This is a genomic window from Paenibacillus radicis (ex Gao et al. 2016) (assembly GCF_014641555.1).
GTDB classification, from domain to species: domain Bacteria; phylum Bacillota; class Bacilli; order Paenibacillales; family Paenibacillaceae; genus Pristimantibacillus; species Pristimantibacillus radicis.
Genome location: NZ_BMHY01000005.1, coordinates 461,272 through 518,942 on the forward strand (window position 1 = coordinate 461,272; position 57,671 = coordinate 518,942).

Below are 57,671 nucleotides of genomic sequence, written 5' to 3' on the forward strand. Positions count from 1 at the left end.
ATGAATTTACGCCTTCCCAAGCTGTATTTCATCCTATTTTTAAGCGAATTTCATATAGCCTTAAGCTAAGGTCTTTAGGATAGAGGTTGTACTTATTCATTTGCTCAGGAAGGAGGAGATGTTGATGAAGAGGAAAAGCAGCAGAGCATGGGCGGCTACGACCTTAGCGTTAATGCTGGCGCTTGGCGGAGGTTTGTCCGTGGAGAACGTCTATGCGACTCCGGCTGCAAGCTTGTCCATCTCGCAAGGGAAAGCGGACGACGGCTCGTCAGGCAGCAATGATCAGACATCGGTTGACAGCGGAAGTGATACGGAGGCGGGAGGCGACGCCTAAGCGGCTTGTCATCACACTACGCCCCAAAATGCAAATGTACATTTACATGGGGTAGAACGAGCCGAACCGACGAATGAGGCCCGGCATGCTAATGTACATTTGCATTTTGTTAATTTGGCTGTTTTTGCATAACGGGCGTTGGATTGCGGGGAAAATAAAGGAGCGGTATCGGGAAGGGGGCCAAATGGCCTGTCTTTCGATATCGCTCCTGTTTTGTTGTATATAGGTTGGTTTAGGCCTTCATAACGTCATGGCCGACATAGCGTTCGCCGTTTAATTCGCTGAAGATGTTAATGGCTGCTTTTGCTCCATCGCCTGCTGTAATGACAGCATGTACACTAACGCCTGCTGCGGTGCCGCTGCCCAAACGCCGGAAATACTTGTCCGGCCTGCCGTATCGACGTCGACGACCGTCTTGATTCTCGGCACCGTTCCGGGTTTCGTAGCAGTGCCGATCGTCTCGGCGGGATCCGTCAGTGCGCCTGTTGCCAGCAGCACATGCTTGACTTCATAGATGCCCTGATCGGTAACGACCGACAACTTGCCTTCGATAGACGTTACATTTTGTACCGTTTCCTCTTTTATTTCTGCACCTAGCCGCAGCGCTTGCTTCTTGCCTATATCGACAAGGTCAGGATCGCCGATTTCCGTTATGGCTGCGCTGGGGCCAACTGGACCTGCACCGAATATAACGATATCGTACATCATCCCAACCTCAAATGTAATCGTTTTCGATCCGTTCCTTTCCAGTATAAGCCTCTAAATAGAGAGGGGCAACGGTGCTTCATGCTGGTCATCGGCATACTCCGTTTTGCAGCTTTGAACTTCTCCCCTTTGCGACATTTTACAGCATAAAAAAAGCTTAAGTTCTTCAGTGGCCTCGAGCAATCAGGGCTCTTTTTTTATCCGGATTACTTATATCGATACGATTTTAAGTTATTACCAAATTCATTTAAATGATTACATTTTTATTATTTCCCCGGTAGCTATAATGAAATTATACCAGCTCCTTTATACAGTCGGAGGGATGAGAGAAATGAAAGCGGTTTTAGAACAAGACTACGCTTCAAAAAAGAAGAAAAACAAATTTCTTCACAACATCAAAAGAGACAAATGGTTATTCGCCCTCTTGCTGCTGCCCCTTGCATATATCCTGATCTTCAGATATGCCCCGATATACGGCGTCGTTATGGCGTTCCAGGATTACAACATTTTTGCGGGCATTAAGAGGAGCGAGTGGGTTGGGATGGACGTGTTTCAGTTCATCTTCCAGCAGGACAGCTTCTACCGTGCGCTTAAGAATACGCTGCTTCTGAATGTTTATGACTTGATCGCGGGCTTCCCGGCGCCTATTATTCTAGCGATACTGCTCAATGAAGTGAGAGCGGCAAAATTCAAGAAAATTACGCAAACCGTGTTGTATCTGCCTCACTTTTTGTCCTGGGTTATTATAGGCGGTATGGTCTATCTGATGTTCTCCAACAGCGGCATGGTCAACACGTTCCTGGCCAACCTCGGCCTTGCAAAAATCGAATTTCTGTCGCAGAAGGTACCTTGGTTAATGACGTATATCTCCGTTGGCGTATGGCAGCAAATCGGCTGGGGTACGATCATCTATCTGGCGGCCATGACGGGAATTAATAAAGAATTGTATGAAGCCTCCGATATTGACGGCTGCAGCAGACTTCGCAAAGTATGGCATATTACATTGCCCGGCATTAAGTCTACGATTAATATTTTGCTGATTCTCCAGATTGGCAGGATGGTGTCCATCGGTTTCGATCGACCGTTTGTAATGGGCAATTCATTAGTGAGCGACTACTCCGACGTTATCAGTACATTCGTATATAGAGTTGGCATTAGTTCGGGGGATTTCTCCCAGGCAACAGCGGTAGGATTGTTCCAATCCGTCGTTGGCCTGATTCTGCTGATCGGCGCTAACTATATCGCGAAGAAATTGGGTGAGGATGGGATATGGTGAGCATGGCGAGCAGCTTAGGCAAAAAGAAAAAAATGAGCGTGGCGGATATTGTCATTATCGTATTTATCGTGGCGTTATCGTTCACATGTATCGTTCCGTTCCTATATATGATAGCGCTTTCCTTAAGCTCCAACGAAGCGATTATTTCTCAAAAAGTAGGGCTGTGGCCAGTAGGTTTCACGCTGGAAACGTACAAAACGATCTTAAGCGACGTGGAGATGCTGTATACGCTTGGTTACAGTATTCTGCTTACGGTATTCTACACCGTGGTGGGTATGTTCTTGACCATTTGCGGAGCGTATCCATTAACGAAAAAAAGGCTGATGGGAAGAAACTTTATTCTTTCCGCGCTAGTCTTCACGATGTATTTCAGCGGCGGTTTGATTCCTTCTTATATTCTGGTTAAAAACCTGGGGATGATGAATACGGTATGGAGTTTGGTGTTGCCGGGCGCCATGAGTGTGTTTAACTTAATCATCCTGAAGACGTTCTTCACCAACCTTCCGGAAAGTCTGGAAGAATCGGCCGCTATTGACGGCTGCTCGGATCTGGGCATTCTGATGAAAATTGTGCTTCCACTGTCGCTGCCCTCTATCGCCACATTGAGCCTATTTTATGCGGTGGACAGATGGAACGGATTCCAGGATGCGCTGTTCTACATTACGGACAAAAATCTGTATCCGATGCAGATGAAGCTGTACCAGATCATTTCGGCCAATCAGCAGCTGGATAGCCAACAAGGCGGAGAAGGTAGCGCCGGCTCCTTTATTGTGCCGGAGTCACTGAAGGCGGCCAGCGTTATGTTTACAACCATCCCAATACTACTCATCTATCCCAAGCTACAGAAGTATTTTGTAGACGGCGTGATGACGGGAGCTATTAAGGGCTGATAAGGATAAAGACCGGATTGAAAGGGGTGATTCCGGGCTGGGCTGGTGGGTGTAAAGAAGATATGTGGTATGAATCATTTCAATATTTATCATTTGAAAGGGTGGTTTTAAGTGAATACAGGTACAATGAAAAAAGCAGCCATTCTGCTTAGTACAGCGTTACTGGCCTGTGTTATGGCTGGTTGCAGCGGAAATAACGGCAATAATGAACCAGCGGCATCAAGCGGCGGATCTCCGGCAGCAGTAGCAACTTCCGGTCCGGTAGAAACCTTGACTGTAGAAGTGTTCGACAGAGGTATTCAGGGACAGCCGGACTTGAATAACAATACGTGGACCAATTACGTCAACGAGAAATTCGGCAAGCCTAATAATGCCATTGTAAAATATGTTTCGGTACCTCGTTCCCAAGAAGTCGACAAGCTTAATGTTTTGATGGCTGCCAACGAAGCGCCGGATATTTCCTTCACTTATGACGGTACAACCGTAACCCGTTTTGCCAAAACCAATGGTCTATATACGCTGGACGAATTGATCGAGAAGCATGGCCAGCAATTGAAATCTTATCTTGGCGATACCGTTCTTGACTACGGGAAATATGAGGGCAAACAAGTCTCCATCCCGGCGAAGCGGACTTTGCTTGCCTGGAACGGATTGTTTATCCGCAAAGATTGGCTCGATAAGCTGGGACTGCCCGTTCCGACTAATAAGGACGAATTGTACGACACGCTTGTTGCCTTCCGCGACAAGAACCCTGGCAATGTAAATGGTGTCATTCCTTGGGCGACTGCGGCTTCCGGCTTGAACTACACGTTTGGCAATCTGGTTCCATCCTTCTGGGGCCCAATGTCGGAGGAAGAATTCGTTACCACCACCAACTGGCTGAAGCCCGGCAATAAGGACGCGTATAAATGGCTGAACAAGCTGTACTCGGAAAAACTGATCAGCCCCGACTTCGCTTTGGACAAAACAGCTAAGCAAGCGGATGCCGACGTAACGAACGGCAAGGTAGGCTTCTATGGGGCCAACTGGGATTATCCGATGGTGCAAAAAATTCGCGAGCCGCTGAAACAAAATGCGCCGGATGCGAACTATGTTCCTATCGATGCCTTCAAGAACGCGAACGGGAAATATATAAAAGAGACGTATAATGAAAACGGACTTTTCTCATTCATTCCGAAAAGCAGCAAACATGCGGAGCTGGCTATGAAGTATCTGAACTGGATGGCTGATCCGGAGGTGTTGTTCTTCCTGCAGTTCGGCGAAGAAGGCGTTAACCACACCATGGTGGATGGCATCCCGCAAGGGATTGCGCAAACCGGCGAAAATATGCAGATGAGCAACCTCAATCTGGATTATACGCTGGTTGTAAACGGCGCGGAGCTGGGTGACACCGAAAAGAATGTCAAAACGTACGCAGCAGCCTTGGCAACCGGAGATAAAGCCTATGAGAAATTGGCTGTCGATTCTTACAAGATCAATACGACAGACGGCTTTACTGCCTTCTACTATGGGGTTCCGAACGAAGCCAGCATCAAATACGGCAAAACGCTGGGTGATATGAACAAGCAGATGATGGATAGACTGATCGTTGCCAAGCCGGCAGAATTCGACGCCTTGTATGATAAGCTGGTGAAAGAATATATGGACGCTGGCGGTAAAGTCGTTCAAGATGAGAATATCGAGCATTACAAAATTAAAGAGAGCAGCAAGTAAGTCATCAGATACGGATAAACCATTGTACACCATGGTTTATCCGTATTTTGAATTGCTATTGCCGGGAAGCTCTGCTATTATTCGCAAGAAATAAATATGTTCAGGGGGATACCCATGCACAAGGTCATAATTGTAGATGATGAGTCGTGGGCGATTCGAGGAATCCGCAACGCCTTTGACTGGGAGAAAAACGGTTTTGAAATTATAGGCCAATTTACAAGCGCTTACAATGCGTGGGATGCGATCCTAACAGAAAAACCTGACTTGGTATTTACGGATATCAGGATGCCGGACATTTCGGGACTCGATCTTATGCAGAGAGCCAAAGCGCATGAATTGGACACTGAGTTTGTCGTCATTAGCGGATATGCGGAATTTAAATACGCTCAGGAAGCGCTGCGCTACGGCGCGCTTAATTATTTCCTGAAGCCCCTGGACGTAGATTTGGCAGATTCGTTTATTGCGGAGCTTGCCAAGCATTTCTCCATAAGAAGCGCGGCACGCAATCAACTTCTTCTGGATGCGCTCACCTCTCCCAATGAGGAAGAGATCAAACGTTATCTGCCGCTTCCCGAAGGTGCGGATGAATGTTACTACCAAGTGCTTTCCATCGATTTCGAAGGCGACAATCTAGATTTCAGAAAGCTGCTCTCTTTGGAAGGAAAGCCTGTCGCGACTATAGAAGTTGAGGCCGGAACGAATAAAAAGTTGATCGTTCTGATGACGGAACATAAAGCTTGTTTGGTATGGGATGAATTAGTTTTGAAAAATACTGGCATGAATACGGTGGGCATCAGCAGCGTTTCCAGCCAGCTAACGCATATGAGCAAGCTGATTAAAGAAGCGGATCTGTCCTCTTCCCAGGCTTTTTTGGACGAAGGTGCAAGAGTCGTTCATTACGAGCCGAAGGTTCAATTGGTGAAACCATGTATCGATGAGATTCATCGGATCATACAGGGGAACCAACTTGGCGACATGGATGCGTACATCAATGGGCTGCAGGCTTACTTCAAGGATCAGCAGCTTGGCATGAGCGAGGTTGTTTACTTATGGAATCAGGCCGTCGGGATCCTAGTCAACGCTTATGCGGAGGAATTGAAAGATATGGAGATGGATTTCCTTAATTATTCCGAGATTAAGGAACGATTCGAACACTTCGAATCGTTGTGCAGCTTTTTGCATGACGTTCTCGTCTCCATCAAGCAAGGGAACAACCGCTCTTTGCACGAAGGAGACATCTTGTCTTGCTTCAACAAGATGGTAGCCTATATCGACGGTCACTATGAACAGAAATTGTATTTGAAAGATTTGTCCGCCCAGTTCTACATTAATCAAGTGTATTGCTGTCAATTGTTCAAGAAGTATCTCAGCAAAACCTTCTCCGAATATGTGTCGGAGCTCCGAATTAAGAAAGCCCGTGAGCTATTGAAGAAAACCGACTTATCGATTGAGGAGATCGCCATTCAGACCGGGTATGTGGAATATTACTATTTCAATAAAGTTTTCAAGAAGCATTGCGGGATCACCCCTTCGAAATTCAGAAAAAACAGTTAACGATGAACGGAGCGGCAAGCCATGAAGACCAGTAGACTGAAATTAAAACATCAGATATGGCTTATCTTTTTTTTCGCCATCGTTATATTTACAGCTATGGTGTTGTATTTCTTTTATAGCTTTTCTCATCTCACCCAGAATAGGGCTGCCAATTTCGGGAACCAAATGATTGAGCAAACGCGAAGTAAGATTGATACCGTCTTTAATGATATCCGGGTCAGCACCGGCATTGCGGTCAACAGCAAACTGATTCAGGAATATACCGTAGTGGATGATGATTACAAGAGGGCGTTTGATAGCGGTAATTATGCACTGGATCTCATGGATTATATGAGATCCTTTAATTCGTATGTGAGCGGAATCGTCATTGATGACGTTCGCGGGAAACAGCTTTACAGTTTGGATTCCTCGGGCGGAGATATTTTCTTTCTCAAACGTTATGACAGCTTCATCCGAACGTATAAGAAGGACCCTTCACTTCGGGAAAAGGGGCAGTTCACCACTACGTTAAAAGACGATAACACGGGATCGGAACAGTTTTTTTATATTGAACCGATTGTAGAATCGATAGGGGGAATCCATTTCTCCGAAATAACGGGTTACTTCACCATAATGGTCAATATGGACAAGCTGCAGGGGCTTGTGGAAAATACGGAATTGACGTTGCACTCCACGTTGTACATTCTGGACAGCCAGGATGAGGTCATTGCTTCCACGAATCCGAAAGCTCGCGGCATGTTGTTCAAGGATGTATTGTCTATGGATAAGGACAACCTGCTTAACGGAGTAAAAACAACCATCGACGGAGAACAAATTCTCGTTCAGGTCAAAGGTTTGGAGCAGGCGGACGGGTGGCGGATTGTGAGTATGATACCGGTTCACGAATTGACTTCCGACATGAACCCCATGAGGAAAGTCAGTATTATTGTGGGGATTGGCATGATTCTCATTTTGATCATAATGGGCATTTTCTTTATGAATAGCCTGATGAAGCCGGTGATGGGGCTTGTTTTGGATATGAAACGGGTAGGGGGAAGGGACAGGGGCTTCCGGATTAAAGTCCGGTCTACCAATGAAGTAGGATCGCTTGCCCGAGACATCAATCGGATGATGGATGAGATGGAGGAAATGACCAGGGATATGTTTAATACCCAAGCCAGATTGTACAAATCCGAGCTCAGTCAGAAGCAGGCGGAGTTTTCTGCCCTGCAGAGCCAGATCAACCCGCATTTCCTGTATAATACGCTGAATTGCATCAGCAGTATCGGATTGGATTACGGAAGCAGGGAAATTGCGCAAATGACGTCATCCATGTCCAAGATTTTCAGGTACAGCATCAAACAAGATGAGCTTGTACAGATCAAGGAAGAAGTAGACTGTATTCAGGCCTATATGAAGATTATCTCAATTCGTTACGAATATAAATTCGACATGAACATCGATGTCGAAGAGGGCCTGCTCGAGATGAGTACCCCAAAAATGATTCTCCAGCCTATTGTAGAGAATGCCGTCTATCATGGGCTTGAGCGAATGGACCAAGGGGGGCGGCTTGAGGTTGCCGGGCGCATGGATGCGCAGGGAGATGTGTGCTTTTGTATTAGGGATACCGGGAAAGGAATAGAGCCGGAGGAGCTGGCCGCCCTGCAGGCCAAGCTGGACAAGGAGTATCCGGAACGCGCGTTAGACGGCCAATCGTCGGAAAGCATTGGACTTACCAATATTCACAATAGGCTCCGGCTGCTTTTTGGAGAGAGGTACGGGATTACAATTGAAAGCCGGATTGATTATGGGACGACCGTAACCGTGAAGATTCCGGCATTGAAGCAGTAAGCAAAGATAAAGGCCTGAATGAATAGCGCATTCAGGCCTTTAATTTGATTTAAGCTGGCCGAATCCAGAATGACGCATACGGCAAGCAGTTGCTTATGATGAGCTCCACGCCTCCGTCAGGATGACAGGAGCATAATACGTCGCATCCCGTACCTGTAGCCTCGTATGACAGGCCTTCGGCCAGATTGACCCTTATATGAAAGGGCTGATCGGCTTGTCCGGCATAATGAAATTCCGAGCCGTATTCCGTGTAGTCATCCTTGCAGTGTTGCTTAAGCATCCAGACGTTAAAGCCTGTCGTAACCTTGCCCAGTTCATAATAGGCTGCAAACCAATTAATCACAGGGGCCGATAACCCGCCGAAATGATGCCAGCCAGCGCCGGTCCCCGACTGCACGATAAAATGCTCGTAACAGTTGTAAGTGGCTTCGGTCTCGCGTTTCCATAATTCCAAAGCCGTGTTTGCAATTCGGTAAGCAAGGTCCGGGTAACCGTAATCAAACATGGTTTTCCAGAAAAACCATTGATGGGGCATCCAGACCGCACCGTTCCAATAGCCGTCTGCCCGATAATAAGGGGCGCCTTGATCGACGGTGGATAAGCCGATTGGCGTCCAGAAATGTTTTTCATCAAACAAGGTGTCAATGAGACGCTGGGTACGTTCTTTATCGCAGATTCCTGCTAGAAGCGGGTATAGACCGTCCAATCCGCTATTGTAATTCGCTTCAGAGCCGTGGCGCAGGAGAGCTTCGTATTCTCCTTCTTCATTATGCAGCACGTAGCCGTAACAGCCTGCTTCCTCATCCCAGGCATAAGCATTGAGGGCATCGCTCCATCTTCGGATGTCCTTGTCGTATTCCTGGGTATCCATTTGCCAATTATCGGATGTTGCCGCCGCCATCCTGAGGATTTTGGCGATTCGAATGAGCTGACTCGTTGTAATGACGGGAGCTGCTTTATATTCTAATTTTAGCTCATGCACGTATTTCTGAGGCGGGTAATCATCCCAACCCCCGGAGTTATAGAAATAATCCCAGGTTTGAAGCAGTCCGGTTTGAAATACGTCCGTTGTGGAACCATTTATTTTGCCTGCGAGGAACATATAGTATTGTCGTAATCTCGGGTAGAAATAGTTCAGGAACTCAGGAGACTGTTTGCGATTCCACAGCTCATGGAACAAATAATGCTGCACGGGCACCGGGCTGCCGTGATGAATAAAGGCAGCTTCAGGATCTCCCGGCTCCGTCATATAAGCATTTAAGCAATCAATTGCCCGGCTGTCATCGAGATCTGCGAAGCCAAGTCCGATAAACCCGGAATCCCATGTGTACAGGGAATCCCACCATCTCCCCGGGGTGTTGTGACGAATGAATGTACGCTTGATATAGACCGGGAAAACCGTATTTGTCAGCAAGGTTGCCCGCATGAGCTGCTGGCTGAAGGAATAACGGTCGCCCGAAGGATAAGCAAGAGGAGGCTCCAGCTTCTGGCGCTCCGCTAGATAAATAGACTCGCAGCTGCCGGCATCCAACGAAAAGCTTGCCAGTCGGGCAAGTACTTCTTCCAAAGTCCCGCCGCACACCATGCCGTGAAGAATAAGAGAGGATGCTGGGTTTAGGGAAATCGGACGCATAAACACATTCGTATAATGTCCTTTTCCGTTGCCATGCAAAATCGTACTCACATGATTGTGCACCGTATGGCGGGCGAATTGATCTAGCTCGTCGCTTAGGAACTGTCTGATCTCCACGTCGGGATAATTCCACAACAAGCCGTAATAGCAGGGACTATCCGGATAATGAAGAATGAGGCTGCCGGGAACGGGCCCTTCCAGCAGTTCCGGTTCGATGCGCCAAGGGAGATCTACGAACGTTACCTCTTTGGAAGTCTGCTGCTCTACAAGCGTAAAGCCGTCAAGAACAAGCGGGTTAACACTCCGTGTGCGAAGATAAACTGCAACTTTGCCTGCAGGCAAGTTCCCAATATGTATTTCTGATAACGTTAAGCTGCCCGATGGTTCCATTTGAAGCCGGTGCTCATGCTCCCCGAGCCAAAGCTCGAGCTCCGCGCCCCGTACGGCTTGTCCGCGCAGCAGGAACACGGCGTCCTTCAGAGAGGTCTCGATGTTTATCTCGTAGCGAAGCAGATCTCCGGCATCCATTCCGAACGGGGAACCGATTGCCGACCCTCCCGTAAAATGCTGTCCGCGAATTTCTCCGCGCGACAATCCGTCGTACACCAGACCATTTGCAGGCCGCGGCTTGGCAAAGATCAATTCCTTATAATCCAGCGCATCTACCCACTTAGCTCCATACGGAAGCCGTGCTTCCGCGAAGATTTGGACTTCGCCATGTCCCGGCAGCCTGGGAGGCTGGAGCGAAGCCATAGCGTGCAGCACCAGATTTTGCGGTTGCTCCGTTTGATTGCTGAAGTTAACTCGGATAAGCCGGCTCTGCTCATCAATCCGGCTGAACGATATATCCGCGTAAACACGGTCTTTCCATTCCAGCTCATGGCGGTGGGAGAAATGGCTGAAATCCGGTGAAGCCTCCCAGGGATGATAGCCGGATTCCCATAAAACATTAGGGATGTCTATTTTTCGTCGATAGAATCCCGGCATTAAGCTTAAATCAAAACGAACACCTTTCGAGGGATCGTTAATATGGGAGAGGCCTATATATTGCTTGGCATAAGGTCCCCAGGAAGGTAAATTCAGGTCATGATTATGGGAAAGATGCTGATAGTCACTCATGTTCAGACGGCCCCTTCGGCTTTTGGCATTTTCTCTATATTGTAAAGGCAAGCCCTTGAAAAAGCCTCTTGATAGCCGATCCTTTTGTCTTGAAAACGGACATTCATGATACGATAAAAGCACTATAGCCAATTTGGAGGCAGGAAAATGGAAGCGAGTTTTAATGCTTATGACAGGGAACAGGTCGATTACGCAGATCCTCATTTTCGGATGAAAATATGGACGATCAACCACAAAAGTCCAGCCTCTGAGGTGTATGGTCCATGGCACTATCATGAGGACGTGGAGTGGATTGCCGTTCTGAAGGGTACGATGGCCATCGAAACAACGAAATATTATTATCCGCTGCGGGGCGGCGATGTGATGCTGCTAGGCTCAAATGAGCTGCATCGATCCCATAAATACGGACAATCCGAACTGGTTTACATCGTATGCCACGTTGATATGGCCGCTTTTATGGACCCGTCCATGCTGACGTATTATGCGGCTTTTACCGGTAAATCCGCCAATCTGACGATGCTGAATGAGCCACTCAGCCGATCCGTGTCAAAGGGACAAGCCTATGCTCTGCTCAATCGGATGTTCCAGGATATTACGGCCAAGAAAAGAGGTTATGAGCTGGCCGTTAATGCCAGCTTCAAAATGCTTTTGTATACACTGATTCAGAGCGATGAAAGGAAGGTTATTGCACCGATGGACCCGCATCTGGCAGAAAAACTGCGGCCTGCGTTAGCCCTGATTGAGCAGCAGCTCGAGACATCCTGCCTGATTGCTGATATCAGCAGGGAGCTGAACTACAACGGCAGTTATTTTGCCAAGCTGTTTAAGAGAGGAATGGGAATGACGTTTACGTCTTATGTGCAAATGCGAAGAATGAAGCGGGCCGCGCAACTCCTGCTTACGGTGACTTGGTCGGTAACCGAAATCAGCGGCAGAGTGGGATTTGCAAGCCCCGCTCAATTTTATCAGTTGTTTAGAAGACATTTCGGCTGCTCCCCGAAGCAGTTTGTAAGCCGTCATGGACGGGATAACGGATCGATAGGGGAATATTCGTAGTTATCGGCGCGGTTTCGCTTGGCAGGATCGTCTTTTCGTTACCGTGGTCATCCTTCGTCTCGTCTTCCTTCAGTCGAATAGCAGCAACGGCTGCGATCGGTCTTGTCTTTCATCCTTAACCAACCGGGCGAAATCCTGCGAATAAGCGAGAATCCGTGAGAAAAACGTATCGTACTGAGGGTGTTCAATGAGTGACCTGATACAAACGAAAAAGGAACTGCTGCGGCAGCTCCTTATTGGCGTACAAATTAAGCTTTCATCACGTCATGATCGACATAACGCTCGCCGTTCAGCTCGCTAATAATATTGATGGCGGCCTTCGCGCCGCCGCCCGCTGTAATAACGGCGTGCACGCTTACGCCGGCTACTGTTCCCGCTGCCCAAATGCCGGGGATGCTTGTCCGGCCAGCCGCATCGACGTCGACAATTATCTTGATTCTCGGCTCTGTTCCAGATTTCGTAGCAGCGCCGATCGTCTCGGCGAGATCCGCCAGCGCACCAGTTGCCAGCAGTACATGCTTGCCTCGTACGTGCCCTGATCGGTTACGACGGATAGACCTCCCTCGATAGGCGTAACATTTTGAACTGTCTCCTCTTTGATTTCCGCGCCAAGCCGCACTGCTTGCTTCTTGCCTGTATCAACAAGGTCTGGACCGTCCATTATAAACCTCTCGATGGCGGGGGGCAACGGAGCTCTATGTCGGTAATCGGCATACAGCGTTCTACCGCTGCCTGCTTCCCTTTTGCAACATTTTACATCATAATGTCTGCCGATCAGCCATATTATTCTAGATACTGGCAGGGCTAACCGCTCGTTCACAGTTTTTTCACAGATCCCTTTCTTGACGGAGGGGGTTGTTTTTAGTTATAGTTCAATAATCGAATAGTTCTACTATGAAACTATATGGACACGCAGAGAAAGAGAGGGGACGCTGTAATGACCGCACCAAACGTTGAATTTTTAAAACAGATTATATCGCGCTACGAATCGGTACATTTTACAGTGAATACAAGATTGACCGCCATGATCCGTGAGCTGATGCCTGAGGCGCTTACTGTAGACCAGTTCGCTACGCTCCGATATTTGCGGTCGGTGGGTGTAGCTAAATCAACGGACCTTGCAGATATATTCTGTGTAGGCAAAAGTTCGATTACCGCGATCACTACGCGGTTGTTCGATAAAAACCTCATTGAACGGCATCCGGATGAGAAGGACCGCCGTGTTACGCTGCTCCGTTTGACGGAGGAAGGAAAGCGGTTGTCGGATTCGATCGAGGACGAGATTCAAAAGATGATTTCCAAGTTTTTGAATCATTTTGAGGAGGAGGAAGCCCTTCAATTCATCAATACGTTCGAGAAGTTAGCCAAAGTAATGACGGAAACCATGGAGATTGAGAGGAGTTAGAGATAAATGAGAACCGTATTAAAGTTAAGATGGGTCTTACTGGCGGTCTGGCTGGTAGCAGCTGTCGGCCTCATGCTAAGCGCCCCGAATATGCAGGATCTCGTTCGCGATAAGGGTCAGATTACAGTGCCGGACGGTTATTCGTCCACTAATGCTGCTGAGATGATCAAACAGTTTGAGGGTAAAGAGAGCGGAGGAGGCGGAGCGGCCACTGTTCTTGTTTTCCACGATGGTAAGGGATTGTCGGACAGTGATATGACGGCCGTTCAGGCTGGTATTAACAAGCTGAAGGACCGCAAGGATGAGCTGCGTATTTCCACCATAACGACTCACCTGGACACTCCTGAATTAAAGGCTCAAATGCTTGCAAAAGACGGCAAAACGATGATTGCCCTCGTTAACGTCAATCTCGATGGTGCCGACTTATCTGAGGTGCGTGACGGCCTCTACAATGCATTGTCGGACGTGAAAGTGGATCATTATTATACGGGCAACTGGATTATTTCCGAAGATGTGATGCAGAGCTCGCAAGATGGACTGAAGAAAACTGAATTTATTACCGTTGGCTTCATTCTCGTCATCCTATTCCTCGTTTTCCGTTCGGCAGTAGCGCCAATCGTGCCTTTGCTGACCGTTGGCTTCACCTATTTAGTATCGCAATCCATCGTAGCCTATCTGGTGAAATACTTTGGGTTCCCGCTATCGAATTTTACGCAAATTTTTCTGGTGGCTGTCCTCTTCGGCATCGGAACCGACTATTGTATCCTGCTGATCAGCCGGTATAAGGAAGAGCTGTCGCATCGTGGCGGCAACATTCAGGAGTCGATCGTTGCGACTTACAAAACGGCGGGTAAAACCGTTCTATTCTCCGGCTTGGCCGTATTAGTGGGCTTCGCATCGATTGGCTTCTCGACCTTCGTATTGTACCGCTCAGCGGTAGCTGTAGCCGTCGGGATTGCTGTGCTGCTCGTGGCGTTGTTCACGATCGTACCGTTTTTCATGGCGGTGCTGGGGCCGAAGCTGTTCTGGCCTTCCAAAGGCTCGCTGGAGCACAAGCCAAGCGGACTTTGGGGCGCGGTTGGCAAGTTCTCGCTGAAACGTCCAGTATGGGCGCTCGTTATTTTGGCGGTGCTGATCGTACCTTTCCTTACCGCGTATAAGGGTTCTATTTCGTTTAACTCGCTGGATGAAATCGGCGATAAATATGATTCCGTTAAAGCGTTCAATCTGATTGCAGACAGCTTTGGGCCAGGTGAATCCTTGACTTCGACTGTCGTGCTCAAATCGGATACGCCTATGGATACCCCGGAAGGCTTGGCTGCACTGGAGCAAGTAAGCCGGGAACTGGGCAAAGTTGAAGGCGTGAAGACGATTCGCAGCGCGACCCGTCCAACTGGCGAAGTGCTGGATGATTTCTTAGTTACCGATCAAGTCGGAACGCTGGAAGACGGCTTAGGCAAAAGCGGCGACGGTCTGGGTCAGATTGGTTCGGGGTTATCTGAAGCCAGCGCAGCGCTGAGCGACAATGCGCCGAAACTGAATCAAGCCGTTGATGGCGTAGGTGATCTGGTAAATGGTACAAACGCGTTGAAAAAAGGCGTCGTCCAGCTGGGCGATGGACTGAAGCAGATTGAAAAAGGTTTGCTGGACGGCTCTGCTGGTGCTAAGGAGCTGAGCGAAGGGCTTAGCCAGGCAAAGGTGAGCGCGGAGCAGCTTGCGGCCGCCAGCAAAGATTTGCTTGCCGGCTACAAGCAAGCGGAATCTGGCGTTAGCCAATTGACGCAAGCCTATGGCGCAATCGCTTCTGAGCAAGCGAAGCTTGCTGACGGACTGGCGAGCCTGGGCAAAGGCTTGGCGGGTCTGGAGCAAAGCCATCCGGAGCTGAAGGATGACGAGGCGTATGTGCAGGCCCTTGCTTCGGTTGCGCAAATGCAGCAAGGCGCTGCGGGTCTTGGCCAGCAATTGGCAATGCTCAATACGCAGCTTGGCGGCGTAGCCGGCGGCTTGAAGCAAGCGAATGGCGGCTTCGAGCAGGCTTCCGGCGGGCAAGCGGCATTGGCGCAAGGATTAGGCCAATTAGCAGACGGTATTGCCGCGCTGCAAAAAGGTATTGAGCAAGCCGCTGCAGGTCAAGGGCAGATCGTATCGAAGCTGCCTAGCGTTACGCAAGGTTTCGATAAGCTTGCAGGCGGACAGAAGGAGCTGCAGTCCGGCTTTGCAGATTTGAACGGACAGCTTAGCCAGTTGACCGGGGGCTTGGATCAAAGCGTCGACGGCTTGACGCAAGTGACTGATGGTCTTTCTTCTGCGAAAGGGTACTTGAGCGAGCTTTCCTCTTCGGCGAATAAGCAAATTACCGGCTGGTTCATTCCGCAGGAAGCGATCGACAAGCCGGAGTTCCAGCAAGCGCTTGACGTTTATTTGTCGGAAGATCGCAAAACAGCGAAACTCGACGTCGTATTCAGCGGCAATCCGTATGAGCAAGAAACGATGTCGCAGATCGACGAGCTGGAAGCTGCAGTAGGCCGCGCTCTAAAAGATACTGCTTATAGCAGTGCTACTTATGCGGTTGGCGGCGTATCGAGTATGAATAACGATTTGAGCAATATTTCGAATGCGGATTATAGCCGCACCGTTATTTTGATGCTGATTGGTATCTCCATCATTCTCATTATTCTGTTCCGTTCGATCATTATGCCGCTGTATATGATCGCGTCGCTGCTCGTTACGTTCTACACGTCAATGGCGATTACGGAAGTGATTTTTGTAAGATTGCTTGGACATTCCGGCCTCAGCTGGGCGGTGCCGTTCTTTGGTTTCGTCATGCTGGTCGCGCTCGGTATCGACTACAGTATCTTCTTGATGGATCGCTTCAAGGAATATCGCCACCTTTCGCCATCTGCAGCAATACTGGAAGCGATGAAGAATATGGGCACCGTCATTATGTCGGCAGCCGTTATTCTCGGCGGTACCTTCGCGGCGATGCTGCCTTCAGGGGTTATGTCGCTGCTGCAAATTGCAACGATCGTACTATGCGGATTGTTCATGTACGCACTTGTGATGCTGCCGCTGTTCATCCCAGTCATGGTCCGTATGTTCGGCAAAGCCAACTACTGGCCGTTCATGCGCTCGGATGACGAGCTGGACTCGCCATCATCGCCTAGCGAGAAAGTCCGCGCTTACCCGCGTGACACTACGATTTAATGGGTTAGTGAATGAAGTGAAGTGGAAGTGAAATGGCCTGCTTGGGCAGGGACGGTCTTTGGATCGCTCTCTTGCCGAGCAGGCTTTTTCTTTTTTTTGGTATGAGGTATTAGGGGGAGTGGGCGTAGGAATAGGTAGCTTGGAATTTGTCCGGCGGCCTGCTGGCGGGGAGGATAGCGAAGCTGGCTACGCAAAACAGCGAAGTAGGTTCGTTGTAAGTGATTAGTTAGTTGATTGGCTGTATTTAGCGAAGCAGGTTCGCAAATTAGCGAAGTGAGGTTCGTTCTAGGAGGGTTATGTCGGCATAAAGTGGCGGCTGAGGCGAAATAGCGAAGAGAACTTCGCAATCCCAGAACCTAGGTTCACCAATAACGAAGAATACTTCGCTGTAGGTCGCAGAAGGTTTAACGGCGGGCCGAATAGCGAAGCTGGCTTCGCAAAACAGCGAAATAGGTTCGCTGTAAGTGATTAGTTAGTTGGTTGGCGGTGGTTAGCGAAGCAGGTTCGCAAATTAACGAAGCGAGGTTCGTTCAAGGAGGGCTAAGTCGTCATAAAGTGGCGGCTGAGGCGAAATAGCGAAGGTCCCCTTGCTGGAGTTGGTTGTCGGCCGGGGGAGAGCAAATGTTACTTTTACATATCGTTTGGTGCGTGCAGTGGGAATGATGGATGAAGCAGGAATGTGTGCGCGGGCTTGAAAAGTAACTAGAGAACAATAGGATGGGAATTGCTCGTGGAATGTAGCCAACATGAGCCAACCAACTAAGCGAGAACCGTAAGCTGACGCATCAAAAAGAGGTATCCCCAACAACAGGGGGATACCTCTTTTCCATTACGCGCAACTTACACCATCGTATGCGACAGCACGAGGCCGCCATAGACGAAGGCGGCGCAGATGACGATCGCCGGATGAATTTTACGGCGCTCCATCGCCCAATAAGCGACGGCGGCGATGCCAATCGTCTGCCATAGGCCGGAGGACTGCACGGAAGTATTCGCCATTTGCCAGGTGAGCAGCACCATCATAATGGCAACGACCGGCTGGACGAGCAGCGTCAGTCCTTTTACAGCCGGCGATTGCCGATGTTTGGACAGCAGCTTCAGCAGGAAGATGAGAGCCGCTGCGGAAGGAATGACGGTTGCGGCGAGCGCCAGCAGCAGGCCGGTGACTCCGTAAACGTTATAGCCGACAAACGCGGCGATTTTGGTTGCAATGGGCCCTGGCAGTGCATTGCCCAGCGCAAGAATTTGCGAGAATTGGCTGTCCGTTGCCCAGCCGTAATTTTTAACAATTTCATTATACATAAGCGGAATGGAGGCAGGTCCGCCCCCGTATCCAAGCACGTTCGCAATAAAAAAACCAATAATGAGTTCAATCCAATCCATCATTGTCTATTCCCCGCTTGTCTCTGTCAGTTTTCGGCGTTTGTCCTTCCGGTCTTTGAACCGTCTGATCACGTTGAAATGAACAGCTCCGTAAGCCAGAAAAAGAATAATGACGATCGCATCATGAACATGCAAGATTTGCAGCAGCAGAAATGCGATGGCGCACATGGCAATGCCGAATACAGCGCCTAATCCTTTAAGTGCGCGATTTCCGAACTCATAAGCCATGACGCCAAGCATGACGGCGATAACCGGTATGACTGCTGCAATCATTCCCTGTACGACGGCAGAGCCGCTCAGTGCGTCAACGACCGACAGCAGAGCGATCATGGCAACGGATGACGGTAAAATATGAGCAAGCACCGCAACCGTCGCGCCTAGCCAGCCTTGCTTGCGATAGCCAAGGTAAGCGGCCATTTTGGTGGCGATAGGACCTGGCAGGGCATTAGCTAGAGCTAAAATCTCGGCGAATTCCTCGTCGTTGATCCAATTGTAGCGGGTGACCGCCTCATAGCGGATCAATGGTATAACGGATGGGCCTCCCCCATAGCCTAAAATACCGGTTTTGATCATCGCCCAGCTTAGCTCACCGTATGTTTTGCCGCGCGAGCCGCCGCCCGCTGGCAGCGGGATAGAGCCCTGCGCGGAAGGAGGCGTTGGGGTACTCATAATCTCATCCCCATCCGGCTTTTGTAGCGGTTAATCAGCACCTGGCAATCGACGCTCATAATGCCGGGCAGCGTGTATAGCTTCTCGCGCATGAACGCTTCCATCTCCTGATTGTTCATGAACAGCCCATGCATATGCAGCTTGCTTGGTCCGGTCATATGATAAAGGCTGGTCACTTCTGGTTCGTCTGACAACTGATCAGCCACCTCATGCAGAAACTTCGGCTCAACCTCGACATTGAAAAAAGCGGATACTGTAATGCCGATCTTCTCCGGATTAATGACGGCAGTGAATCGTTCGATGACGCCCTCCTCCATCAAAGCATTAATGCGCGCTTGTACAGCGACTCTCGATAAACCAATATCCTTAGCCAAATCCGTGTAAGAAATTCTGCCATTAACATGCAGGGCAGAAATGATTTTACGATCAATCTCATCGATATTTGCCGATTCAATCGGAATTGTTGTTTTGGATTGCATAGAATCTCCCTTCGTCTCGAAACGGCTGAACCTTCAAAATGAATCTAATACAGCCGACTTATTTACTATACGAATTAATATATATGCTTTTTCGTTCGTGATCAACATAAAATAGTGAATTATCTTTCGAAAAAAGGAATTGCCTCAATCCAGCGGGCGTGGTATTTTTAAAAAGTGATGTAAGATTAAGTGACATTATTTAATCACTAATAGTCGGGGTTCATTCATTCAGGTCTATTTCAAATACATGAAAATAAAGGATGCCAGTTAAGGTGGAGAGCGCATGGAGACAACGAAGAAGTCGGTTATGGGGACAAAAGCAATGATAGTCAGCCCGCATCATCTGGCAACCGCTGCGGGAGCGCGAATGCTGGAGAGGGGCGGCAACGCCTTTGATGCGGCGATTGCTGTCAGCGCCTGCTTGGCGGTGGTATATCCGCATATGACGGGCATGGGCGGTGATTCCTTCTGGCTGTCCTATCATAAGGAGGACGGCGAGGTTCGCGCCTATAATGCAAGCGGCCGGTCAGGATACCGCGCCTCGATGGACGCGTACGCCGGTGAGGAGGCTATTCCGGTAAGAGGACCGCGGAGTGCGATCACCGTGCCTGGCATGGTGGACGGATGGCATGCGGTTCAGAGCCGGTATGGCCGGCTGGCTTTTACCGAGGTGCTTGAGCCAGCGATCACCTATGCCGAGGAAGGCTTTCCGATGTCGCCGGATCAATATGAGACTACTGTGCATCAGGAGCAGATTCTTCGTTCACAGCCTACAACGGCTGCGATATATTTGCCTAACGGACAGATCACCAAACCGGGACAGCTTTTTGTGCAAAAGGAGCTGGCGGCGTCGCTCAAGCTGATTGCCGAGCAAGGGCGCGACGGCTTTTACAACGGTCCGATTGCCCGATCCATTGTGGACAGCTTGCAGGGCATAGGCGGATTGCTGACGCTGGATGATTTTGCAGATCATAGCGGGGAGTGGGTCACGCCGCTCAAGGGCTCTTATCGGGGGTACGACGTCTACCAGGTGCCGCCTAACTCGCAAGGCTTTGTCGCGCTGATGGCGCTGCACATTTTGGAGCATTTCGATTTGAAGCAAATGGGGCACGGCTCTTATAGCTATTATCATACGATTGTAGAGGCGTTAAAGCTGTCGTTCCGCGACCGCAACCGCTATTTGACTGATCCCGACTTTGCTGACATTCCACTGGAACGGCTGCTTAGCAAGACATACGCGGCGGAGCTGGCCGCATCAATTGACCCGGTAAAGGCGCGGCCGATTAATACTCAACCTGTCGGCAGCGATACGGCGTATGCCGCAGTTGTAGACGAGGAAGGGAACTCGGTTTCTTTCATCCAAAGTTTGTATTTCGAATTTGGCTCGGGGTTAGTTGCGGGAGATACCGGCATTCTGCTGCAAAATAGAGGGTCGTTTTTCTCGCTTGATCCGCAGCATGTCAATTGCTTGATGCCGCATAAGCGGACCTTTCATACGCTCATGCCTGCAATGGCTTGCCGGGACGGGTCACCAACCCATCTGTTCGGCACGCAAGGCGGCGAAGGGCAGCCGCAGACGCAGCTGGCGGTACTGACGCGAATGATTGATTTCGACATGGACCCGCAGTCGGCGGTGAGCGAGCCAAGATGGGTGTGGGGCCGCACTTGGGGTGCGCCTACCCAAGAGTTGAAGATCGAGGGACGCATCGGCGGCGAAGTAGCGGAGCAATTGACGGAAGCCGGTCATCTTGTACGTGTTGCGAAGGATGTAGACGGCATCATGGGGCATGCGCATGCGATTGCCATTGGCAAAAACGGCGTCTTAAGCGGGGGCTTCGATCCGCGCAGCGACGGTGCGGCGATTGGGTGGTAGGAAGCTCCAGCAAGTAGTCCTGTGAAGTTAGATTCCTAAGAAGTTAGATTCCTAAGAAGAAAAGCCAGTGTCCCTCTGATTGAACGACTCCTGTTTACTAGTCGCGACTAACAAATAGGAGCGGTTCAATGGCGGCGCTGGCTTTTGCTTTGCAATATTTAATTACCTGGCCGGTTTACCTTGCCCGGTAGTTACAGACTTCGCATCCGTTTCATCCCGCTGCGGGAATTGCAGCTCATAGAGCTGGCGGTAACGGCCCTGCTTCTCCAGCAGCGCCTCATGGCTGCCTTCCTCAATAACACGGCCCTTGTCGAGCACGTAGATGCGGTCCGCCTGCCGGATCGTTGACAGCCGATGGGCGATAATGAGACAGGTGCGTCCAGCCAGCAGACGGGCTAGCGCATCCTGAATTGCGCGCTCCGATTCGCTGTCCAGCGAGGACGTCGCTTCGTCTAGAATGATTAGACGCGGATTTTTGAGCAGCGCTCTGGCGATGGACAGACGCTGCTTTTGCCCGCCCGAGAGCTTAACACCCCGTTCGCCAATCTGCGAATCATAGCCATCCGGCAGATCCATGATGAAGGCATGGGCGTTTGCCGCTTTTCCTGCTGCTATAATATCAGCTTCCTCTGCGTCTGGGTTGCTGTAGGCGATGTTCTCCCGAATGGTGCCGTTCAGCAGCCAAATTTCTTGCGATACAATACCCATTTGGCTTCGCAGCGATTTTAAACCGACCTCGGTAAGCGGGTACCCGTCAATCGTCACTTCGCCCTCCTGCGGATCGTAAAACCGCGTCAGCAAATGAGCGATCGTCGACTTGCCGGCTCCGGAAGAGCCAACCAGCGCTGTCATTTCTCCAGCTCTCATCTCCAGATTAAATTGCTTCAGTACCGGAGCGCCGTTATGGTAGGCAAAGCTGACATTGCGGAACTGAACTTCTCCCCTCACGACAGGCAATTGAACCGCATCTTCCTTCTCCCGGACAGCGGGCTCCTCACCCAATATTTCCACGATCCGCTCATAAGCGGCTGCCGATTGCTGAATCGTATTCATCGTGCGGCTGAATCGCTTCACCGGGTTTTGCAGCAATCTGACGTAAGCCATAAAAGCGACAATTGTGCCAAGCGTCAGCGCTTCATGCATCGTTTGCCGGGCACCGAACAGCAGGACGGCCGCGAGTCCGATGAAGTTTAACAAATCGATAATCGGCTCGTAGACGGCCCGGAGCTTCACGGCGCCTAGGTTTGCGTTCATATTGGCTTCGCTTCGATCAGCAAAGCGGCGCACCTCGTAATCTTCGCTGGAGAACGACTTAATCAGCCGGATCGAAGTCAGCGTATCCTGCAGATGGGAACTGACCTCAGACACGGATTCCTGTACTCGTTTGAACGAGAAGCGCATTTTTTTGCTGAAGAAGCGGGTTGTCATAATCATGAATGGAAAGGTGGCAAGCACAAGAAGCGTAAGCCGCCAGTCGACCCAAAGCATGTAACCAGCGACGGCAACGAACGTGAACAGATCGGTCACAATGGATAACATGCCGGAGGAGATCAGCTGCTGCAGCATGTTGACATCGTTGGTCACGCGGGACATGAGGTCGCCAGTGCGATTGCGGTCGAAAAAACCGACGTCGAGCTTTTGCAAATGGCGGTACAATTCGTTGCGCAGGTCAAGAATGGCCCGCTGCCCGACAGAAGCCATGGTCAGGGAGCTCCAATAGTTGAACAGTCCGAGTAATACAGCGGTTGCAAGAATGCCGATTCCGATCATCGGAAGCGCGTCATACTTATGGCCGGGAATGACATGGTCAATCGTATATTGCGTCAATTGCGGGATAACAAATTCAAGCAGTGATACGGCGATAATGCAGACAAGTGCGGCAATCATAAGCGGCCAGCGGGAGCTGACGTGGAAAAACATCCGTTTGTACATCGCCCATATGCTGCCTTTGCTTTTGGGGCGCTGCTGCTGCATCATGCTCGGGTTCATATTCATTCGGAATCACCTCGTCTGGTAGACATTCAGTCTCTGTTTCTCTCATGTAAACGATAGCGCTCGTCCGGCAAGGTGTCAACGAATAGCCAATTTCATTCAATTGACAATGATTATTACTATTACTTATCCTTAATAGAACAAGTCCTGCCTGGCAGGAACGATGAGGAGGAGGGCGCAACGTGCCTGAGAAGTTGCCTGACCGGCTTCATGCGCCAGTCGTATTGACCTATTCCGGTACAGATGAATTGAAGCTGTCCGGCGGCAGGCAGACCGGTTTCTGCTTGCAGTACGAGCACTGCTTCATCTATATTCCCCAGTCTAAAATGAAAGTAACGCTTCGTTCACGCACACAGAAAAGCTCTGGCAAGGCGCTTGGCGGCGAGCTGTTCCTCGTCCCCGCAGGCCATGCCTGTACGCTCCGCAATAGAGCAGATCAGCCCGTCGAGGCGGTAGTGATCCGATTTACAACGGACGGCTATGAACCGTTAATCGGCCAGGCTGAATTTCATACGTTCAGAATGCCGCAAATTCGGATGTGGATTTCTGATTTCCGCTGCGATATGGCGGGAGGCGAGCAGGATGATCCGGCTCAGTTTTTCCAGCTGCAGTCTCAGCTTTACTCTATCGCTTCCGGCTTTATGCAGTCCGTTCAGAAGCCGAGAGAGGCGGAGCAGGATTTGCTGGGCTACGTAGAGCATACGCTCCAGCATATGCATGACCACTACAGCGACATGATCGATATCGAGGAGTTGGCCCGCTCTTCCGGCTTCAGTACCGGACGGTTCTACCAATCGTTTCGCCGCCATACCGGTCTAAGTCCGCTTAAATATATGACGAAAATCCGGCTCGATGCATCGCTTCGTCTGCTAGCCGGCGGGCGGACTACGATTACCGATACAGCCCATGCTGTCGGCTATCCCGACGAATATTATTTTAGCCGTTTGTTCAAAAAACAGATGGGCATGTCGCCCAGCGACTATGCGCTTAAGACGAAGCTGCGTATTGCCAATATGACACCTGTGTTTCTTGGAGACCTCTCGGTCCTCGGAATTACGCCGCATATCAGTTTTGAACGGGGCTGGACGAATAATCCCGAGCCGGCATACCAGCAGCTTGCTGCAGCGGAGCCAGAGCTGATCTTGACAGGTCCGCTGGAGGAGGAGGTATATGCGGCCCTGTCTGCCATCGCTCCAGTGAAGATGATGTACTGGAAACGGTACTCCTGGAAGGAAAGACTGCTCGATATGAGCGGGGAGCTCGGATTGTCCGGCGTCGCGGAGCGCTGGCTTTCCTCTTATGACATGAAGGTTGCGAACGCCCGTATTCATGTGAAGAATGTGCTCGGCGACTTGCCGATGCTGCTTGTCCAATCATTTGAAGGCGGTTTCCGCGTCTATGGCACGAAGATCAAGAAGATGAAAGATGTGTTCTATGACGATCTACGGGTCAAGCCGCCATTGCCGGCCAAGCAGATGAGCTACATGGATGCCGAGTCGCTGGAGCAAATTGCCGAGCTTGATTGTGATAATGTTATGTTCCTCGTGCCGGTGGCCACGCCGCAATCGCATTGCGACGAGCTGGAGAGCGCCTGGCGCAGACTGAAGCCAAGCCGATCGAAGAAGCGATGCCTGTTTATCCGCCATCGGGGCGTGTTGAACTACAATGCGGCGGTATACGAGAATCTGGTCGAGGAGACGGTTCGCCACTTGCTCACCGAAGCCAAAGATGACGTTCTTGTGAAGTAACAGCCGGCGTCGCCGGAAAGTCCATTGAAGCTGCAGAAAAGTCCATTCTCGAAGGAGAGTGGATTCTTTTATAGTACGTAATGAGAATGATTATTAATGTTAAGGGAAGTTGCGCCTTGAAAAAGAGATATTTGCTTATCGCGCTCGTACTGTTGTCCTTTGTCTCCCTGTTTCTAGGGGTTAAAAATATTCATCCTCTGGATTTATTTCGTCTTAGCGAAGAGCAATTGCAGGTCATGCTCGTCAGCCGGATTCCGCGGCTTGTCAGTATTCTCGTTGCCGGAGCGGCACTGAGCATTTCCGGCCTTATCATGCAGCAGCTGAGCCGCAACAAGTTCGTCTCGCCGACGACAGCCGGCACGGACGATGCCGCAAGGCTGGGCATTCTTGTGGCGCTTATGTTGTTCACTTCGGCAAGCTTGATTGAGAAAATGATCGTTGCTTTCGTTTTTGCACTGGCCGGAACGTTCGTCTTTATGAAAATTCTCGACCGGGTGAAATACAAGGATGCTATTTTTATCCCGCTAGTCGGCCTGATGTTCGGCAACGTCATCGGCTCGCTTACGACGTTTTTCGCTTATAAGAACAATCTCATTCAGAATATAACGGCTTGGCTGCAGGGTGATTTCTCCGGCATATTGAGCGGACGTTATGAAATGATCTATATCAGCATTCCGCTGGTCATCGTCGCTTATCTATTTGCCAACAAGTTTACGATCGCCGGCATGGGTGAAGAGTTCGCTATCAACCTGGGGTTGAAGCATAAGCAGATCGTCAACATTGGTCTGGTTATCGTAGCGCTGGTATCGGTTGTCGTCATGCTGACGGTAGGGCTTATCCCGTTCCTTGGCCTGGTGGTGCCCAATCTGGTGACGATCTACGCGGGTGACAATTTGAAAAAAAGCTTGCCGCTCACCGCTATGCTGGGTGCGTTGTTCGTCTTGTTCTGCGATATTTTGGGTCGTATTCTGATTTACCCGTATGAGGTTCCGATCGGCTTGACGGTAGGCGTTATCGGCAGCGGCCTGTTTCTTTACTTACTGATAAGGAGAAAGGCACATGACGCATAAATGGAAACTGGGCTCGCTGGCAGCAGCGGCAGTCGCTTTGATCGCCGTTTTCTTGTTCGCCAATATGATCGGCAGCTTCGATTACGTTTTTCCGAGAAGGGTGTTCAAAGTGCTCGCCATCGTCATGACCGGCGGGGCAATCGCGTTTGCAACGCTCGTCTTTCAGACGATTACGAATAACCGCATTCTGACGCCGAGCATTATCGGCCTGGACAGTCTATACATGCTGCTGCAGACGTTTGTCATCTTCGCCTTTGGCAGCATGAGCTTGTCCGCTGAGCTGAATTTCATCTTCTCGATTGCGTTGATGATGGTGTTTGTCGCGTTGCTGTACCGGCTTATGTTCAAGCGGGAAGGACGGAATCTGTACTTCCTGCTGCTCGTTGGGCTTGTCCTCGGCACACTGTTCGGCAGCCTGTCGACGTTCATGCAGGTGCTCATCGACCCCAATGAGTTTATGCGCGTGCAGGACAAAATGTTCGCAAGCTTCAACAATATTAGAACCGATCTGCTGCTCTTTGCAGCCATCGGACTCGCTCTGATCGGCTTATACAGCATGCGGTTTATGAAGTTTCTGGACGTGCTGGCGCTGGGCCGGGAGCAAGCTGTCAATCTGGGCATTCCTTATGATTACACGGTGAAGCGCCTGCTCATTATCGTGGCGCTGCTCATTGCAATTTCAACAGCGCTTGTAGGGCCAATTACGTTCCTGGGCCTGCTAGTAGCCAATGTTGCGCATCAGTTTATGAAAACGTACCGGCATAGCCTTCTTATTGCCGGCTCCATGCTCATCAGCATCATTGCACTGGTCGGCGGCCAGTTGCTTGTAGAACGGGTATTTACTTTCTCGACGACGCTGAGCGTCATCATCAATTTCATCGGCGGCGGCTACTTCCTGTATCTGCTGCTAAGGGAGAACAGAACATGATCGAAGCGAAGCATTTATCCAAAAGCTATGGGGGCAAACCTGTCGTCGAGGGCGTATCCCTGCGCGTCGAGAAAGGTAAAATGACATCATTCATCGGCCCTAACGGCGCAGGCAAAAGCACGGTGCTGTCCATGATCAGCCGCTTGTTGGCGCAAGATAGCGGTGAGGTACTAATTGAAGGCAAGGAAATCGGCCAGTGGAAGAGCAATGAGCTCGCCCGGAAAATATCAATCCTCAAGCAATCCAACCATATCAACGTCCGGTTGACGGTGCGCGAGCTGGTCAGCTTCGGCCGATTCCCGTATTCCCAAGGGAAGCTGACCGCAGAAGATTGGAAGCATGTTGATGAAGCAATCCGCTATATGGATATGCAGGACATGCAGGGCAAGTATCTGGACCAATTGAGCGGAGGGCAGAATCAACGTGCTTTTATAGCCATGGTCATCGCTCAAAACACGGAGTATATCCTGCTGGATGAGCCGTTGAACAACTTGGATATGAAGCACTCGGTTCAAATTATGAAGGTGCTTCGCAGACTCGTCGATGAGCTGGGCAAAACGGTTGTACTCGTTATTCACGATATCAACTTTGCCTCCTGCTATTCGGATCATATTGTAGCGCTCAAGGAGGGCAAGGTGGTACGGGAAGGCAGCGTGGACGAGATGATTACGACCGAAGCGCTGAAGCAGATTTATGAGATGGATATTGCGATACAGAGCATTAACGGCAACCGGATTTGCGTTTATTTTACCTGAACCGGAGCCTTCGCTCTTTATTAGTAAATACGTAAACGAAAAGGAGAATGATAGAGTTGAAAAAATCAATCGGAATAGTACTTATGACTATTATGTTGGCTATGGTGGTAGCAGCGTGCGGGGCAAACGGCGATTCGAAAGGATCGAATGGGACTGGCGGAGCAAATAACGGCGGATCGAATTCGACGACGCCTCCGGCTGCAGAAGAAACAAAGGAACTGACGATCAAGCATAAGCTGGGCGAGACGAAAGTGGCGAAAAATCCGCAGAAGGTCGTTGTGTTCGACTTTGGCGTGCTGGATTCCCTCGATAAGCTGGGCGTAGAAGTAACAGGCGTACCGCAAGCGAGCATTCCGCCGTACTTGTCCAAATATGCAGACGCGAAATATGAAAATGTCGGCAGTCTCAAAGAGCCTGACTTCGAAAAGCTGAGCGCGATTAAACCTGACCTCATTATTATTTCGGGTCGTCAGTCGGATGCTTACGATGAGCTGACCAAGCTGGGACCAACGATTTTCCTTGGCGTAGATACCGCAAAATATATGGAATCTTACACGGAAAATGCGAAGACGCTGGGTACGATTTTTGGCAAAGAAGCAGAAGTGGAAGCCGAGCTTGCCAGCGTGACAGAGCAAATTAAAGCGTTGAACGAAAAAGTAACGGCTGCCGGCGATAAAAAAGCGCTGATCCTTTTAACGAATGAAGGCGCGATTAGCGCTTATGGAGCGGGCTCCCGTTTCGGTATTATCCATGACGTATTTGGCTTTAAGCCGGCAGACGACGGTATTAAAGTAACGACGCATGGCGACACCGTGAGCTTCGAATATGTGGCGGAGAAAAATCCGGATTATCTGTTCGTTGTAGATCGCGATGCAGCAGTGAGCAAGGAAAGCGGCGAGTCGGGTTCGAAAGCGTTGATTGAAAATGCGCTGGTCAAAAATACGAACGCATTTAAAGAAGGAAATATCGTCTATCTTGATCCGAATTTCTGGTACTTGTCCGGCGGCGGATTGATCTCTGTAGCGGAAATGGTGAAAGAAGTTGCGGCTGCGATGAAGTAATAGCCAGACACTCTCAAAAGCACGGTCTTTTAGTACAGCAAACGCTGTCAGAAGGCTGTGCTTTTTTGGATGAAGATAGTAGAATAAGGGGAAGCAAACCATATCCATAATGAATGGGGGCGTACATGACGGATGTTCCGCAACAACCGGACACGTTGGCCGATCGCAATTGTAGCAGTGCTAGCTTTCGTTTTATTGAACGGGTGCATGGAGCGTGAGGCGGAAACGGTTGCTTCTGAAGAAAGCGGAGTTACATTAAGGATAATTCAAAGTTTAACGAATGAGCCGCGTACGGAGGCGCTGCGGAATTTACTGGATCGCTTTGAGGAGCTGAATCCTGCGATTAAAGTCGAGCTGCTCTCTCCAGGCAATTCGGTTGCGGACGAGCGGATTGCGTATGCGCTCCGCGACCGGGTAGGCATCGATGTCGTTGAAGTAAGAGACCAGACACTCGTCCCGTTAGTTGAACAGAAATTGATACTTAACTTGACGGCATATGCGGATAATTGGAAGGATTATGCGGGGTTGAGTGAGGACGCTAAGCATTTTGCCTCCGAATGGGATGGAGCCGTCTACTATATTCCGAACGGGCTGTACCGCAATCAGCTCTATTACCGCAAGGACAGATTTGATGAAAAAGCGCTGCAGGTACCGGAGACTTGGGAGGAGCTCTACTATACGGGCAAGCTTCTGACCGATCCGGCGAAAGGAGAGTACGGTCTTGCTTTTCGCGGGGAAGAAGGCCCGGATCGTCTATTGACGCAGCTTATTCAGGATTATAACGGCGATCAAGTGGACGCACTGGACAGCATGTACAAGCGTAATCGCTCCACCATATTTAATGGAAACGGCGCGCTTAATGGTGCTTTCATGTATAAGCAGCTTTACGATGAACTCTCCCCGCCGCAATCGGTGGAATGGAGCTTTACCGATCAGGCTGATGCATTTGCGAACGGTTCGGTGTCGATGATGATTGCCGACGCAGGAGCAATTGCTCTGCTGAAGGGGAAGATGGATCCGGACAGCTGGGCGACAGCGCCGCTGCCTGTCGGGCCGGCAGGAATATCCCACTATGCGGTCAGAGGCGCAGGCTGGGGGATTACTTCCTATTCTTCACATATTAAGGAAGCATGGTCGCTAATCGAGTTTCTATCTTCGCCTGCTATTAATGAAGAGTTTGGTGAACAGATCGGAGTTATACCGATTTATCCGCGTGATGCGTCTTTTTTGCAATCGGGGCCATACGCCTCGTTCTGGATGATGGATCAAAACGAGGAGCAGTACGTCCGTACCCAGCCGCCTATTCATTATTACGATTACAGCGCCTTTTACAAGCTGGGCAAAGACCAGGCTCAGCGTTACTTAGATGGCGATATTACGGCGGAAGAGCTGCTTAAGGATCTGGACGAGTTCTGGCGCAAAGAGCGGAAGAATGCAAAGGCGCAAGCTTTTTCGCCATAGTATGAACCGATTTGGAAATGGTTACGATTGGGTTAGGCGGGGTCGTTTAAACCGCTTTAAATGTGTAAATGGAATTGAAATTGAAATTGTAATTGTAGGCAGCGACTTAAAGTGAAAGCAACTGTTTAAAAATGCTGCAACTAAAGTAATCTCTGTGGGTTGGATTGGAAATGGGGACAAGGATAATGGCTGAAACGGGAAAAATCGCCGTGTTCTTCACGGGTGGAACAATCGGCAGTAAAAACAATAATGGAACCGTATCCGTTCACGAGAGCGGCACGTATGCTTTAATTGAAGCGTACGGAAGCCTTCCGAACAAGCGGGATGTCCAGTTTGAGACGGCTCAGCCACTCAATGTACTGAGTGAGAACTTGGTGCCGGATGACTGGAATGTGCTGATGGAAGCGCTGGATGGTATCGATAAAACGGAGTATGCAGGTATTATCGTGACGCACGGCTCTGATACGCTCGCTTATTCAGCAGCTATGCTAAGTTACTTATGCTGCGATACGCCGGTGCCGATCGTGCTAGTGGCTGCCAATTATCATCTTGAAGATGAGCGAAGCAATGGGGTAAGCAATTTTGCTGCTGCGATCGACCTCATTATGAGTACGGATGGGGCACCAGGCGTATTTGTCGTATACCGCAATGACCGCAACGAATCGCTCGTTTACTTGGGCACGCGAATTACACAATGCGAGTCGTTTACCGATCAGTTCGGGAGTCCCTATGATCTGCCCTATGGACGAGTGGAGCAGGGCCGCTTTATTACTGAGGCGCATCCAGACAACCCGACGATGGAGGCATTGCGCGCTCGTGAGCGTTCCTATTCTCCATGGGGCAAGCGGGGCAGCGGCAAGCGAGTAGAATCCGGCCTGCTCTATATTAAGCCGTTCACGGGTATCGATTATTCGTTCTATGACTTTAGCCGCCGCAAGCCGAAGGCGGTGCTGCATGATCTGTACCATTCCGGTACGGCAAGCGCAAATGCGCCAGGCAATCATTCGCTGCTCCAATTCGCCCAATATTGCTGGGAGCAGGGTGTAGATTTGTATCTTTGCCCGTTGAAGGATCGTACGGAGGCGATGTACACTTCTTCAGTCAGCCTGATGGAAGCGGGTGTCGTATTTATCGACAACCTCTCCGTCGAAGCAGCGCTTACGAAGCTGACGCTGGCCTACTCTTTATTTGACAGCAAAGAGGATATCGAATCCTTTATGTGGAATACAGAATTGTTTTATGAGCGACTCAAACCAGATAAAAAAGGAGCGGATAGAAAATGACGCAAGTGCAAATCGGCCAAGAGGTACCTGACTTCACGCTGCCGGCCTCGACGGGCCAAGCCGTATCGCTGAAGGATTACAGAGGGAAAAAGCGCGTCATCTATTTTTATCCGAAAGATATGACGCCGGGCTGTACGACGGAATCTTGCGATTTCCGCGATTACAACGGCCAATTCGAGACGTATAACACTGCAGTCATCGGTATTAGCCCTGATGATCTCGCATCCCATGATGAATTCATTGCGAAGCATGAGCTGCCTTTCCCGCTGCTGTCGGATACGGAACATGAGGTGTCGGAGCTGTTCGGCGTTTGGAAGCTGCGGAGCTGGAACGGTACCGAGTTTATGGGCATCGAACGGTCGACTTTCCTGATTGACGAGAACGGCGTGCTGGCGAAGGAATGGCGCGTAGTCAACGTGGATGGCCATGTACAGGAAGTGCTGGAGGCGGCCAAGCAAGGTTAAGGTTGTTAAAGGAGAGAGGAGTTGTGTGACTTCCCCCGGTGAGAGAGGCTTCGAACGGCTTATGCCGCTTCGGGGCCTCTTTTTGTTGTATGGAGCTCACGCCACGCCAGTCGGCCGGTGTCCTTGAGCAGCTCGTTGTTGCTTTAAGACCCTGTGAGGGTCTTAAAGCATCGTATTTGCCCTGCCGGGAGCCCGATAAGACCCTTGCAGGGTCTTAACGAGTGGAAACGCTGGCCAAACAGGAAGAAAAAGAAGTCCATTATTAGGCATAAGACCCTTGGAGGGTCTTAAAGCGTTGCATTTGCCCTGCCGGGAGCCGATTAAGACCCTCGCAGGGTCTTAATGATTGGAAATGCAGCCAAACGGGAAGCAAAAGCAGTCCATTATTAGGCATAAGACCCTCGGAGGGTCTTAACGCGTTGCATTTGCTCTGACCGGGGCCCGATAAGACCCTCGCAGGGTCTTAACGAGTTGAAATGCAGGCCAAACGAGAAGCAAAAGCAGTCCATTATTAGGCATAAGACCCTTGGAGGGTCTTAACGCGTTGCATTTGCTCTGCCGGGAGCCGATTAAGACCCTCGCAGGGTCTTAACGAGTGGAGAACAAGCCAAACGGGAAGCAAAAGCAGTCCATTATTAAGCATAAGACCCTCAGAGGGTCTTAAAGCGTTGCATTTGCTCTGCCGGGAGGCCGTTAAGGCCCTCGCAGGGTCTTAACGAGTGGAAAACAAGCCAAACGGGCGGAGCCGACGGCCAAGAGTCTTCCTCCACGCAGGACTAACGCAGATGCTTGGGCGGCAATAGAAATAGCCGCCCGTCCAATAGCGCTGCCGGACATTCCATAGCCGCGCAATTACCGGTCCAGGCCGCCAAATTGGACGGCTTAGCCACTCCGCGCTAAGAAATCGGCAAATCGGTTAACTTTGGCATGAAAACTTTACGTTTTCCTCGTACAGCTGGAGCGCGATCTGGTTTACAATCATAACCATTCGATCCATTGAAAACGGATTCACAATTCGTTGGATAGCTCCGAACGGCAGGAGGAGAAGAAAGCTATGTCTAAAAAATTGCTGATTATGCTCATGCTTACCCTTTGTATCACCCACTTAGGTGTCATGCCTGTCTCAGCCGCCCAGACGGCGCCGGAATGGAAGCTGATTGAATCGGCTTATGAGACGGCTGATACGTTTGTTGCCGCCTATTCCGTCCGTGATTTTGGTGCGCTCGGAGACGGAGAAACCGATGTGACGGCGATATTCCAGCAATTGCTTGATGAGCTTGGAAAAATCGGCGGAGGCACATTGTTTGTACCCGAAGGCAAATACGCCATTAAAGGCAGCTTGCTCATTCCGAAGGGCGTCACGCTTCGCGGCGAGTGGAGTAAGCCCGTCAGAGGGCAACAGGTGAAAGGTACAATCCTGATGGCTTACGGGGGAAGAGGCGACGAGAATGCGGCCCCGCTCGTAACGATGGAGCCTTCCTCGGCCATACGCGACTTGTCCATCTGGTATCCGGAACAATTGCCGGATCAAATTACGCCTTATCCCCCGGCAATCGTATTCGGCAAGCCGAATTATTTCGGGAATGACTTTTGCAACGCTAAAAATATTACCTTCGTCAACGCATATACCGGGCTTATGTTTTCCCGAGAAAATGGCGGTTCCAGCCCCGTTCTGAACGGGCTGTATGGAACGCCGCTGTCGCGGGGCGTCGAAATTGACAATATCGCCGATGTTGGGCGCATCGAATGGATTGATTTCTCTCCGGATTATTGGTCGGGGTCGGGTTTGCCGAATGCGCCTGCCGCGGGCAGCGCGTACGAGCAATGGATCTATGAGAATGGAACGGGTATTGTAATGCGCCGCAACGATTGGTCCTATACTGGCTATATTACGATTGACGGCTATAATAAAGGCTTTCATCTGGGGCCTTCGATTGCGAGTCCCGGCAGCATTCCGAACGGACATAACTATGAGCTTACTTTTACCGGTAATAAAACAGCCATATACGCGGAAACGGTGAGCGGGGACGGCGTTATGTTTACCCGCATCCATATTCAGGACAGCGAGACCGGCATTGCGGTAGGTGCTGCGACTTCCGGCGTGCTGCAATTGAACGGAAGCGACATTAACGCTTCGCTTCATGCGATATCCGTTGATCCAACCTCTGAAACGAAGCTGATTGTGCAGCAAAGCACGGTTGCCGGGGGCGATGTAACGGTTGCCGGTGGCACACTCATGGCTTCCGATTCCGATTTCAATAACGCTGCACCGCAAATCCGCATCACGGATAACGCCAGAGCGATTCTAACCGGCAACCGTTTTAGCGGAACACCGGAAATTACGGACACGTCGAAATTCATTTCGACCATCGATCATGCGGCGGTCAACATGGCAAAGCTGCCCGTGTTCCCAGACGCTGTGCCGGAAACGCATAAACCGGCGAGGATGGCGTTGTATGTAGTGACGGAAGCGCCATTCCGGGCGAAAAATGATGGCAAGACCGACAATACGGCCGCGATACAAGCGGCATTGAATAAGGCCGCCCTAGAAGGCGGAGGTGTTGTCTTCCTTCCGCCTGGCAAGTACAAGGTGCTGGGGCATTTGACGGTACCAACTGGAGTGGAGCTAAAAGGTTCCGTCGACAACAGCACTGTACCAACTGGTCCCGGAAGTGTGCTGGAAGCATACGCCGACCGGAACAATCCGAAAGGAGAACCGTTCTTGAAGCTGTCTGAAGGAAGCGGTGTAAGAGGGATTACGATCAATTATCCCGAGCAGCTTGCTTCCCAGCTGCCTAACATAGCCTCATATCCTTATGCCATACAGGCAGCAGGAAAAGACGTCTATATCGTTAATGTGGGTCTGCGCGCTGTCTATAACGGCGTCGACCTATTCACGCATAAAGCCGACAATCATTATATCGATTATGTAACCGGTCATGTTTTTAAGAATGCCATTAAGGTTGGCGGCGGCAGCGAAGGCGGCAAGATCTATAACATGCATTTCAATCAGATCGTCTATGCGGCTGGCTCGGAATCCAAGTTTGGGGAATGGGCGAATGCCCCGTCAATGGACAATAATAAACCCGTGTACGAATATGGCTATAACCAGTTGGACTTTATGATATTGGGAGATGTGAAGGGCGAGACGCTGTACAACAATTTTCATTATGGCTCGCGGAGCGGCATGCTGCTTGTGGAGGAGAACGGCAGAGGTCCAACCGGCATTAGTGTAGGCCTTGGTATTGATGGTGCCCAGAAAGGTCTTGTGTTCGAAAGCGCGGGCGAAGCGGGCTTTGATCTTATTAACTCGCAAATTGTCTCGATCAATGGCAGCGAGGAGGCGAGGTATGTAGAGACGGGTTCGGCATTCGCTTCCGAAATCCGTTTGTTCAGTGCCGATTTCTGGGGTGCCCCGACGTATGGCGTATCCGTAGGCAACGGTAATTTGAAGCTCCAAGCAGTTAATTTCCATAATTCGGGCGACTGGGGCTTTGCCCGGCTAATGGATGAAGGCAAGCTTTACTTGGATAACTCCGTAGTTGGATCCACCAAAGCGCTATTGAATGCCAAAGGCGAGCCGAAATTATTTGCCCAGTCCTCTATCATTAATTCCATCGGCACTTATTTGAAGGAAATGGGACTGTGGAAAAACAATCAGACGCAAAACGCCTATGCGAAGCCTGCCCAGAGTGAAACAAAGCCGACACCGGCAGCTGAAGAGAAGGAGGCAGAGACCGCAGCTCCTACGGAAGCACCGGCTCAGACCACTTCGGGTACCTCAGGCTGGAATTGGATTTACACCGGAATTGGCCTGTTAGTTGTGCTGGCGGCAGTTAGCTTCGTGCTTATTCGCCGATATCGGGCATCCGATAGACGGACCCATAACTCCGCCGGGCCAAAAGGCAAAGAGATGAAATAGCCGGTATTGCCACTAACTTTCGATGCAGAAAAGCCGCTCCAAGGAGCGGCTTTTCTGCATAATAGTTCTCTATAATTACCGCTGGAAAAACTCAATCCACTCGCGCTCCGGGCCATAGATAAAGAAGTAGCGATAACCGTTTGGCAGCGTCGTGATTTCGTTATCGATCAGTTCGGCTTCTGTTCCTTTAATACGTTCAAATTCAGCTTCAACATCGTCGACGTGGATGGCGAAATGATGAACCGTGCCTTCCGGAGGCAGCTGATTGCTATACCCTTGAATCAGTTCGATTTCCGTTTCGTCCGTATTGCCAAAGCCTAAGAAAGCCAGCTGAATCACGCCGTTTGTATGTGTCAGTTGTCCCTTCAGTTCAAGTCCTACGATTTCTGTATAAAAGCGCAGCGATACTTCCAGATTCCGTACGGCTACGCCGACATGGTCGACTCTTTTTTTCGTCATTTGCTTATCCTCCTACTCCATGTTTGAATGAAGTCTATTGTATAGAACAATATAGGGGGTTAATTCATAGTTGTCAAGTTGGAATTAACCCCGTCGGCCCTCAAAGGTGAAAAAAACAATTGTAAAAATGTTCCGGAAATTTTATAATAGAATTAAATACAAGTAAACATGTAGGAATTATTATAGTATATCGCTCACTGGACGTCCAGAGGCTTTCGTCGCTTGCCCTATCAGGGTAGCGACGGGAGTCTTTTTTTAATGAATATTTATTAGGTATCAACTTATCGATTAACGCTTGCATAGGAGAAAGGCAGGGATGGATGTGAAGCAAAGAACGATAGGGAGCAGCGGGATGAAGGCATCGGTCATCGGTCTGCGGGCATGGGCAGCGGGGAAATCAGGCTGGAGCGAGACGCAGGAGAAGGAATTTATCGATGTGGTAGGCCGAGCGGTTGAGCTTGGCGTTAATTTTTACGATACGGCTCCAACTTATAGCTTTGGCGAATCGGAGCGTGTGCTTGGCAAAGCGTTAAAGCCGGTACGTGATAAAGTTATCGTGGCGACGAAGCTAGGCCTAGTATGGAATGAACAGCGGGAGCTGCGAATCGATCTGTCGCGTAAAAGCATTTTTCAGGAAGTGGAGGATAGCTTGCGCAGGCTCGATACCGATTATATTGATTTGTATCAGGTTCACTGGCCCGATCCGAAAGGCGGGACGCCGGTGGAAGAGACCTTCACAGCGCTAAATGACTTGGTAGCGAGCGGAAAAATCCGTCACATCGGTGTATCCAACTTTTCCGTTCATCAGCTGGTTGCCGCTCAGACCTACGCTCCCATTGTATCGCTGCAGTCGCCCTTTAATCTATTCCAGCGGCAAGTGGAATACGCAGAGCTGCCTTATTCGGAGCAGCGGCAGGTTGGATTCATTCCTTCCAGTCCGCTTGCTCAAGGCCAGTTGACCGAGAGCTTTAAAGCAAACAGAAGCTTCATTAATACAGAGGATCATCCGCCGAGCAACCTGAAACGGGACCGTTATGATGACAACGGGCAAAAGGTAGAGCTGCTGTCTGGTATTGCATGGTCAATTGGAAAACCAATTAGCCAGCTGGCGATTAATTGGCTGCTGCATCATAAAGCGATTCCAACGGTATTGACGGGTGCCAAGACCATTGCGCAAATGGAGGACAATGCGGCTGCCGCCGAATGGCAGCTGTCGGAAGATGATGTTAAGCAAGTGAGCAGGCTGTTCGAGCCCGATTCGTCTTATGTTATCTAAACAGCAGGTGATACGGGAATCGTAAAAAAAGGGCTGAAGCGCGGGAACGAGGAGTCCCTTTGGCTTCAGCCCTTGTCTTATTAGTTCTTCTTCGGTTCGCGGTCAGGCAGTTGGCTGACATAGCTGTCAGACAGCTTCAGCAGCTCCAGTGCGCGATTGTACTCATCTTCCGTACCTTCGGTCCCTTTAATACCGTCGCCTGCAAGCGGGTAGTGGGTGCCGTCGGAGTAGCCGCTGCCCGAGAGGAACAGCTCTTGGCTGCTTACGAATGATCCAGTAGGCAGATAATAACGCTGCGGCAGCAGATTGTACGTGCTGCTATTAAGCAAGTCCTGGCCGAAGTGAATATGATCGTCCATCTTGAATCCAAGCAAGTTGGCTACAGTTGGCACGATATCGACTTGACCGCCAAGCTGTTCGAAAGCTTTCGGCTCTTTGTCGGTCACGCCATTCGATGCTATTACGAGCGGAATGTTGATCATATCGGTATAACCGTAATCACGGCCGTAAATTTCTTTCATTAATTCTTTGTCGGTGCGGTCCAGTGAATAGATTGGCAAGCCAAGATGATCGCCGTAAAGCACAACAACACTGTTGTCCCAAATGCCGCGTGCTTTCAAATCGTCGATGAACAGGCCAAGCGCATAATCGGCATAGTTTTGCGCACGAATATAGTCGCCTACAAAGCTGCCGTTATATCGTTCAGGAAGTTCCATTTTGTACTTGCGTGCAGGAATCGTGAACGGGTGATGGGCAGTCATCGAGATGATCTGCGAGTAGAACGGTGTGCCGCTTTGGCTCATCCGGTCAAGCTCTTCTGCAGTTTTCGAGTATAGCACTTCATCCGAAGCTCCGAAGAAGACGGAATCATCTTCGCCGAAAAACTTCTTGTCATAATAACGATTGAAGCCCAGCGCTTTGTAAAGCTCGCCGCGGTTCCAGAACTCCACTACGTTCGTGTGGAAGGTTGCCGAATCGTATCCATGCTCTTCCACCAGCTTAGGCAAGCTAGGCAATTCTTTGCCCGCGTACACTTGCGTAGCCGCTCCGTTTGGCGGGATGTAATAGGATGAATTGACGATAAACTCGGCATCCGATGTATTGCCTTGTCCAACGCCTTGATAAAAATGCTTAAAGTAATAGTTGTTATTAGCAAGCTTATTGAAGTTTGGCGTAATTTCCTTGCCGTCAATTTTCAGATTGACGAGGAAGTTCTGGAATGACTCCAACTGAATGATAATAAGATTTTTACCTTTTGCCGCTTCCCAAAGCTGAGGGTTGGCCGGCTGTTGGAAGGCTTTAAGCTCATTGATCTTCGCTTGTGTAATTTCGGATTTATCTACGAAATCCTGTGTTTTTTTGGAGAAAATCGTATAGGCTTCATAATTCAGAATGCCCATTTGCTCCGCTTTTACAATTTCATTCATGCTGGCGCGGTTAGGCACAATATTGAACAGGCACATGGCAAGCGATATGCCGAACAAAGTGGCCACGACGCTTTTGCGAATTTGTCGTTGGCTCGCTTTTTTCCAGTCCTGCGCTTTCTTGCGGCGCATCAGGAAGTAGCCCATTACGATGATATCGATGAAGACAAGCAAGTAATAAGGATCCATCAGAGAGAACACACTATTGCTGACGGCGGTGACCTGATTCACCTGATGCAGGGCTAAGTAAGTCACGATGACCCCGTAGTATTTGTAATACATTAATACGGCGAACAGAATGGCTGTCATCAGAAGGTTGGCGCCTAAGTAGTAGACCAGCTTCCGTTTCGTCGCGAACCACTCGATCAAACAGAACACGATTAGCGCAAAGGGCACCTCTTTAAGCAAAGTTGTCCATGAAGGACTCCCGAAAACAACCATCCATGCCAAATAGCTTTTCAACAGGACGATTAACGAGAATACAACAATGGGTCTGGTGCTGAACAGCTGTCTTGAAGTAAGACCTGACACGATACCGCCTACCTTTCACAACAAAAACAGGCTGGCGTCGTTCATCAGCCCGTTATTGTTTCCAGTGCTCAATTTACAAATAATTTATTCCTATTATGCTCCTTTTCATATCCGGATGTCAAAGGCAAAAGTCACCTCGGCCACCATGAAAAAAACCGCGTGGTTGTGCAAAATATGTCGAAAATCCATGACATTAAGCGGCTCCTCGTTTATAGTAGAGCTAGAGTGTTTTGCTAGTTTACTATATGACTAAACGTAAGGAGTGCATCATGAACCAACGAATGAGAAAAAAACGCAGAAGAACGACACTATGGTTTGCTCTCGTATGCGTAATTGCGGTAGCTGCCTTTATGATGATACGTTATGAAAACTCAATTGCCTCCCCTCCCGAGAATACGGCGGAAGCGACGAATAATCCGGCAACCGAAGCGCCGACAGGGACGCCTGTTCCAACAGATGAGCCTGCTCAGCCATCGGACGAGCCTACGGCTCCTCCGGCGGAAACAACGGAGCCGACTCCGACAAACAAACCTACGGAGAAACCGGCGAAGCCAACGAATAAGCCAACCAAGGCGCCGGCCAAAGACGATTCCGGCATCGCGGTTGTCGCACAGCCGGAGAGCATCGCAGCTCTTGTAAACAAGCAGAACAAGCTGCCGGAAAACTATAAGCCTGCTAATCTCGTTTATCCTGACGTTCCGTTTACATTTAAGGAGAAGATCGATAAGCGCAAAATGCGCAAGGAAGCGGCAGACGCGCTGGAGGATATGTTCGCAGGGGCTAAGAAGGACAACATCTACTTGGCTGGCGTATCTGCGTATCGTTCCCATGCCACTCAAAAATCGTTGTTCGAGCGTTATGTGAAAAAAGACGGTCTGGAAAAAGCGAAAACCTATAGCGCCTTCCCAGGCACGAGTGAGCATGAGACTGGGCTTGCCATCGACGTCTCTGGAAGCGACGGCAAATGCGCCGCATCGGATTGCTTCGGCGGAACGCCTGAAGCGGAATGGCTGGCCGATCATGCCGCCGAATATGGCTTCATTATCCGTTATCCGGATGGCAAGGAAAGCATTACTGGCTACAAATACGAGCCATGGCACCTCCGTTATGTAGGGACCGATATTTCTACAGAAATCGCGGAAAAGGGGATCACGCTTGAGGAGTACTTCAATGCGGTTCCAGTCAGCAAATAAATAAGCTGCAAAACAAATGCGGCGCAGCTGCCTGATGTTAGGGATTGTCCATCCCGACACAGGCGGCCGCGCCGCTTTTTCGCATTTTACGTTGAGCTTGCCTTTTACAACTTTGATTCGAATGTTTTGCAGTCTGTTTCTTCTGAGTTGCTCGCTTGTTTGCCGCGGTTGCTTACCACATAGATCGAGGAAGCGCCGCAATGATTGCCTGCAGCCCAGAACTTGCAGGAATTGACTTCGCAAAGCACATCTTTTGCCATGGTCCCATCACCTCCTCCGTTTATAGGATAGACAAGGTAAGGAGCGTTTTATACTTGCCCCGTACGGGATGGGATATGGCATGAAGGCGATGCTAATCCATTTCGTAGATTGAGCCGGATTTGCTTGCGTACAATTCGGCGTAGACCTTTTCAGCATAAGCATCGGTCATGCCGGAAATATAGTCGGCAACGAAGCGAGGCCAACTCCAATGCTGCTTGTGGTGGTCATAGCTGGCTACCCAGTCAGGCGGCAGAATCAATCGGCCGTAGTCGGGAACTCTAAAGCTATCCCACAGCCGGCGAATCATAATTTCGCTGCGTTTTTGCAGACGCTGTACACGGAAGTCTTTAATGAGAGTCACCCAAGCCAGCTTCTTCAATATTTCCATCGTGCGCAGCATCTGCAGATCCTGATGACCGCTTTCGACGAAGGTTACCTTCTTCCACCCTTTGGATGGAGCGTCGATAATGCCCACTTTACCGGCAAACACGCTTACCCATCTGGCTTTCATCTCCCGGCGTGTGCGAGACGATTCATGGTCGTATTGGGCGTATAGCTCCTCCCATTGCTGCAGATAGTCCGCTAACACCTGCTTGACCATCGCAGGGATATCAACTTGATCCCAGCCAACCTCCATGTTGCCCTGGTCTTCGACGATTTCTTGTACGAGATTGTCAATGAGGCGGCTGTCTTCGAAAAACGTCCGGTTCATCTGAATTTTACCTGCGCGAATGCCGTCCTCAATATCATGGGTAGAGTAGGCAATGTCATCGCATAAGTCCATAAGCTGAGCTTCCAGTGTGGTGCAGCCCTCCGGCATTTGCCAAGCATCCCGGAGATGCTTGATCTCATGCCATTCCGAGGCGTATAATCCCTTCAATCTGCCGGGTTCATCCAGCGAATACGGGTATTTATTCGTGGCCAGCAGCGTAGCGGCTGTCAGATCCAGTCCGCTTCCGCTGCCGGCCCTTTTTTCTAAAAACATTAAGATACGAAAGTTTTGCGCATTGCCCTCATAGGCGAGCCCGTGCTCTTCCATTAACAGCCGATTGAGCACTTCTTCACCTTTATGACCGAAAGGGGGATGCCCGAGGTCATGAGCCAGCGCCGCGATCTCGACGACAGACGGGTCCAGAACGAGACCGGGATGTTCTTTTTTGGACAGAAACTCATATTGATTGCCTAGTCTTCTGGCGACCTCGCGAGCGATTTGCGACACCTCAAGCGAATGCGTCAGCCGAGTCCGGTAATAGTCGCCCGAGCCAGCGCCGAATACTTGTGTTTTTCCTTGCAGCCGGCGAAAAGCGGGTGATTGAATGAGCCGTGCGTAATCCCTCTCGTACTCGTCGCGTTCCTCGCTGAAGGTGCTGAGCACAGGCTCATCGATGCGTAGTTTGCGTAAATCCATAGTTGGCTCCCTCCCAGCCGATCCGCCGCATGGGAAGCAGCGTAATCCGATTCTCTTTTTGAAAATTGTAGCACATTTTTCATGCTTGTCGCATGTAATAATCAAGTCATGGCAGACAAGTTGTCATTAGCTAGGAAAAATTGGTTATTTTGAAGAGGGATGAGCCGTATACTTCGTTCATTTGAACATCCCCCGCCCATCTAGTATGATTTATACGAGCTTCTATCAGCGGGCTACTATTAGTGAGGGGTATTATTTCCATGAATATTCAGGATATTTTCTCGATCTTCACCCTGTTGAATATATTTTTGGCGATAACCGTCATTTTTCTGGAGCGTCGGAACGCCAGCTCAACCTGGGCCTGGCTGATGATTTTGTACTTCATTCCGGTTATCGGTTTCATTCTGTATTTGATTCTTGGCCAGAAGCTGCGTAAGCGAAAGCTGAACAAGCTGCTTCGGGACAGTCAACGGATTATTGAAGATACAGTGGAGGGACAAAAACTTCAACTGGAGCAGCGTGACTTCGCTTTTCATGATCCGGGAATGTCGGCTTACCGCGACATGATATTAATGAATCTGGTCGGTAGCTATTCGCTGTATACGCAGAACAACAGCGTCCAGATTTATACCGATGGCAACAGTAAATTCGATGCTTTGCTTCGCGATATTGAGTCCGCACAGCATCATATTCACCTTGTCTATTATATTGTGCGCAATGACGAGATCGGCAATCGGCTGCTGGATGCACTGATTGAGAAGGTCAAGCAGGGCGTGGAGGTCCGTTTTCTGTATGACCATATTGGCAGCAAGGGATTGCCTAGGAAATTTTTCGCGAAGCTTACCGGAGTAGGCGGGCATGCGGCGGCCTTTTTCCCTTCTCGAATTCCTTATTTGAATATGAAGCTGAATTACCGAAATCACCGTAAGCTGGTCATTATAGACGGTTTCACGGGGTATATTGGCGGCTTCAATATCGGGGATGAATATTTGGGTCGGAGCAAATATTTCGGAGAATGGCGGGATACGCATTTGCGTGTGAAAGGGCAGGCCGTGCAGCAGATGCAAGCTCAGTTTCTGATGGACTGGAACATGGCGTCCAAAGGGATGATCGATCTGAATGAGCGTTATTTTCCAAGGTTCAAGCCTGGCGATGGCGGAATCGGGATGCAGGTCGTAGCCAGCGGGCCTGATTCGGAATACCAGCAAATTAAAGACGCCTACATTAAAATGATCTATTCAGCCAAAGAAAGCGTCAGCTTACAAACGCCGTATTTCGTGCCGGACGAGAGCTTAATGACGGCGCTCAAGATCGCCGCTCTTTCAGGGGTAGAAGTAAAGGTGATGCTTCCTAGCAAACAGGATCACTTCTTCGTCTACTGGGCGACTCACTCCTACGTTAGCGAACTGCTTGCAGGCGGGGCAAAGTGTTACTTGTACGAAAAAGGCTTTCTGCATGCGAAGACGCTCGTCATCGACGGTCAGGTCGCATCGGTCGGTACTGCGAATATCGATATTCGCAGCTTTAAACTGAATTTCGAGATGAACGCGTTTCTGTATGACAGCACAACCGCTGCTGAGCTGCAGCGTATTTTCGAAGAGGACTTGTTGTATTGCGAGGAACTGACGATTGAGAAGTACAGCAAGCGTCCGCTGATGAACCGATTCAAAGAGTCGATCAGCCGTCTGCTATCGCCGATACTGTAACCAACACAAAAAGGGATTCCGCTTATCCATGATAACCGGAATCCCTTTACCTTTCGGCAAAGCTGCTATTCAATTGACTTTAACACTCCATTCTACAACTTGCGTTGCTCAGATTTGCTCGAACAATTGGGTAAGTACTGCTTATTATCGTCGTTTCAGATTTTGAAAAATGAATGTTTCACCTTGCCATTAGCCGGGTTCCCCGCATGCCTCCATTTTCGGAAATTCGATAAACTCCTTTCCCTATTCGTTAGACATGCTTCGCTAACTTACTCCAATGGACTATCCCCTCTCGTTTGGGTTGCCTTCATAATAACCTATTATTATAATTTTGTAAATATTCAGATAATTCAATAAAAGGCTTTTTGCGTAAAATGATTCCTTAGCTCTAGACTAATCTATTTTTCGTCATACTAAAGTATGAAATAGTTCACAGTTTAATAGGAGGCAGGCGGCAGGCGGCAGGCGGCAAGTGGCAAGTGGCAAGTGACAAGTGACAAGAGAGAGGGGGGAGTTAGTAACCGCGGTTGACGCATAAGCTGCTACAGATTTATACTTAGTCTAAATCAAAATATAAGGAATGAATAGAAGATGTCCAAAATAAATTTAACTATACAGCGCAAAGCCATTCTCGAAGTGATTCAGCAATCGCATGATCATCCGACGGCAGCAGATATTATGGAGCGTCTTCGCGAAGAAGGGCGCAGCTTTGCTTATGGCACGATCTACAATTCGCTTCGCTATTTGACCGATGCGGGTATGATCAGAGAGCTCAAGCTGGGCGAGACGGCATCCCGCTATGATGCCCGGACGGATGAACATCAGCATATTGTATGCAAAAGCTGCGGTCGCGTAGAGGAAGTGCTGACGGAATTGCCGGCGGAATGGGTGAGCCGTGTGGCTGAGGAAACAAAATTTAAAGTTTTGCATGCCGATGTCGTACTCGAAGGGATGTGTGAATCATGCGCCAGCCAATAAATGCCGGAGGCGAATTTAGCGAGCAGGCTGACGTCATGAACGGCCAGGCTCCTTCATATGCTAGCGAAGAGGATGTTTTACCGGGGGGACAGATGGCTTGCTCGTTAACGAAAAGAGTGATGGCGGTCAGCCCCTTCCCGGAGAGAATGCATAATTTGCTGCGCTTGCTGGCGGCGGATTGCTTCGATCTGTTTACGCTGCATGATCTGAACAAAGCGTTTGTGAGCAGCCTGCAGCCGGAGCTCATTCTGTTTGACGCAACGCCCCACCCGCTGCTCAATCCAGACGCGGTAGATGCGCTTCGTGCAGGGCTGAATCAGACCGCTCATCTACATGGCATCCCGCTATTGTTCCTGATTGGGGAGCAGGCCAAAGTCGCTTCGCATTCTTTGCCAGAGGGGGCGGAGCTGCTCGTATGGCCGGGAGAGCCAATGGCTGCGCTGCGTCGAATCAATCGCATCCTGCAGCAGCGGACGCCATCCGGCGGTTCTATTTTGGAATCGAGCTACAATTTTAAGGACCTGTCCATTGATCTGAAGAAAATGATCGTGTACCGGGGAGAGAAACGGATTGATCTGACGAAAACGGAATACGAGCTGCTGCTGATGTTTGTGACGTCAGATGGCGGGGTAATAAGCCGGGAAGCGATGTTCAATGCCATCTGGGGAAGCCAGTTTCTCGGGGGCAGCAATGTGGTTGACGTCCATATCAAGTCGCTGCGGAAGAAGCTTGGCGACAGCGCTGCCGCGCCGCTATATATTGTAACGGTTCGAGGCGCAGGCTATCGGCTTGCGGAGGGTTGATTGGAATTGATAGATAGCCTATTAATCATCGAAGTAACGACGACACGATTCACCTGCGGATTAGCTCGCTAGCCAAAAGTTCCAGCCTCCAGCCTTGTGTGGCGTGAGCGCACTAGTTTGCTCATGAAATCTTCATTTTACCTTCATCTAATGTTCATGACAGACAACGTGTGCTCACGTTAAACTCTACTATATTAGGATTTAGATCAAGTCTAAATATAACTTGGAGGTCATGCACATGGACAACCGTTTAACAACGAATCAAGGGGCGCCTGTTGGCGACAATCAGCATTCCCGGACGGCGGGTCAGCGCGGCCCTGCGCTGCTTGAAGATTATCATCTGCTGGAGAAGCTCGCACATTTCGACCGCGAACGGATTCCGGAGCGCGTCGTTCACGCGCGGGGCGCGGGGGCACATGGCGTGTTCCGCACAGAGAACAGCATGAAGGCGTATACGAAAGCACACTTCCTGCAGGAAGCAGGCAAGGAGACGCGGGTATTTGTCCGCTTCTCGACCGTTATTCACGGAACGGGTTCGCCTGAGACGGCCCGCGATCCGCGCGGCTTTGCCGTTAAATTTTATACGGAAGAAGGCAATCTTGATATTGTCGGCAATCATTTGCCTGTCTTTTTCATCCGTGATGCCATTAAGTTCCCGGATATGGTGCATTCGCTCAAGCCTGCACCGGATACCAACATTCAAGATCCTAACCGCTATTGGGATTTCATGACGCTGACACCGGAATCCACGCATATGATGACATGGCTGTTCTCGGATGACGGAACGCCTGCGAGCTACCGGGAGATGGACGGCTTTGGCGTCCATGCCTTCAAATGGATCAATGCTGAGGACAAGGCGATCTATGTGAAATATCAATGGAAATCGAAGCAGGGTGTGCGCAACTTTACGGCAGAGGAAGCATCGGCTAAGCAAGCGCAGGATTTCAACCATGCGACTCGCGATCTGTATGAAGCAATCCAGCTTGGCAACCATCCGGAATGGGAACTGTATGTTCAACTGCTGCCGACCGAGCATGTCGATCGCTATGCGTTTGATCCGCTTGATCCGACCAAAGTATGGCCGGAGGATATGTACCCGCTGCAAAAGGTCGGAACGATGACGCTGAATCGCAATCCGATCAACTACTTCTCCGAGGTGGAGCAATCCGCATTTGCGCCAAGTGCGCTTGTGCCGGGCATTGAGCCTTCCGAGGATAAGCTGCTGCAGGGCCGGTTGTTCTCCTACCCGGATACGCAGCGTTACCGGCTTGGTGCCAACTATCTGAACATTCCGGTCAACTGCCCGTATGCACCGGCCCGCAACCATCAGCGTGACGGCGCGATGACGATGTCGGCTGATCCGTCACCAGTCAATTACGAGCCGAATAGTGCTTCGGATAGTCCGAAGGAGGACGCGGCTTATAAGGACAGCTATGCTCCGCTTCAAGGGTCGGCTGGCCGCCAGCGCATCGACAAAACCGACGATTTCACCCAAGCGGGTGATCGCTACCTGTCGTTGACGCCGGAGTTGCGCAGCAATCTGGTGAACAATCTCATCGGCGATTTGTCACAGACGAGCGAGGACATCCAGCTCCGCGCCGTTTGCAACTTTTTCCGTGCTAACGTAGAGCTTGGTACGCGCCTGTCCGAAGGACTCGGCGTAGACATTCGCAAATATGTGCCGCAGGGGTAAGAGGCGGTAATGTGTAAAGTAGAAAAAGGGCTGTGCAGAGGAATAACTTTGCGCAGTCCTTTTTTGATGTTGCTTGTTTGCTCTCTACGCCAAACGCTGGCGAGCATAGCAGTGAAAGGGATTGAAGTTACTGGAACGAAGCGGCTTCGCTGTTTGTGAAAATCCGCCCAATGAACCTAAACGCAAGAGGCTGGAGCGTATGGCGATTCAACTTAGCGAAGCGGCTTCGCAAAATAGCGAACCGAATTTCGTTGCAGGAGGTGTTTCGCCACTGCTGCAAGGCTACAGCGAACTAAATTTCGCTATTGGAGAACCTAGGTTCGCGAGTAACGAAATTTAGTTCGCTGCCCTCCGTGAACCTCTCTGTACTTCCTCCTACAGTGAATCCGGCTTCGTTAAATAACGAAGCTGCTTCGCTGTTTGTGAAAATCCGCCCAATGAACCTAAACGCAAGAGGCTGGAGCGTATGGCGATTCAACTTAGCGAAGCGGCTTCGCAAAATAGCGAACCGAATTTCGTTGCAGCAGGTGTTTTGCCACTGCTAGAAAGCGATAGCGAACCAATTTTCGCAGTTGGTGAACCTAGGTTCGCAAGTAACGAAATTTAGTTCGCTGCGCCCAGTCGATCCCCTCGTATTCCGCCCTACAGCGAATCTGGCTTCATAAAATAGCGAAACCGCTTCGCTATTCCGCAAATGTCCGCTCAATGAAACTAAAAAAGAGATAGACACCCTAAAACAAATGGCTTAAAGTGGAAAATGTGTTTTATATTCCATGAATCCCCAATCAAGGGAGGGTGTTTGGACATGCAAACGACGATATCGAATCATGAGGGCTGGACAGATGCAAGCCCGAAGGAAGTCGGCTACAACCCGAAGACGCTGGACAGACTCGATGCGCATTATATGGATCTGATCAGCAAAGGCACAATTCAAGCAGCCAGCTATATGTTGTCCAGAAAAGGCAAAATATTCGCTAACCGATCCCTCGGAAAGCTGCTGCCGGACGAGAATAGCCCGGACCTGGAACCGGACTCCTTGCGTAAGGTTTACTCTATTACTAAAGCGTTTACAGCGGTAGCGGTCCTTCAGCTAATCGATCGGGGCAAGCTTGCTCTGCATCAATCGGTAAGCAGCATTTTACCTGAGTTTAATACGGACATGCACCGAGGCATCACGATCTTTCACTTGTTGACGCACACGTCAGGTTTACAGGGAGATCCGGGGTTCCATATGGAGCCTTACAGCTTACCGTGGTATGAGTGGGCTGTACGCGAAATGAAAACACAAAACAGCGGAATCGGCTGGATTACGATGCTTTTGGCAGGACCTGTGCATAACAAACCGGGCAAAGAATGGATCTATAATTCTAGCGGCTTTGTATTGCTTGGGGAAGTGATCGCTAAAGTTTCCGGCAAATCCTATGACGAATATATCCGTGATGAAATTACGCAGCCTTTAGGCATGAATAGAACGTTTATGCAAGTTCCGGAGGAATTCCGCAGCCAAGTGTGCTGTACGAATGAATGGGAGCTCGAGCAGGTGCTGAATCCGAAGGCAGTTGATGCTGATTTTCCGCCTAGGGCTGGGAACGGTCTATACTCCACGTTGGAGGATCTGACCAGATTCGGTCAAATGATGCTGAATGGCGGAGAAGCTGGCGGCAGCCGGATCATATCCACACGGGCTGTTGGTCTCCATACGACGAACCAATTAAGCGGAGTTGTCAATAACGGCTGGGGAGGCCGTCAGACCGATTATCAGTTCGGATTAGGCTGGTCGCTGGACCACTTTGATCTATGCAGTAAAGGGACGTTCTCTCATGAGGGCTATGGCCCTTCCGGTCTTTATGTAGACCCGGCAGAAGAACTTATTTTTACTTTCTTCGTTCCGAGCGCTAAAGGCTTCAGAAACGAGTCGGTCGTAACGCCGCGGGCGATTGCTTGGTCGGGATTACTATAATGACACATCCTTATCTGACGACGGAGGGAAGTCTATGTCTTTAATAGATGCAACAACTCGCATTCAAAAGCCGGCAGCCGGATTTGATCCGGAGGCGCTAGGCCGGCTGGAACGTCATCTTCAAACGATGATTGAAGAGGAAAAGCTGCAGTGCGCATCCTATTTGATCGCGCAAAACGGATCGGTGTCCGCCAGCAATGCTTTTGGACCACTAACGCATGCCTCGGACTCTAACGAGCTGCAGATGAATTCCATTCGCCGTGTCGCTTCGGTGACCAAGCTGTTCACCACGGTTGCGATCTTCCAGCTCATTGAACAGGGCAAGCTTTTCCTGCGCCAATCGGTATCGGAGTGGATTGAAGAATTTAAACACCCGATGTACGAGAAGATCCAAATTTGGCATCTGCTTACCCATACATCAGGAGTGCAGGCCGATCCGAGTTACTTCCAAGAGCCGTATCCAATGGGCTGGTGGAATGTACTGTTCGCTTTTGAGCCGGACACGAAAGGCCGATTTGCGGTAACAGACGCTGAAGAGGCAGAAAAGATGCGCCGCAGCGCGTGGATTAAGGCGGTATTATCCGGCAAGCCAATCGCATCCCCCGGTGAACAATGGATGTATTCCTCCGCAGGTTATTCCATGCTGGGGGAAATTATCACGCGGGCAAGCGGCAAGCCTTACGAACAGTATATTATTGAAGAAATTGCACAGCCGCTCGGAATGTCGCGTACGTTTTTCGAGGTGCCGAAAGAGCTGCATCATGAGGTTTGCGTCACGAATGATTATGACGTGCAGAGGCTGGAGAAAAAAGGCGACCGGACTTACGCGCCTCCAAGAGCTGGCGGCGGCTTATATTCCACGCTTGAGGATTTATTCCGGTTCGGACAGATGTTTCTGAACGGCGGCCATCTTGATGGAGTAAGGGTGCTGTCCCGCAAGTCCATTGAGAAAATGTCGCAAAACACGCTGGGCAGCGGTATTCCGGCTCACTCATGGGGAGCTCAATACAGCCAATTCATCTATGGAATCGGCACTTCGCTGACGAGACCGGATGAATGGCTGCCGCAGGGCTCCTACGGGCATGAAGGAGCGGGACGCTCCAAGCTGCTAATTGATCCTATTAGACAAGCCGTTACTATATACTTTCTGCCTTCCAATATCGACTGGTGCCCGGAAGCCATTGACGGCACGCACAGCATCCTTGGCTCCGGTTGGCTATGAGAAGGCTTGCCGCCATCATCCAATCGATCGGCTTCGCGACCTATAAAGAATGGGCTGCGTTCCGGTCGCATATGGCGGCTTCTTTACTGGTCGGGCCGGTGCTCTTCCTCGTTCAGGTGTTTATTTGGTCTGCCATGTTCGAGGGACGGGAGACGATTAACGGGCTGACCTATTCGCAGATGCTCGCGTATTACGGGGTGGCGACGCTTATTCACTATATCGCGTTCGATTTCGCCGACTGGAATTTGCAAATGCTGGTGCGCAGCGGAAAATTCGTGACCTTCGCGCTGCGGCCGCTGCCTCATTGGCTATTCGCTCTTTCGCAAAAGATCGGCCACCGCTCGCTGGCGTTGTGGATTGAGGTGCTGCCGGTGATGGCCTTATTTATTTTCGTCTTTGGCGTCAATCTGAAGCCGGCATCGCCTTTCTGGGCAGTGATTTCAATCCTGCTCAGCTTTCTTATGAATTTTATCGTGAATTATTGTGTAGGGCTTACGGCATTCTGGCTCGTTCGGGCGGAAGGTGTACGCAGAGTATTTCTGCTGTTGAAGGACGTAAGCGCAGGCGTATTTCTGCCGTTGTCTTTTTTCCCGGAAGTGCTTCAGAAGGTGTTGTTCTTCCTGCCGTTTCAGTTCATTACCTACTTGCCGACCCGTGTCTATATCGGGGACTATGAGCTTGCCGGTATCCGGCTGTCGATTGAGCAAGCGGTGGGGCTGCAAGCTGCTGCCGTTCTTCTTGCCGGAGCGGTCATGCTTGCTTTGTACGGAGCGGCGATGAGAAGGTTTACGGGGGTGGGAGTGTGAAGGGGATCATTCATTGCCTGGGCGCCGTATTGCGGACCAAGCTCGCGGAGCAGATGGCGTATAGGAGTCATTTTATCCTTAGCGTATTGCTGCTCGTCGCGGGGGATCTGGTCGTTCCGTTCGTGACGCTTCTCATCTATAGCTCAGGAGCGTCGTTCCCAGGGTGGGCGATGCATGAGGCGCTGCTCATTCAAGGCGTGTTCGCACTAGCGAAAGGAATAGCCTTTCCATTCTTCTTCGGCATGGTGGGAACGACGCTTCACCATGTGCGCGAAGGCACGTTTGATCTGCTGCTGCTGCGGCCTCGTCCCGTTATGCTGATGGCGATGCTAACCGGCTTTGATCCCGACGACTTCGGCCGATTGTTCAGCGGAGCGGTTATCTTCGGCTTTGCGCTTAGCGGCATGTCGCAGCCTGTTCTAGGGGCGTGGCTGCAATTTGGGCTGCTGTTTATCGCTTCAATCGCTATATTATGCGCGGTGTCCTTGTTCTTGTCGGGGATGCTGTTCCGCTGGGTCGGCAGCAGCCGTGTGTTTGATATTTTTGATGCGGTAACGAGCTTTGGGATGTATCCCGGCACCATCTTCGCCAAGTCGCTGCAAAATCTATTGACCTACGTGCTGCCAGTTGGCTTGATTGCTTTTGTACCGGCTTCTGCCTTGCTGGGCCGCAGCGGTCTGGAAGCGCTATGGGCGTTAGTGCCGGTTAGCCTGTTTCTGCTGCTTAGCGTCTATTATTGGAATCGAATGCTAAGAGGCTATACGAGCGCAGGCGGTTAACGGGAGTATAAAGGCGAAGCAGAAGGAGAGTTGGACACGCATGATCGAGGTAAGGAATTTGACGAAGACGTATATGACGCATGAGCGCGGCCATACGCTTCGAGAAGTGGCCAAAAATCTGATCCGCAGGCCGATGAAGGAGATTACGGCGGTCAACAATCTGTCCTTCATCGTGCCGCAAGGCGAGATGCTGGCTTTTCTCGGACCAAACGGTGCAGGTAAATCGACCACGCTGAAAATGCTGACCGGCGTCCTTCATCCAACGGCAGGTGAAGTCCGGGCGCTTGGTCTCGTTCCTTGGAAACAGAGACGGGAATATGTCGGGAAGATCGGTGCTGTTTTCGGACAGAAATCCCAGCTGCTGTGGGACATTCCTCCGGCTGATGCTTTCTATATGAACAAAGCGATTTACGGTGTGCCGGAGCCGGAATATCGCGCCACCTTGAATGAGCTCGTCGAGCTGCTTGAAGTCGGCGATGTGATGCGCAAGCCAACCCGGCAGCTGTCGCTTGGGGAACGGATGAAATGCGAATTCATTATGGCAATGCTGCACCGGCCGCAGCTTGTCTTTCTCGATGAACCGACGATTGGTCTCGACATGATTGCGAAGGAGAACATCCGGGGTTTTATCCGCAGTATGAACCGTCAAGGCGTGACGTTTATTCTAACGACGCATGATCTCGAGGATGTTGAGATGCTGGCAGAGCGGGTAATTGTGATCAATCACGGGACAATTGTTTTCGATGATGCGCTTGGCAGCTTGAGAAGCCGGGTCGGCAATAAAAAGTCGGTTCGATTGACTACGGAGGCGGCTGTGCCTGATCTGCAGCTTCAAGGGCTGCGCATTGCCGAGCGGCTCGGTCCGCTGGAGATCGAAGTTGAGATCGATACCGATCTGCTGCCTTTGAAACATTTTATCCGTGATTTCAATGATGTCTACGGTATTGCAGATATGGATATCGAGTCGATTCCGATTGAATCCATCATGAAGGAGCTTTATCTGGAAAACGCCGAAGCCCGTTCCGAAGCCGCCGTAACCAAATAAGTGAAAGTTGAACGATGTCCAAGGGATGGAGTACACTAATGCGGTAAGCGATTACGGTAGGAGGCGAATTCATCGATGCAATATCGTAAATTGGGATCATCGGATTTGTTAGTGAGCGAAATCAGCTTCGGGACATGGGCGATCGGCGGCTCCTGGGGAAGCGTAGACGACAAACAATCTTTGCTCGCATTGGAAGCAGCAATGGAAGCGGGCGTTAATTTATTCGATACGGCGGATGTGTATGGCGGCGGTCATAGTGAACGGCTGCTTGCGCAGGCGACGAAAGGGCGGGAGGACGAGATCCATGTCGCAACCAAGTTTTGCCGCGCGGGAGACATTCACGATCCGTCCACTTATTCCGAAGCGTCGGTACGAGCTTATTGCGAAGCCAGTCTGAAACGATTGGAAAGAGAACGTCTTGATCTGTATCAGGTGCATTGTCCGCCGCTGCCAATCTTGCAGGATGGCAGCGTATTTGGCGTATTGGACAAGCTTGTTGAAGAGGGCAAAGTGCGTCATTACGGCGTGAGCGTGGAATCCGTGGAGGAAGGTTTGCTTTGTCTGGAGCAGCCGAATGTGCGTGCGCTGCAAGTCATCGTCAACATCTTCCGGCAAAAGCCGCTGGAGCGACTGCTAGACGAAGCACATCGCCGCGGCGTGGCAATTCTGGTGCGTCTTCCGCTGGCAAGCGGCCTGTTGACGGGCAAGTTTACGCCACAGTCAACTTTCGAAGAGGATGATCATCGCCGATTCAACGAGAACGGCGAGCAGTTCAACGTCGGCGAGACGTTCGCTGGACTCGGCTTTTCCAAGGGCGTTGAACTGGCTGGACAACTGGGCTGGATTGCCGAAGGCCGGGGCAATATGACCCGTGCGTCGCTGCGCTGGCTGCTAGATCACGAAGCGGTAACCTGCGTTATTCCGGGCTTCCGCAATGTGAGTCAGGTGCAGGATAACTTGGCTGCGCTTGATGTGCCGTCCTTTACAGAGGCGGAGAACGAGCGCCTCAGCTCCTTCTACCGGGAGCAAGTGAAGCCGTTTATTCGCGGCTCGTATTAGAAATAACCGCGCCGGTTCGGGATCAACTCCGAGCCGGCTTCTTTTTTTGTATGCCTATGGGAATAAAGGTTGACGCTGGAATATATACATGATACTATCAAAACAAATTAAACCAGTAGGAATAATGTGATTCGCCGGAAAACCGGAGACTCTATCTTTAGTAGATAGTTTGTCTTCGGTTTTTTTTGCATACCGGCTATAGAAATAACGATAAGAATAGGGGGATACATATGGCCGACAGAGGCAGACAACTAAAGCTGGGAGCTTTCTTGATGACACCGGGACATCATGTAGCAGCGTGGAGATATCCAGATACGACAGCATCCGAGGTGCTGAAGTTCAAGTTTTACAAGAAGCTGGCACAAACTGCAGAGAGGGGCAAGTTCGACCTTCTATTTCTGGCGGACGGCTACGCGGTGTCCGAGACTTATCCAGAGGCGGTCGCGCAGACGGTTACGGTACGGCCGGAGCCCATTACGCTGCTGTCGGCATTATCCTCCGTGACCGAGCATGTCGGCCTTGTCGCTACGGTATCGACTACCTATAACGAACCATTCCACGTCGCCCGTAAATTTGCTTCGCTGGACCATCTAAGCGACGGAAGGGCAGCCTGGAACGTCGTTACTTCCGGCAATCCGGCGGAAGCGCAAAACTTCAATAAAGATCATCATCTGCTGCACTCGCTCCGCTATGAGAGAGCGGAAGAATTTCTTAACGTGGTGACGGGATTGTGGAACAGCTGGGAGGACGACGCATTTGTCTACGATAAGGAAAACGCAACTTTCGCTGATCGAAGCAAGCTGCACACGCTGCATCATAAAGGGGAGTGGTTCTCGGTTCGCGGTCCGCTGAACGTCGCCCGTCCTGTGCAAGGTCATCCGGTGATTGTGCAGGCAGGTGCTTCCGAGCCAGGCAAGGAGCTGGCGGCGCGCACCGCAGAAGTCATCTTTACTGCCTGGCAGACATTGGAGGAGGCGCAAGCCTTCTATGCAGATGTGAAAGGGCGGCTTGGCCAATACGGCCGGTCGCCGGGGGAATTGGTCATTATGCCGGGCGTATTCCCCATTATAGGACGGACGGAAGCAGAGGCCGCTGAGAAAAAAGCGCTGCTGGAGCAGTTGATTCCACAGGAAGCCGGAGTTAGCCTGCTCTCCAATCTAATCAGCTTCGACCTCTCTGCTTACCCTGTTGACGGCCCGTTGCCTGATCTTCCTCACTTGGATCAGATTAACGGCGGCAAAAGCCGATTTACGCTGCTCAAAGATTTGGCAGAGCGGGAAAGTTTGACGATTCGCCAGTTGTATCAACGGATTGCCGGTGCCCGCGGGCATCGCGAAATCATCGGTACGCCTGTGCAGATTGCCGATCAGTTGGAGGAGTGGTTCGTTCATGGCGCTGCCGACGGCTTTAACATTATGCCGCCATACTTGCCTGGAGGCTTAGAGGATTTTGTTGATCTTGTTGTCCCGGAGCTGCAGAAGCGCGGCTTGTTCCGCACGGCATACAAGGGGACGACGTTAAGAGAAAATTTGGGGCTAAAAAGACCGCCACATCCGGCGGCTGCTCAATTAGCGCCCCTCACATAAGCGATACCGACCGGAAAACCGGAGGTCTTGCCATCCTGATACAGGAAGGCAGGGCCTCTTTCTATTTTCGATAACAGAATAGGAGGCTATTAAAGATATGGGGAACTTGAACAGTTATAACAATAAAGCTGCTTCACTGACATTGGAAGCCGACGTGCTCGTTATCGGAGGCGGGCCAGCGGGGACATGGGCCGCACTGGCGGCTGCGGCAAAAGGGGCAAGCGTGGTGCTTGCGGACAAAGGGTATTGCGGAACGAGCGGTGCGACCGCCCCTTCGGGCACGGGCGTCTGGTATGTAGAGCCAAGTGCGGACAAACGGGAGGAGGCGATGAAAAGCCGCGAGGCACTGGGCGGCTATCTGGCTGACCGCGGCTGGATGAAGCGGGTGCTTGATCGAACCTACGCTAATATGAATGATCTGGCGTTGGCGGGTTATCCTTTTCCGCTGGATGAATCGGGAAACCGTTATCTGCGAAGCTTGCAAGGACCGGAATATATGAAGCTGATGCGCAAACGGGTACATAAGGCGGGCGTTCGTATATTGGATCATTGTCCTGCGCTTGAATTGCTAGCGGACGATAACGGCGTCGGTGGCGCGAGCGGCATACAGATTAAGAATGGCGAGCCGTGGACCGTTAAGTCTGGCGCAGTCGTTATTGCTTCCGGCGGCTGCGCATTTTTAAGCGGTGCGCTTGGCACGCATGTTCTGACTGGCGACGGCTATCTAATGGCGGCGGAAGCGGGAGCGTCCTTGTCCGGCATGGAGTTCTCAAATGCCTACGCGATAAGTCCGGCTTTCTCGACCGTCACGAAAACAGCCTTTTATACATGGGCGAGCTTTTATTATGAGGACGGTACCGTCATTGAAGGAGCAGGTTCTCAGAAAGGGCGGTCCGTGATTGCTCGTACGCTGCTTACTCAGCCGGTCTACGCCTGTCTGGATCAAGCGACGGAAGAGATGCGCCTGTGGATGCGCAAAGCGCAGCCGAACTTTTTTCTTCCGTTTGACCGAGTTGGTATTGATCCGTTTACGCAAAAGTTTCCAGTGACCCTTCGATTGGAAGGTACGGTGCGCGGCACCGGCGGCATTCATTTAATCGATGAAAACTGCGCAACCGCCGTTCCTGGCCTGTATGCGGCCGGAGATGCGGCTACCAGGCAGTTCATTTGCGGAGGCTTTACCGGCGGGGGAAGCCATAACGCGGCTTGGGCCATGTCCTCGGGTTCATGGTCAGGCGAAGCGGCAGCCTCTTATTCCGCAAAGCTGGGCTTTCGCCGTAACGCCAGAGAACTGCAAGGCTTGCGCACCACTCCAGTAGAGAAGGCAGCAGGAGCACGGGAATCCCAAGTAAAGGCTGGGGCGCCAAGTGCGCAAGAAGTAATTGCGGCCGTGAAACGAGAAGTGGATCCCTATGAAATTAATCTGTTCCGATCGGATGCGAGACTTAAGCAATCGCTTGGCCGACTGGATCAAATCTGGCGGGAGGTGCGCAGCGGAGTGGCAACGAGCGGAGCGGATGTATGGAAAGCCCGGGAGGCTGCTTCCATGGCTGCAACAGCGCGCTGGATGTACGCTTCTGCATTGGCGCGGCCGGAGACGCGCGGCATGCACAAGCGGACGGATTATCCGGATATCGATCCCAATCAGCATTATCGGCTGTTGGCCGGCGGAATC

At 50.6% G+C, this 57,671-nt stretch carries 44 protein-coding genes and 2 pseudogenes (1 of these 46 running past the window's edge); 35 read left to right on the forward strand and 11 right to left on the reverse strand.

Annotated elements, in window-relative coordinates; translation table 11 throughout:
• Window positions 1–124 precede the first annotated feature (124 nt).
• On the forward strand, window positions 125–334 hold the full coding sequence (locus IEX98_RS16045; protein WP_188890201.1) for a hypothetical protein: 210 nt from the start codon (window positions 125–127) through the stop codon (window positions 332–334).
• Between the two features lie 232 nt (window positions 335–566).
• Here the strand turns inward: IEX98_RS16045 and IEX98_RS16050 are convergent.
• Window positions 567–1,039 (reverse strand): annotated as a pseudogene (locus IEX98_RS16050) (pyridine nucleotide-disulfide oxidoreductase).
• Window positions 1,040–1,370: 331 nt separating this feature from the next.
• Here IEX98_RS16050 and IEX98_RS16055 point away from each other — a divergent pair.
• The 5 genes from IEX98_RS16055 (at window position 1,371) to IEX98_RS16075 (ending at window position 8,302) form a co-directional block, all read left to right on the forward strand.
• Window positions 1,371–2,315 carry an ABC transporter permease gene (locus tag IEX98_RS16055; RefSeq protein ID WP_188890202.1) on the forward strand — a complete coding sequence of 315 codons (945 nt, stop codon included), beginning with the start codon at window positions 1,371–1,373 and terminating at the stop codon, window positions 2,313–2,315.
• Window positions 2,309–3,205: a carbohydrate ABC transporter permease gene (locus IEX98_RS16060; protein ID WP_188890203.1), complete on the forward strand. Its 897-nt coding sequence runs from the start codon at window positions 2,309–2,311 to the stop codon at window positions 3,203–3,205. The genes IEX98_RS16055 and IEX98_RS16060 overlap by 7 nt, the downstream gene beginning before the upstream one ends.
• A 111-nt stretch (window positions 3,206–3,316) precedes the next feature.
• Window positions 3,317–4,918: an extracellular solute-binding protein gene (locus IEX98_RS16065; protein ID WP_229692212.1), complete on the forward strand. Its 1,602-nt coding sequence runs from the start codon at window positions 3,317–3,319 to the stop codon at window positions 4,916–4,918.
• 114 nt (window positions 4,919–5,032) lie between these two features.
• Window positions 5,033–6,472 carry a response regulator transcription factor gene (locus IEX98_RS16070; protein WP_188890204.1) on the forward strand — a complete coding sequence of 480 codons (1,440 nt, stop codon included), beginning with the start codon at window positions 5,033–5,035 and terminating at the stop codon, window positions 6,470–6,472.
• Window positions 6,473–6,637: 165 nt separating this feature from the next.
• Window positions 6,638–8,302, forward strand: a complete 1,665-nt coding sequence (locus IEX98_RS16075) for a cache domain-containing sensor histidine kinase (protein ID WP_229692213.1) — start codon at window positions 6,638–6,640, stop codon at window positions 8,300–8,302.
• Between the two features lie 49 nt (window positions 8,303–8,351).
• On the opposite strand, the gene IEX98_RS16080 is transcribed toward IEX98_RS16075, so the two are convergent.
• Window positions 8,352–11,054 (reverse strand): MGH1-like glycoside hydrolase domain-containing protein, encoded by a 2,703-nt coding sequence (locus IEX98_RS16080; RefSeq protein ID WP_188890206.1) that lies wholly within the window; start codon window positions 11,052–11,054, stop codon window positions 8,352–8,354.
• A 147-nt stretch (window positions 11,055–11,201) separates the two neighbouring features.
• Between IEX98_RS16080 and IEX98_RS16085 the strand changes: the two genes are divergently transcribed.
• Window positions 11,202–12,110 (forward strand): AraC family transcriptional regulator, encoded by a 909-nt coding sequence (locus IEX98_RS16085; protein WP_188890207.1) that lies wholly within the window; start codon window positions 11,202–11,204, stop codon window positions 12,108–12,110.
• Window positions 12,111–12,358: 248 nt separating this feature from the next.
• Here the strand turns inward: IEX98_RS16085 and IEX98_RS29195 are convergent.
• Window positions 12,359–12,771, reverse strand: a pseudogene (locus IEX98_RS29195) (FAD-dependent oxidoreductase); the annotation flags it as partial.
• Window positions 12,772–13,047: 276 nt separating this feature from the next.
• Here IEX98_RS29195 and IEX98_RS16095 point away from each other — a divergent pair.
• Together IEX98_RS16095 and IEX98_RS16100 are read left to right on the forward strand one after the other, a co-directional pair.
• Complete coding sequence (locus IEX98_RS16095) at window positions 13,048–13,515, forward strand: MarR family winged helix-turn-helix transcriptional regulator (protein ID WP_188890209.1); 468 nt, start codon at window positions 13,048–13,050, stop codon at window positions 13,513–13,515.
• Between the two features lie 6 nt (window positions 13,516–13,521).
• On the forward strand, window positions 13,522–16,719 hold the full coding sequence (locus IEX98_RS16100) for an MMPL family transporter (RefSeq protein ID WP_188890210.1): 3,198 nt from the start codon (window positions 13,522–13,524) through the stop codon (window positions 16,717–16,719).
• Between the two features lie 840 nt (window positions 16,720–17,559).
• On the opposite strand, the gene IEX98_RS16105 is transcribed toward IEX98_RS16100, so the two are convergent.
• The 3 genes from IEX98_RS16105 to IEX98_RS16115 are packed head-to-tail and all read right to left on the reverse strand — an operon-like array spanning window position 17,560 to window position 19,250.
• A complete protein-coding gene (locus IEX98_RS16105; protein ID WP_188890294.1) occupies window positions 17,560–18,102 on the reverse strand; it encodes a chromate transporter in 543 nt (180 codons plus the stop codon).
• Between the two features lie 6 nt (window positions 18,103–18,108).
• Window positions 18,109–18,771 carry a chromate transporter gene (locus IEX98_RS16110; RefSeq protein WP_188890211.1) on the reverse strand — a complete coding sequence of 221 codons (663 nt, stop codon included), beginning with the start codon at window positions 18,769–18,771 and terminating at the stop codon, window positions 18,109–18,111.
• Window positions 18,768–19,250 carry an Lrp/AsnC family transcriptional regulator gene (locus IEX98_RS16115; RefSeq protein WP_188890212.1) on the reverse strand — a complete coding sequence of 161 codons (483 nt, stop codon included), beginning with the start codon at window positions 19,248–19,250 and terminating at the stop codon, window positions 18,768–18,770. Before IEX98_RS16115 ends, IEX98_RS16110 begins: the two co-directional genes overlap by 4 nt.
• 283 nt (window positions 19,251–19,533) lie before the next feature.
• Between IEX98_RS16115 and ggt the strand changes: the two genes are divergently transcribed.
• Window positions 19,534–21,123, forward strand: a complete 1,590-nt coding sequence (ggt, locus tag IEX98_RS16120) for a gamma-glutamyltransferase (protein WP_188890213.1) — start codon at window positions 19,534–19,536, stop codon at window positions 21,121–21,123.
• 162 nt (window positions 21,124–21,285) lie between these two features.
• Here ggt and IEX98_RS16125 read toward each other — a convergent pair whose 3' ends face one another.
• Complete coding sequence (locus IEX98_RS16125) at window positions 21,286–23,118, reverse strand: ABC transporter ATP-binding protein (protein ID WP_188890214.1); 1,833 nt, start codon at window positions 23,116–23,118, stop codon at window positions 21,286–21,288.
• Between the two features lie 179 nt (window positions 23,119–23,297).
• Here IEX98_RS16125 and IEX98_RS16130 point away from each other — a divergent pair, with 179 nt between their 5' ends.
• The 9 genes from IEX98_RS16130 to IEX98_RS16170 all read left to right on the forward strand — a co-directional run bounded on the left by IEX98_RS16130 (window position 23,298) and on the right by IEX98_RS16170 (window position 35,807).
• Window positions 23,298–24,863, forward strand: coding sequence for an AraC family transcriptional regulator (locus IEX98_RS16130; RefSeq protein ID WP_188890215.1), 1,566 nt, complete (start codon window positions 23,298–23,300; stop codon window positions 24,861–24,863).
• A gap of 116 nt (window positions 24,864–24,979) precedes the next feature.
• A complete protein-coding gene (locus IEX98_RS16135; protein WP_188890216.1) occupies window positions 24,980–25,933 on the forward strand; it encodes an ABC transporter permease in 954 nt (317 codons plus the stop codon).
• Window positions 25,923–26,861: an iron chelate uptake ABC transporter family permease subunit gene (locus IEX98_RS16140; RefSeq protein ID WP_188890217.1), complete on the forward strand. Its 939-nt coding sequence runs from the start codon at window positions 25,923–25,925 to the stop codon at window positions 26,859–26,861. Before IEX98_RS16135 ends, IEX98_RS16140 begins: the two co-directional genes overlap by 11 nt.
• Entirely contained in the window at window positions 26,858–27,616 is a 759-nt protein-coding gene (locus IEX98_RS16145) for an iron ABC transporter ATP-binding protein (protein ID WP_188890218.1), read from the forward strand. The genes IEX98_RS16140 and IEX98_RS16145 overlap by 4 nt, the downstream gene beginning before the upstream one ends.
• 56 nt (window positions 27,617–27,672) lie before the next feature.
• Window positions 27,673–28,677 (forward strand): siderophore ABC transporter substrate-binding protein, encoded by a 1,005-nt coding sequence (locus tag IEX98_RS16150; protein ID WP_308421799.1) that lies wholly within the window; start codon window positions 27,673–27,675, stop codon window positions 28,675–28,677.
• Window positions 28,678–28,809: 132 nt separating this feature from the next.
• Window positions 28,810–30,138, forward strand: a complete 1,329-nt coding sequence (locus IEX98_RS16155) for an ABC transporter substrate-binding protein (protein ID WP_188890219.1) — start codon at window positions 28,810–28,812, stop codon at window positions 30,136–30,138.
• A 185-nt stretch (window positions 30,139–30,323) separates the two neighbouring features.
• Window positions 30,324–31,421: an asparaginase gene (locus IEX98_RS16160; protein WP_188890220.1), complete on the forward strand. Its 1,098-nt coding sequence runs from the start codon at window positions 30,324–30,326 to the stop codon at window positions 31,419–31,421.
• Window positions 31,418–31,885, forward strand: a complete 468-nt coding sequence (bcp, locus tag IEX98_RS16165) for a thioredoxin-dependent thiol peroxidase (protein ID WP_188890221.1) — start codon at window positions 31,418–31,420, stop codon at window positions 31,883–31,885. The genes IEX98_RS16160 and bcp overlap by 4 nt, the downstream gene beginning before the upstream one ends.
• A 1,054-nt stretch (window positions 31,886–32,939) precedes the next feature.
• Window positions 32,940–35,807 (forward strand): glycosyl hydrolase family 28-related protein, encoded by a 2,868-nt coding sequence (locus IEX98_RS16170; RefSeq protein ID WP_188890222.1) that lies wholly within the window; start codon window positions 32,940–32,942, stop codon window positions 35,805–35,807.
• A 75-nt stretch (window positions 35,808–35,882) separates the two neighbouring features.
• Here IEX98_RS16170 and IEX98_RS16175 read toward each other — a convergent pair whose 3' ends face one another.
• A complete protein-coding gene (locus IEX98_RS16175; RefSeq protein ID WP_188890223.1) occupies window positions 35,883–36,266 on the reverse strand; it encodes a VOC family protein in 384 nt (127 codons plus the stop codon).
• 316 nt (window positions 36,267–36,582) lie between these two features.
• Here IEX98_RS16175 and IEX98_RS16180 point away from each other — a divergent pair, with 316 nt between their 5' ends.
• Window positions 36,583–37,542 carry an aldo/keto reductase gene (locus IEX98_RS16180; RefSeq protein WP_229692214.1) on the forward strand — a complete coding sequence of 320 codons (960 nt, stop codon included), beginning with the start codon at window positions 36,583–36,585 and terminating at the stop codon, window positions 37,540–37,542.
• A gap of 80 nt (window positions 37,543–37,622) precedes the next feature.
• On the opposite strand, the gene IEX98_RS16185 is transcribed toward IEX98_RS16180, so the two are convergent.
• The gene (locus tag IEX98_RS16185) at window positions 37,623–39,497 is read right to left on the reverse strand and encodes an LTA synthase family protein (protein ID WP_229692215.1); all 1,875 of its coding nucleotides are present in this window, start codon (window positions 39,495–39,497) and stop codon (window positions 37,623–37,625) included.
• Window positions 39,498–39,766: 269 nt separating this feature from the next.
• Between IEX98_RS16185 and IEX98_RS16190 the strand changes: the two genes are divergently transcribed.
• On the forward strand, window positions 39,767–40,690 hold the full coding sequence (locus IEX98_RS16190; RefSeq protein WP_229692216.1) for a M15 family metallopeptidase: 924 nt from the start codon (window positions 39,767–39,769) through the stop codon (window positions 40,688–40,690).
• A gap of 104 nt (window positions 40,691–40,794) precedes the next feature.
• Here the strand turns inward: IEX98_RS16190 and IEX98_RS16195 are convergent, their stop codons facing one another.
• Both IEX98_RS16195 and IEX98_RS16200 read right to left on the reverse strand, forming a co-directional pair.
• Window positions 40,795–40,950 carry a DUF1540 domain-containing protein gene (locus IEX98_RS16195; protein ID WP_081735450.1) on the reverse strand — a complete coding sequence of 52 codons (156 nt, stop codon included), beginning with the start codon at window positions 40,948–40,950 and terminating at the stop codon, window positions 40,795–40,797.
• Window positions 40,951–41,042: 92 nt separating this feature from the next.
• Window positions 41,043–42,359 (reverse strand): deoxyguanosinetriphosphate triphosphohydrolase family protein, encoded by a 1,317-nt coding sequence (locus tag IEX98_RS16200; RefSeq protein ID WP_188890224.1) that lies wholly within the window; start codon window positions 42,357–42,359, stop codon window positions 41,043–41,045.
• A 260-nt stretch (window positions 42,360–42,619) separates the two neighbouring features.
• Here IEX98_RS16200 and cls point away from each other — a divergent pair, with 260 nt between their 5' ends.
• The 14 genes from cls to IEX98_RS16270 form a co-directional block, all read left to right on the forward strand.
• Window positions 42,620–44,065 (forward strand): cardiolipin synthase, encoded by a 1,446-nt coding sequence (cls, locus tag IEX98_RS16205; RefSeq protein WP_188890225.1) that lies wholly within the window; start codon window positions 42,620–42,622, stop codon window positions 44,063–44,065.
• A gap of 591 nt (window positions 44,066–44,656) precedes the next feature.
• A complete protein-coding gene (locus tag IEX98_RS16210; RefSeq protein ID WP_188890226.1) occupies window positions 44,657–45,043 on the forward strand; it encodes a Fur family transcriptional regulator in 387 nt (128 codons plus the stop codon).
• On the forward strand, window positions 45,028–45,846 hold the full coding sequence (locus tag IEX98_RS16215) for a winged helix-turn-helix transcriptional regulator (RefSeq protein ID WP_188890227.1): 819 nt from the start codon (window positions 45,028–45,030) through the stop codon (window positions 45,844–45,846). Before IEX98_RS16210 ends, IEX98_RS16215 begins: the two co-directional genes overlap by 16 nt.
• A gap of 238 nt (window positions 45,847–46,084) precedes the next feature.
• Complete coding sequence (locus IEX98_RS16220) at window positions 46,085–47,539, forward strand: catalase (protein WP_308421800.1); 1,455 nt, start codon at window positions 46,085–46,087, stop codon at window positions 47,537–47,539.
• Window positions 47,540–47,738: 199 nt separating this feature from the next.
• Window positions 47,739–47,879 carry a hypothetical protein gene (locus IEX98_RS16225; protein ID WP_188890229.1) on the forward strand — a complete coding sequence of 47 codons (141 nt, stop codon included), beginning with the start codon at window positions 47,739–47,741 and terminating at the stop codon, window positions 47,877–47,879.
• Window positions 47,880–48,005: 126 nt separating this feature from the next.
• Window positions 48,006–48,146, forward strand: coding sequence for a hypothetical protein (locus IEX98_RS16230; protein ID WP_188890230.1), 141 nt, complete (start codon window positions 48,006–48,008; stop codon window positions 48,144–48,146).
• Window positions 48,147–48,344: 198 nt separating this feature from the next.
• Complete coding sequence (locus IEX98_RS16235; RefSeq protein ID WP_188890231.1) at window positions 48,345–49,499, forward strand: serine hydrolase domain-containing protein; 1,155 nt, start codon at window positions 48,345–48,347, stop codon at window positions 49,497–49,499.
• Window positions 49,500–49,533: 34 nt separating this feature from the next.
• Window positions 49,534–50,721: a serine hydrolase domain-containing protein gene (locus IEX98_RS16240; RefSeq protein ID WP_188890232.1), complete on the forward strand. Its 1,188-nt coding sequence runs from the start codon at window positions 49,534–49,536 to the stop codon at window positions 50,719–50,721.
• Complete coding sequence (locus IEX98_RS16245; RefSeq protein WP_188890299.1) at window positions 50,718–51,527, forward strand: ABC transporter permease; 810 nt, start codon at window positions 50,718–50,720, stop codon at window positions 51,525–51,527. Before IEX98_RS16240 ends, IEX98_RS16245 begins: the two co-directional genes overlap by 4 nt.
• Window positions 51,524–52,306 carry an ABC transporter permease gene (locus tag IEX98_RS16250; protein ID WP_229692217.1) on the forward strand — a complete coding sequence of 261 codons (783 nt, stop codon included), beginning with the start codon at window positions 51,524–51,526 and terminating at the stop codon, window positions 52,304–52,306. The genes IEX98_RS16245 and IEX98_RS16250 overlap by 4 nt, the downstream gene beginning before the upstream one ends.
• A gap of 40 nt (window positions 52,307–52,346) precedes the next feature.
• On the forward strand, window positions 52,347–53,351 hold the full coding sequence (locus IEX98_RS16255; RefSeq protein ID WP_188890233.1) for an ABC transporter ATP-binding protein: 1,005 nt from the start codon (window positions 52,347–52,349) through the stop codon (window positions 53,349–53,351).
• 75 nt (window positions 53,352–53,426) lie between these two features.
• Window positions 53,427–54,410, forward strand: coding sequence for an aldo/keto reductase (locus tag IEX98_RS16260; RefSeq protein WP_188890234.1), 984 nt, complete (start codon window positions 53,427–53,429; stop codon window positions 54,408–54,410).
• A 230-nt stretch (window positions 54,411–54,640) separates the two neighbouring features.
• On the forward strand, window positions 54,641–55,996 hold the full coding sequence (locus tag IEX98_RS16265; RefSeq protein WP_188890235.1) for an LLM class flavin-dependent oxidoreductase: 1,356 nt from the start codon (window positions 54,641–54,643) through the stop codon (window positions 55,994–55,996).
• Window positions 55,997–56,093: 97 nt separating this feature from the next.
• On the forward strand, window positions 56,094–57,671 hold the 5' portion of the coding sequence (locus IEX98_RS16270) for an FAD-dependent oxidoreductase (protein WP_188890236.1). The gene runs 66 nt beyond the window's last position; 1,578 of the gene's 1,644 nt are visible here — the first part of the coding sequence; the start codon lies at window positions 56,094–56,096; the stop codon falls past the right edge of the window.

Bases quoted from the DNA above. Each gene is read 5' to 3' on its own strand.
- IEX98_RS16245 (WP_188890299.1), top strand. From the start codon at position 50,718: ATGAGAAGGCTTGCCGCCATCATCCAATCGATCGGCTTCGCGACCTAT.
- IEX98_RS16175 (WP_188890223.1), bottom strand. From the start codon at position 36,266: ATGACGAAAAAAAGAGTCGACCATGTCGGCGTAGCCGTACGGAATCTG.
- IEX98_RS16240 (WP_188890232.1), top strand. From the start codon at position 49,534: ATGTCTTTAATAGATGCAACAACTCGCATTCAAAAGCCGGCAGCCGGA.
- IEX98_RS16110 (WP_188890211.1), bottom strand. From the start codon at position 18,771: ATGAGTACCCCAACGCCTCCTTCCGCGCAGGGCTCTATCCCGCTGCCA.
- IEX98_RS16170 (WP_188890222.1), top strand. From the start codon at position 32,940: ATGTCTAAAAAATTGCTGATTATGCTCATGCTTACCCTTTGTATCACC.
- IEX98_RS16140 (WP_188890217.1), top strand. From the start codon at position 25,923: ATGACGCATAAATGGAAACTGGGCTCGCTGGCAGCAGCGGCAGTCGCT.
- IEX98_RS16075 (WP_229692213.1), top strand. From the start codon at position 6,638: ATGATTGAGCAAACGCGAAGTAAGATTGATACCGTCTTTAATGATATC.
- IEX98_RS16230 (WP_188890230.1), top strand. From the start codon at position 48,006: ATGGCGATTCAACTTAGCGAAGCGGCTTCGCAAAATAGCGAACCGAAT.
- IEX98_RS16080 (WP_188890206.1), bottom strand. From the start codon at position 11,054: ATGAGTGACTATCAGCATCTTTCCCATAATCATGACCTGAATTTACCT.
- IEX98_RS16070 (WP_188890204.1), top strand. From the start codon at position 5,033: ATGCACAAGGTCATAATTGTAGATGATGAGTCGTGGGCGATTCGAGGA.
- bcp (WP_188890221.1), top strand. From the start codon at position 31,418: ATGACGCAAGTGCAAATCGGCCAAGAGGTACCTGACTTCACGCTGCCG.
- ggt (WP_188890213.1), top strand. From the start codon at position 19,534: ATGGAGACAACGAAGAAGTCGGTTATGGGGACAAAAGCAATGATAGTC.
- IEX98_RS16200 (WP_188890224.1), bottom strand. From the start codon at position 42,359: ATGGATTTACGCAAACTACGCATCGATGAGCCTGTGCTCAGCACCTTC.
- IEX98_RS16260 (WP_188890234.1), top strand. From the start codon at position 53,427: ATGCAATATCGTAAATTGGGATCATCGGATTTGTTAGTGAGCGAAATC.
- IEX98_RS16225 (WP_188890229.1), top strand. From the start codon at position 47,739: ATGGCGATTCAACTTAGCGAAGCGGCTTCGCAAAATAGCGAACCGAAT.
- IEX98_RS16145 (WP_188890218.1), top strand. From the start codon at position 26,858: ATGATCGAAGCGAAGCATTTATCCAAAAGCTATGGGGGCAAACCTGTC.
- IEX98_RS16095 (WP_188890209.1), top strand. From the start codon at position 13,048: ATGACCGCACCAAACGTTGAATTTTTAAAACAGATTATATCGCGCTAC.
- IEX98_RS16180 (WP_229692214.1), top strand. From the start codon at position 36,583: ATGGATGTGAAGCAAAGAACGATAGGGAGCAGCGGGATGAAGGCATCG.
- IEX98_RS16235 (WP_188890231.1), top strand. From the start codon at position 48,345: ATGCAAACGACGATATCGAATCATGAGGGCTGGACAGATGCAAGCCCG.
- IEX98_RS16045 (WP_188890201.1), top strand. From the start codon at position 125: ATGAAGAGGAAAAGCAGCAGAGCATGGGCGGCTACGACCTTAGCGTTA.
- IEX98_RS16125 (WP_188890214.1), bottom strand. From the start codon at position 23,118: ATGAATATGAACCCGAGCATGATGCAGCAGCAGCGCCCCAAAAGCAAA.
- IEX98_RS16115 (WP_188890212.1), bottom strand. From the start codon at position 19,250: ATGCAATCCAAAACAACAATTCCGATTGAATCGGCAAATATCGATGAG.
- IEX98_RS16085 (WP_188890207.1), top strand. From the start codon at position 11,202: ATGGAAGCGAGTTTTAATGCTTATGACAGGGAACAGGTCGATTACGCA.
- IEX98_RS16195 (WP_081735450.1), bottom strand. From the start codon at position 40,950: ATGGCAAAAGATGTGCTTTGCGAAGTCAATTCCTGCAAGTTCTGGGCT.
- IEX98_RS16265 (WP_188890235.1), top strand. From the start codon at position 54,641: ATGGCCGACAGAGGCAGACAACTAAAGCTGGGAGCTTTCTTGATGACA.
- IEX98_RS16055 (WP_188890202.1), top strand. From the start codon at position 1,371: ATGAAAGCGGTTTTAGAACAAGACTACGCTTCAAAAAAGAAGAAAAAC.
- cls (WP_188890225.1), top strand. From the start codon at position 42,620: ATGAATATTCAGGATATTTTCTCGATCTTCACCCTGTTGAATATATTT.
- IEX98_RS16100 (WP_188890210.1), top strand. From the start codon at position 13,522: ATGAGAACCGTATTAAAGTTAAGATGGGTCTTACTGGCGGTCTGGCTG.
- IEX98_RS16220 (WP_308421800.1), top strand. From the start codon at position 46,085: ATGGACAACCGTTTAACAACGAATCAAGGGGCGCCTGTTGGCGACAAT.
- IEX98_RS16060 (WP_188890203.1), top strand. From the start codon at position 2,309: ATGGTGAGCATGGCGAGCAGCTTAGGCAAAAAGAAAAAAATGAGCGTG.
- IEX98_RS16210 (WP_188890226.1), top strand. From the start codon at position 44,657: ATGTCCAAAATAAATTTAACTATACAGCGCAAAGCCATTCTCGAAGTG.
- IEX98_RS16160 (WP_188890220.1), top strand. From the start codon at position 30,324: ATGGCTGAAACGGGAAAAATCGCCGTGTTCTTCACGGGTGGAACAATC.
- IEX98_RS16105 (WP_188890294.1), bottom strand. From the start codon at position 18,102: ATGGATTGGATTGAACTCATTATTGGTTTTTTTATTGCGAACGTGCTT.
- IEX98_RS16255 (WP_188890233.1), top strand. From the start codon at position 52,347: ATGATCGAGGTAAGGAATTTGACGAAGACGTATATGACGCATGAGCGC.
- IEX98_RS16155 (WP_188890219.1), top strand. From the start codon at position 28,810: ATGTTCCGCAACAACCGGACACGTTGGCCGATCGCAATTGTAGCAGTG.
- IEX98_RS16190 (WP_229692216.1), top strand. From the start codon at position 39,767: ATGAACCAACGAATGAGAAAAAAACGCAGAAGAACGACACTATGGTTT.
- IEX98_RS16215 (WP_188890227.1), top strand. From the start codon at position 45,028: ATGCGCCAGCCAATAAATGCCGGAGGCGAATTTAGCGAGCAGGCTGAC.